We start from the raw sequence: 49,230 nt of genomic DNA on the forward strand, positions 1-49,230 counted from the left end.
GGGCTTTTCCAAAGTGAGCCGCTGTAAGAGCGGAACCATAAGCCGCCGTTACCGAAGAAACGGATATGTACTCAGTCAACAATAAACCGCACCCCCGCCCTAACCCGCTCATCCACGGTCAATTCGAAAATATCCGGCCGGGCATAATGCCCAACCACATCATAGTCATACCGCGCCCGCACCAAATCATCCGTATCAATCCGCGCCACCAGCAACCCCACCCCACCGAGCAATGGCCCGGCAAGAACGTCCCCCATGGGCCCGACAATCACACTGCCCCCCGCGATCAGAGGCCGATCCACCGGCCAGTTCGCCACCTCCACGCCCAACGCCTGGGGTGACGCCTGCACCTGACACGCACTCACCACAAAACACCGCCCCTCATGGGCAATATGCCGCATGCTCACCTGCCACATTTCCCGCTCATCCACCGTCGGCGCGCACCACACTTCAACACCCTTGGCGTACATCGCGGTGCGCAACAACGGCATCATGTTCTCCCAGCACACGGCGCCACCGATGCGCCCTACCGCGGCATCAACCACCGGCAACGTCGAACCATCACCCTTGCCCCAGATCAGCCGCTCAGTGCCGGTAGGCATCAATTTGCGATGCCTGGCCACCAACCCGCCCACCGGCTCGAAATACAGCACCGTGCAATACAACGTGCTGCCACTGCGCTCGATCACGCCCAACACCAGGCTCGCCCCGGTGCGCGCCGACAAGCCGGCCAGCGCTTCGGTCTCCACGCCCGGCACATCAATCGCATTGGCAAAATACCGCGCAAAGGCCTCGCGCCCTTCAGGCAGGCGATACCCCAGCTGGGTGCCGAAGCCTTCACCCTTGGGATAACCCCCGAGCAACGCTTCCGGCATCACCACCAGTTGCGCACCGCTGCGCAGGATTTCGTCCTCGTAGGACAGGATCTGTTCCAGGGTCTCAGCCTTGCCACCCGGCAAGGAACCGATTTGCAGCGCAGCCACGGTAGAAACAGGCATCACGATCACTCCGTATCAATGGGGGTTGCCCATTCTCCGGCCAGCGGCAATCATGAATAAAGCCCGCTTCGCTGCTAACTGATATGAGCCATATGAATATCGCCAACATCGATCTCAACCTGCTGAAAACCTTCGAGGCCCTGCACGACGAATCCAGTGCCAGCCGTGCCGCCCTGCGCCTTGGCGTCACGCAGTCGGCGATCAGTGCAGCCCTGCGCCGCTTGCGCGATGTGTACGGCGATCAGTTGTTCGTGCGTACCGGCCGGGGCCTGGCGCCCACCTTGCGGGCCAATCAGTTGAAGCCGGTGATCAGCGAAGCCCTGGATCGCTGCCGCCAGAGCCTGGCGATGGTGGATCCCCTGGGCAATCACTATCAGGGCCGTTCGGTGGTGGTGGGGTTATCGGATGATTTCGAAATCGCCTACGGCCGGCGGCTGATTGAAGAGATTGCCCGGCGTGCGCCAAAGCTGCGGTTGATGTTCCGCCAGACCCACAGCCAGATCGTTGCCGACGCCCTGCTCGACCGCAGCCTGGACCTGGCAATCACCGCCGGCGGGTTTGCCGAGCGCCGGTTGAGCCGGCAGGTATTGGGGGAAGGCCATTACGCGTGCCTGGTGGACCCCGACAGCCTGGCGCCGGGACAACAGGCCATCGACCTCGACGAGTTCGTCAGGCGCGAGCACGTGCTGGTGTCATCCGGCGGGTTTATCGGGATCACCGACGAGGGCCTGGCCGCGCAGGGGCTGAGCCGCCACGTAGGTGCCTCGACCACGCACTTCGCGGCGCTGCCGTTCCTGCTCAAGGGCAGCCAGGCGGTGGCGACCATCCCCGGCCATGCGGCCCAGGCCATCGCGCAGATGACCGGACTGAGGGAGCTGCCTTGCCCGCTGGCGCTGCCGCGTTACCCGGTGGAGCTGGGCTGGCGCACCCAGGCGCAACTGGATCCGTTGCTGCTCAAGGTGCGCGAGGCAATCGAGGCTTGTTTTACTTCGCCGCCATCAGGCGATTGACTTCACTGCGCACCATGTTCGAGAACTCCGGCGGTGACATGCCGTCCAGTTCTGCACGCACCCATTCGGCCCATTTGCCCTTGCGCTTGGCGCGTTCGCCAAACAGGCGGGCGGCCTCACCCTTGGCCTTGCCCAGGTTGCTTTGCCAGAGGTCGTAGAGACGGGACTTTTCATCTTCCAGCGCGGCGCGCTCGGCGAGGGGCTTGTTGGCCAGATTGAAGCTCATGTTGAATTACCTGCTGCACAAATAGGTGACATCTTACACTGTAGGTTGAAATTTCCTGGCCTGGATTTCTCCTAAGCTGACCACAGGAAAAAAACTGCAACTTTTGCCCGCTTCAAACACTCCATTCTTCATCAAGCGCATTCATTGCCACATTCACCCGCAAGGAGTTAACCCAATGGCTCGCAAATCTGCCGCCCAAGCCGTCGAAGACCAAATCAAGGACCAAGCCTTCAGTGAACTGACCGCACTGATCGAAGAATCGGACAAGCTGCTCAAAAGCAGCGCGTCACTGGTGGGAGAAGAAGGTGAAACCCTGCGTGAACAGGTCGCCATCAAGCTCAAGCAGGCGCTGGACTCGGTGTCCAATGTGCGCGAGCGCAGCAAGCCGGTGGTGGATGCCACCGAAACCTATATCGGTGGCCACCCATGGCAGACCGTGGCGATTTCCGCCGGGTTTGGCCTGGTAGTCGGCCTGTTGCTGGGCCGCCGCAACTGATCTGATGCAACGGCTGCGCCCTCCCCGGGCGCAGCTCGCTTCAGGCCTGTGCCAACACCCGCAACCGACTCAATTCCTGCGTTTCGATCTCAATTCCGCCTGCCTGCGACTTCGCCCGTGTGCGATGGCGCCGATCCCCCGGTAAACGCCGCAACCCTGCCGCATGCATCTGTCGCACCAGCTCCTGGCTGCGCTCGGCGAAGCTCTGCCCGGCGGTCTTGCTCGGGTCGATCACGATCAGCAGTTGGCCGGTCCATGGGGTGCGGGCGCCGGGGTGATCGGACCAGTTGAACTCAAACGAGAAGTTACCGCCCGTGAGGGCCGCGGCCAGCAGCTCGACCATCATCGACAGGGCCGATCCCTTGTGCCCGCCAAACGGCAGCAGCGCGCCGCCTTCGAGGATCGCCTTGGGGTCCTGGGTCGGTTGGCCGAGGCTGTCCACGCCCATGCCGGGTGGCAGGCGTTCGCCCTTGCGCGCGGCAATCTGCACGTCGCCATGGGCGATGGCGCTGGTGGCCAGGTCAAACACGATCGGCAGGCCATCGGCGCGGGGCGCGGCGAAGGCAATGGGGTTGGTGCCGAACAGCGGGCGGTCGGCGCCGTGGGGCACCACGCAGGTCATGCTGTTGACCACGCTCAAGGCCACCAGGCCTTCTTCAGCAAAAGGCTCGACATCCGGCCAAAGCGCCGCGAAGTGGTGGGAGTTATGGATCGCCAGCAAGGCAATCCCGGCACTGCGGGCCTTTTCCACCAACAGCGCACGGGCGGCTTGCAGCGCGGGCTGGGCGAAGCCGTTAGCCGCATCCACCCGCACAAACCCGCTGGCCACATCCTCGACCACCGGCACCGCCTTGCCGTTGACCCAGCCACTGGCCAGGGTCGAGACGTAACCGGGAATACGGAATACACCGTGGCTGTGGGCACCGTCGCGCTCGGCGCTGGCGCAGTTCTCGGCCAGCACCTGGGCCACATCGGCCGACGTACCGTGGCGGACAAACACCTGGCGCAGCAGGTCGGTCAATTGCGCATAACTGAGTCGCTCTGATGAAGACTCGACATCCAAAGGCGATGCAGACATCTGAAGCTCCCGTTTAATTATTGGAATGGGCAACAGCGTACAAGAATCGGTCCGTCGATTAGACAGGGTTTGCCCCATGGCTGTCGACAGGGAGCGCCAGACATATCTAGCCCCTCGTGGCGCCAGGCCTGGATAGGTTGCAGGCACGCAACTCTTCAAGGATCAGGATGATGAGCCACACCCCTCTCCCGTATTTTTTCCCCGAAGCCATGCGCGTGGGCTGGAGGGCGCTGGACCGTGAGCGCCAGCTGAACATCGACAGCAGGGACATCGAGTTTCTCGGCAAGGTGTTTTTTGCCAGCGATGCAGGCCGTCGCCAACAGTCGCCGCCAATGATCGCGCAGCGCATCTGGTTGAATAAAAGCACTGCCAATGCCGTCGAACTGGCCGGCAGCTTCATGATGAGTTCAACCAGCGCCTACCCACATGCCTGGCTCTACACCCCGTACGGCGGCCTGGAAAAATTCGAAAGCCCCGCCCACTTGCTGACAGCACTGACCGAGCGCTTGAAAACCCCGGACAGCGCCACGCAACTGCTGTACTTCCTGCCCTTGCAGCAACAACCATCGCCGCTACTCGACAACCGACTGGTGCTGACACCGGAGGCCATGCTCGGCGACGTATTGGGTGAACAGGAAAAAACCCTAAGGCGCTATCAGGAGAATAATCGCCAGGCGCTGCTGGCGGCGTTGAAACAGTTGCCCGCCCTCGGCGCCCTGCTTTCAAAACTGCTCGAAAGCGTCTGCCGCCCACTGTTCCCCGGGCTCAGCCCCGACGAAGCCCACGTGAGTTTTTTCGCCATACAGCCCGTTGGGTACACGGTGCCTCGCTGGCTCGACTCGCTGCAACTCAATGACGCGGTGCTGTTGTACTACCGTGAACAAGCCTGGCCCGCCGGGCAAACCCGGGAGTTCTTCCACCCCAAGCGGCCTGCCGACGCCAAGGCCCGCGACACGCAGCGTTGGGAAACCGCGATCAAACAAGCAGCCGGCCAACTGATCCCGTTCCTGCACAGTGCACTGGAGACGTTCTGGAACAGCGAGATCGCACCGGGCGTGTCGCGTCGGGCCTGGTTCGCCCGGGCCATGGCCGCCAATGCGCAACTGGATCTGCTGTTCAAGCGCCAGCAATCCATCATCAGTCCGGAGCAAAGCCGGGCATTGGCAGCGCTGTACTCTTCCCGGGGTAACGAGGCCCCCCCGAACAGCCAGACGCTGCGCGTCGAGAACGTACAGATCTGGGAGCAGCCGAGCAACGCCGTCGAGCTGGCCAGCACCTTGATGATCGGCAATTCGCAGACCTTTCTCTACACCCCCGAGAAGGGCCTGCAGGTGCTCGGGACCTACGACGACCTGATGGACACCCTCAAGGCCATGGTCAAGGCGCCAGGCTATGAAGACGACCTCTACAACCTGATGTCCCTGGAGGAGCGGGCGCTGTTTGTGGGGTTCAAGACGCCGCAGTTTTCCGGCACTCCCATCGCCGGCAATCTGTTTGAGCAGGTGCTCGAAACCATCATCGGCAAGCAGCAACAGAACCTACGCTACGCACTCGACCTGTACCGACGCACCCGCGCCGGCATTGACCCCTCCGCCTTGCTCGACTACGCGCTGGATGTGCGGTACATGGTCGACAGCCACCTCCCGGGCCTGGATACCGCGGGACGCTGGACGCCTCATTCGGTACTGGCCGACCCGACTCGCCCGGTGTCGCTGGCCGCCGAACGTGCCGCCCTGCTGCAAAAGCAGATGACCGATATCCAGGACACGCTGGCAACCCAGGTGCGAGCGCAACCCACATTGGCGAACACCGTCAATCAGGCGCTCACCGCCGAGTTCAACCGCCGCGGCTTGGCTGGCCACGATCCCGGCAAGATCTACGTCAATCGCTACGCCGCCAGCGCAAGCGCGACACCCGCCACTGCGCCCCTGGAAAGCCAGAGCCTGCGCAGTTACTTTCTTGCGCGCCTGATACACAAGCGCGGGCCGATTCCGCAAACGCCGCACTATGGCCTTTACGCCAGCCAGGGCGATGGGGCTGTCACACCGCTGGGCGGCCTGGACATAGCGCAAGCCAACGCAGTGCTCGATGCCGCACTGGTCAAGTTTCATCACTCCAACATTGCCGATATTCCCCGCGAATACCTGGAACAGCTCAAGGCGCCGATGGCCCATGCCATGGCGGTGGCGATCCAGGGCGAAGCCAGGCTCAGGCGCCTCAACAACAGCCTGGACGCGCGTGATGAGGCGATCGCGCAGACGGTGTTTGATCTTCAACACCCTGATCGCCGCCGGCGCCAGGGCCTGGGTGGATTCATCCCGGATGCCTATGCGTTGACCGTCGAACCCGAGGGCCTGACGCAACGGGTGCCCCTGGCGCATTGCTTGATGCTCACCGAACGCGGTGGCCTGGCCCCGTCCCACTCAGGCCGGGCCGTGCTGTGGACGCCGGCGCGCGGCCTGGAGAGTTTCGCCAACGTCAGCCAGTTGCAGACAGAACTGCAACGACGACTGGCCGCCCCGGACCTTCGCAGGCAGCTACTGGCCAATCTCGACCCGCGCTATCTCAAACCGCACCAGGCCTGCGCACTCGGTCAGTTCATGCTGATCAACGGCCCGGTCGCACAGCACTGCCAGCAGTCCTGGATTGATCATTACAGGGCACAACGGGCTCACTGCCTCACCCTGACGCTCTCAGGGGACGCCTTGCTGAAGCGTCTCGGGGGGCTGGAAAAGGCCTTGCCGGCCAACGACCTGGGCCATGCCTCACAAATCGCCCAGACCTTCATGGCACAACAATCACTGCCCGCCTGGCTGGGGATGGCGTCTGTCAGCCAACAGCGTCGCCATGTCGAAATCCTTGAGCAATACCGCCACAGCCTCACGGACGACAAGGACTACCTTGACGATTTCCTGCCGCTGCCAGCGTATCTCGGCAGCAAGCTCATCGACTTGTTGCAGCCCTATGACGTGCGCCCGCAAGACGTCTACATCCTGCCCAAGCTGGTATTGGCCGGCCAGCGGCAGAACCTGGTGGACTACGCCCTCAATCACGTCAGCCAGCAAGCTGCTGCATTCGATGTCGAGTCCACAGCCGCCGGCCTGACACCTGCTGTGGTGCGCCAGATCCTCGCGCGCCTGCCCCTCAAGCAGGACCACCAGGCTTGCCTGGTCGAAAAACTCACCCCGGGCAAGCCGGGCGCAGATGTGCGGGAGCGCCGGTTTATTCGGCAACTGCCCTGGCAACTGTTGCAAAATGCCCACGCGCTGAGGCTGCAGGAACTGTTATCACCCGCGGGCCTGAGCCTGGTCGAACAGGTCCTCGACATGCCGGACGCGCTCGCCCGCGCAGCGGTCGAGGGCGCGACCTCGACAGTGCGTCCGCTGGAGTTGATCGCCACGGCGGGGGCCCGGTCCATCAAGGCCCTTGGGGTCTACTTGATCAGTGCCGTCGAAAGCACTCCGCTGGTGATGTATGCGCCCTATGGGCCGCAACAGGCGTTCCAGGAGTTCGACAACGAGGCGGATCTGATTCGCCGGCTCAACCTGCCCGGCCCCTTGCAGGACTGGGTGATCGGTCGCCTGCCAGAGGCTGAGCAAGCCACGTATAGACACCTCTGGGCCAGCACGGTCGGGGGAACCTCGGAAATCACCCTGGGGGCCAATCCGATCAAGGGCCACGCCCTCAAGCAGTTGTACCGCGACAACATCGGATTGATCTCGAACCTGTTTGAACAGCAATCCCAGGCCAACGGCCGGTCAGCCTGGGACACCCTCAAAGCCTTGTTCAGCAGCGGACTGCAGCACGCGCAGGCGCTGCTGCCGGGCAAACTGATGGTGCCGCTGGTGATCTGGCAAAGCTACAAACTGTTCCAGGCCTCTGCCGAAGACTTGCAGCAACACCGCTGGCGCGAGGCGCTGCAAACCTTCATCGGCGGTGTCGTGCAAATGGCCTCGATCCGCGCATTGATGGATGAACCCTCGACACCAGGCACCGCCCCCGCGCAACCCGCGCCGACGCAAACGGCCAGTGCCTGGCACGACATCGACGTCACCGCCCGGGCCCGAACCCGGCTGCAAGCGTACGAAGCCTGCGACATCAGCCTGGAGGGCCTGACGGCAGGCAACACGGGCGTCTACACAGCGACGGACAACCGGCATTACCTGCCGTGCGCAGGCAAGGTCTACCGCGCCAGGCAGGTCGAAGGCCATTGGCGGCTTTTCAGTGCACGGTCCAAAGGACCGTTTGTGCGCCTGGATGCCAACCGCAAATGGACCCTGGACCCGGGCGCATCAGTTCGCCGCCACGGCCCCGGATGGAGTGCAATGATGGACCGCCGTGAGGTGCGGACAGCCGTGGACCAGGTGATGAACGTCGAGGCCCGCGGCCTGGCCGAGATTCGGCGTGTGTCGCCCTCCAGGGCCCAGGCGATCGTCGAGGCACTGGACCTGGCAACCTTCTACCTGCACAACTGCCAGCAGAACCTGAAGCTGCTCGACCACCAGTATCCGCCCGTGACCCGGGTGCATCGCTTCATCAACCGCTTCTTTGGCATCCCGATAGACGCCGACACCGGCCCGGCCAAATTTCCGCCAACCCTCGCGCAAAAGCTCATGGACACGGTGACCGACATTCTCGATGAGGCGCTGGAGCCGGCACTCTACTCGCTCAATTCCCGGCGTTTCGTCTCCGGTGCGCATATTGCCGAACCCGAACGGCATTGGGCGTTTACCATCGACGGCGACCCGGATCGACGCATCTACCTCACTGAAAACTTCTTCAACCCCCCTACGGCCGATTTCGAAGGGCGCCTGATCAATCACTTCGACCAAAGAGCCCATGCCCGCGCGGCCACCTTGATTCATGAGTTGACTCATATCGTGAGCAATACCGCCGACGTCGCGTACCTCAATTCCACATCACCTTTTTCCGACCTGATTGAAGTACAGACCCAAGCCGGTCGCGTTCTTCAGGACTGGCTGCGCAACGTGCAGGAGAATGCGTACTCGATCAACACGCCTGTTGGGCAATTGTTCAAATCAACGGACGCGTGGGGGCCTACCGGATTCGACCTGGGGACCGACCCGGAAGATGACTACATCAGGCAGCAGATTCTTGCCACGACCGGAGGCGTGGACTTGAGCAATGCGCGGGGAATTTTCAAAACCAACCTGACGCGGCGGTTCAACACACAGATGGATAACGCCGACTCACTGACCTTGCTGATCACCACCCTGGGGCGCCAGTTGGACCCCGTGCCTTCGATTGCCGAAGCCACACCGTAACAGACAGGGTGCGGGCCGAACGCCCGCACCCGTCAGTTCATTCAGTCTTTCTGATCGCGCAACACATTGCCCGACTCACCGTCGATGCGGAACTCATAGACCACGCCATCGGCCTTGCGCCCCTCACCTTCCCAATAGCCATCGTTATCGGCTTCGATCTTGTAGATCTGGACGTAACCAGCCTTGGTCTTGGCGGTCTCGATGGCTTTTTCGATGGTGATCCAGCCTGCGCCCGGTTTGTCCGCCAGGGCGGCTCCAGCACTGAGCAAGGCGGTGGTTGCGACAACGGCGGCTAAGGTTTTCTTAAGCATTTTCGTGCTCCATTAGGGAATGAGTGTTACCGGTCCTGAATTTTTTAGGGCCCTGCAGACGAGAATTAGTTCCAATTGATGTGCATTCGCCATGATGGCTGTTCTCGCCGTCCTGCTGTGGAGGTTAGAATGTCGGAAATCAGGATGAGTTAATGACAGATAAGTCCCTATCAGAAGCCGAATATGACGCCATCACCGATGCCGCTGCGCACTGGTGCATGCGTCTGCACGCTGGCGATTGCACGACGGCGGAGCGTCAGGCCTTCGAGCAGTGGCACGATGCGCATCCACTGCATGCCTTCGAATACGCCGCGATGCTGGAAATCTGGGACGTTGCCGATCACTTGCCCCGCAGCGAGCCGGCCCCCGTCGTGGCGCGACGACAACCTCGCAGCCGTTTGAGGAACTACGCGGTAGCGGCGGCGATATGCCTGGTGGCCTTGCCACTGGCGGCCTTTACCGGCTGGGAAGCAGGCTGGCTGCCCAGCTCGTACAACCATTACGAAGCTGAAAACAGCTTGCGCCAGGTCACCCTTGACGACGGCAGCCAGGTTGAACTGAATCTGGGCACCGAACTGGTCTACAGCAATTTCAAGGATCAGCGCCGGGTTACCCTGAAAAAAGGCGAGGCGTTTTTCAAGGTCAGCCATGACGCGCAGCATCCGTTTATCGTCCACGCCGGTGACGGCCAGGTTCGGGTGACCGGCACTCAGTTCAATGTCTGGAAATACGAAGACCATGTGCGGGTCATGCTGCTGCAAGGCTCGGTGCTGGTGAGCAGCGACGACGCCCACAGCGGCCTGCGCCTGTCACCCGGGATGCAGGCCAGTTACAACCGTGGCGACGCCAGCCCCCTGGCCCAGCCGATTGCCCCGGGCGACACCGCCCTGGCCTGGCGTGACGGCAAGCTGATCCTCGACAATCTGGCCCTGGCCGACGCGTTGCCGTTGATCAACCGCTACCTGAGCAAACCGGTGATGCTGGCCGACGCCGGCACCGGCGCGATCCGCATTGGTGGCATCTACAACATCAACGAGGTGTCCAACCTCGTCCCCTCCCTGCCCAAGGTCCTGCCGGTCTACCTGACCCAGAACCAGGACGGCAACCCCGTGCTCAATTCCATTCCGCGTAAAACCCCAAAGAGCTGAGCCAGGGTCATGGGCCTGCGCCCTCCTCCCGGATGCTGCCTGCGTCAAATCGTCCATTTTTGAAACACTTGCACCGGCTGAGCTGACAGCCGGCTGCGGAGTGCCGGGTTTACGGCGCGCAGTGTTTCATCCCTGAGACACCTGCCAGGCGGGCTGGACAGGGACCTGTCGTCTCACAATTGAAACACATCCACTGCGCGTTCTTTCTCCCGCGCTCATAACCCCATGAATGTCATCACAAATTCAAAAGCGGCACAGCTCCTGCTCTCTTCCTGACAGCGCTGTTTAGGGTCAGCGCCAAGAATAAGGAATGCCGTCGTGAAGACACTTAATCCAGGCTCATTGAGCCTTCTGCTGATCAGCTGTGTACTGAGTACCAGCGTGAGCCTCCCGGTGCTCGCGGCAGGCGACGGTGTGATCGTGATTCAGCGCACCGTCCAGGGCCACATGGCTGGCCGCACCGCTGGCGTCGACCCCAACCCGGTCACCGTCAATGCCAATTCTTCTCCACAGATCCTGCGGGCCACCAGCGAGCTGAGCGACAACGACTACGCCAACATCAGCAGCGGCTCCAGCATCACTCGCGCCATCCTGCCTGGCGGCAACCTTCCCGGCTTGACCAACAACGGGGGTGGCGTAGGCCTTGGTGGCGGCGCAGCGGCCGGCCATGGTGGCGGCTCCAGCCTCTCGGGGCAGATCAACGGCTCAATCTCCCGCGGCATGGCGCCTTTGAACAATATCGGCAGCCTGATGGGAGGCCAGTGAGATGAACCATTCCTGGTTGTTCCTGGCGATCCTGGGCTGCTCGGCGGCCATGGCTGACAACAGCGCAGTGATCGACAACTCCGGCAAGCAATACAACGGCATCGTCTCGATCAACCAGGCGGCCGGCAGTCAGCAACAACAGCTCAACAGCCGCGCGATTTCGGCGGGCAGCAACTCCCAGGCGGGCGGCGCCCTCAGCCAGACCATCGGCGGCGCACCGGCCGATCGCTCCCAGAACGCCAAGGTGGCGATCCAGGGCAGCTCTTTCAGCAATGGCAGCGGTGTACTGGGCGTCAACCAGTCGGCCGGGGCCAGCAACCAGATGATCAATGCGGTGCGGATCAGCGTGAATGCTGGCCCGCAAAGCATCGACGACAGCGTCATGTCGCAACAGAACGTGGCGCTGTCACCAAACTCAGGGTTCACCTCTACCACTGGCAGCCGCCAGGTCGTCACAAGCGACCAGGCCTTCACCGGCAGCCGTGGAGTGGTACAGGTGAATCAGAGTGCCGGGGTGGGGAACCGCATGGCTAACGCCCTGAACGTACAGATCCAATGATTCATTGGAGCTCGAAGCTGGACCGTACCAACACTTAACCAACTAATTAGAAGCAAGGGGAAATACCATGAAAACTACAATGGCTCTTAAACCACTGGCCTTCGCTCTCGCTGCAATCATGGCTGCCGCCGCACATGCCAACCCACCTACTCATCAGCCTACCGCTGCAGTAGCCGCCGTTTCCGATGCGCAATCGAGCAACCACAATGGCGTGCTCAACCTGGGCACCCAGAACAACGCGTCGGCCAACAACTCGTTGAACGGCAGCAGCGGCAACGCCCAGGCCAACATTGCCTCGGGTGACGGCAACCAACAAGACAACCAGACCGCCATCGCGGCCGGTGATGCAGATGCCGTGTTTGCCCTGGGTACCATTACCCAAGACAACCACAACAACGTCTCGGTGCAAGTGGCTACCCACAACAACGCTTCGCTCAACAACTCGGCCAACGGCAGCTCCGGCAACCTGGGTGTGAGCGTTGCCGCGGGTAACTTCAACCAACAGAAAAACCAACTGGCAATTGCTTCTGCCAGTGGTGCCGCCGCCGCTGCTTCGAGCAACACCACTCAAACCAGCGTCGACAACACCTTCCTCAATACCGTGGCCACTCAGTCTGGCCCATGGGGTAGCCACACTTACCTGCCTGTCGTGAACAACGCCAGCGCCAACAACTCGCTTAATGGCTCTTCGGGCAACCTGGGCGCCAACATTGCTGCAGGCGTGGGCAATCAGCAGGGCAACACCACTGTGATTTCCTCCGGCGTACGTTTCTGATGCAACGGGGCCTTGGCAACAAGGCCCCTTTTTATTCCAGTGTCCACCAGGCCATTCGATCATGCGGATCATCGCCCTCACCCTCCTGTTATTGCTCACCGGCCCGACTTGGGCGGGGCAAATGGCGATTGCCGCCATGCCCGGCGGTGGCGTGATCTTCAAGAAGGTCGAGAGCATCCGTGAACGCAAGTTCGCCAACCTGGTGGAACAGAAAACCGATTTCAGCTGCGGTGCCGCCGCCCTGGCCACCATCCTGCGCCAGGCCTACTGGATGGATGTGGATGAAGACCACATCATCAAGGGCATGCTGGTCAACGCCGATCAGGACCTGGTGCGTACCCAGGGCTTTTCGATGTTGGACATGAAGCGCTACCTGGAAAGCATCGGGATGCGCGCCCGGGGTTACCGGATCAATGCAGACACCCTGCTCACGGTGAAAATCCCGGTGGTGGTGTTGCTGGAGATTCGCGGCTACAAGCACTTCGTGGTGATGCAGCGCGCCGACAAGGACTGGGTGTACATCGGCGACCCGGTACTGGGCCATAAACGCTATGCCCGCGACGACTTCGTCAAAGGCTGGAATGGCATCGTCTTCGCGGTATTGGGCGAAGGTTATGACAAGACCAACGTGCTGCTCGACCCGCCCACCCCACTGACGGCGAAAAACAGAATCAATGAGTTCAGTCCGGTGCGGGACAGTGAATTGATGGACTTCGGTTTTATCCAGAGCGACTTCTTCTAGAAGCGCAATAAGGGGCAGGACGCTCCAGGAGCAAACGATGAACACTTACCGTTGGCTGACGGTCATGTGCCTGGCAGCCTCAATTCCCGCTTATGCGTCGTCGGTGTTCAAACCGATTGAAATAAAGGACTCGGAACTGGCTGACCTGCGTGGTCGCTACGTGATGCCGGGGCGGATCATCAGTTTTGGCATCGTGATGAGCAGTACCTGGACCAATGCCGCCGGCGACAGCGTGACCGGCTCGGCCAGCATGAACGTCAACGCGTCGACCGTCACCCCGCAGTTCTATGTGCAGGTAACCGACAGCCCCACCAAAGTCTCGCCCAACCAGCCGAATGGCACCGGCACGGTGGTCGGTGGTGCCGGCCTGGGCAGTGGCCAGGGTGTGACCCAAAGCGTGCGCGCCGCCGGCGACGGCAACACCGCCAGCAATAACGTGAATATCAATGTGAACCAGAATGGCTTGTCGCCGGCCAATGTCGTCCAGTCCGGACAAGCCCTGGTGGCTGGCCAGTCGGTCACCGGCAGCACGGGTGCCGGCCAGGTCACGGTGTCGGCCGCCAATGGCGGGCTGCAAATGGCGATCCTGGCCAACAACAATCAGGGCAATTCGTTGCAGCAGATCGGCGCCGGGAATGTCCTGCAAGGCACGGTTTTGCAGGGTAACAGCAACTTCGTCAGCAACATGACCCAACTCAATGTGGTGCTGGGCAACAACGGTTTGAACAATTTGGGGCAGAACCTGAACCTGAATCAACTCAGGGGCCTACGCCCTAACGGTTATTGAACTACGCTGTGCCTCGACACTTGCGCATTAGAAAGGGACGGCTTATTCCATGCATCGATCGCTATCGTTACGTGCCGTAATTTGTTTAAGCACGCTCCTGCCCGCATCCATGTTGTATGCCGCGCCGGACACCGACATAGACACATTGAAAAAGGAATTGCTGGAGCTCAAGCAACGCTACGAAGTGCAGCAAAAAGCACTGGCGGTGCTGGAACAACGGGTACGCCAGGTGGAAGAACAACCGGTGGCGCCGCCGCCCAAGCGCCTGGCCAAATCCCCGGCAGACTTCCAGAAAGGCGGCACCACGGTGGCCGGCAACACGCCGGGAGTCGGCGCGGCGGCGGCCTCGGGCGGTGCAGCCGGTGGCGCGTCCTACGGCCAGTCCCTCAAGGATGATTCGGCCCCGGCGCAGAGCGTGAGCAACTTGTATAACGAGGCCAGCGGGTTCTTTGGCAACGGCAAGTTCAGCTTTGAAACCGGCGTCACCTATTCCCGCTACGATGCCCGCCAGTTGACCCTCAACGGCTTCCTGGCGCTGGACTCGATCTTCCTCGGCAACATCAACCTGGACCGGATCAAGTCGGATAACTGGACCGTCGACCTCACGGGCCGCTACAACCTCGACAACCGCTGGCAGTTCGATATAAACGTGCCGGTGGTGTACCGCGAGTCGACCTATCAGTCCGGTGGTGCCAACGGTGGCAGCGGCACCGCGACCTCGGAACAATCGGTCACGCGTGACCCGACTATCGGCGACGTCAACTTCGGGATTGCCTACAAATTCCTCGACGAGAGCGTCAACCTGCCGGATGCCGTGGTGTCGGTGCGGGTCAAGGCACCCACCGGCGAAGATCCGTTTGGGATCAAGCTGGTCCAGTCATCCAGCAACACCAACCTCTTCGTGCCGGAAAGCCTGCCCACCGGCAACGGTGTGTGGTCGATAACGCCGGGTATCTCGCTGGTCAAGACCTTCGACCCGGCGGTATTGTTTGGCTCGCTGTCGTACACCCACAACTTCGAAGACTCGTTCAGCGATATCAGCTCCCAGGTCGGCCAGAAGACCCCGGGGAAAGTGCAGTTGGGCGACAGCTTCCAGATCGGCGCTGGCGTGGCGTTTGCGCTGAACGAGAAGATGAGTATGTCGTTCTCGGTGTCCGACCTGGTGCAACGCAAGAGCAAGCTCAAGCCGGATGGCGGCGACTGGCAGTCAGTGGTTTCCAGCGATGCCAACGCGGGTTACTTCAACGTGGGCATGACGATTGCGGCAAGCGACAACCTGACCATCGTGCCGAACCTGGCCATCGGGATCACACCGGATGCGCCGTCGTTCAGCTTCAGCCTGAAGTTCCCGTATTACTTTTAAGGCATGACAACGGGAAAAGCCCCGCAACGATAAGGGTCGTTGCGGGGCTTTTCGGTTTACCCGCCCTAGCGGATCTGGTGTTTGTGCAGCAACCGGTAGAACGTCGGCCGGGAAACCCCCAGCACACGCGCCGCGACACTCAGGTTGTCGCTGTGCCGGTTGAGCACATCGCACAGTGCCTGGCGTTCGGCACGGTGCTTGTAATCCTCCAGTGTAGCCATCGGCAGCGCGATTGCCTGCTGGCTTTGCAATCCCAGATCAACGGCTTCGATTTGCCGCCCTTCCGCCAGTACCAGGCCCCGCCGCACGCGGTTGGCCAACTCGCGCACATTGCCCGGCCAACCGTGCTCGCCCATGGCCACCAGTGCGTCTTCACTGAAGCTGCGGGGACGGCGGCCGGTTTCCTGGCTGTAGAAGTGTGAAAAATGGTTGGCCAGCATCGCCACGTCACCGTGGCGCTCGCGCAACGGCGCGGTGACCACTTGCAGGACGTTGAGCCGGTAATACAAGTCTTCGCGAAAAGTGCCCTTTGCCACCGCGGCTTCCAGGTCGACGTGGGTGGCCGCCAACACGCGTACATCCACCGCAATCGGCTGGCTGCCGCCGACTCGCTCGATCTGTTTTTCCTGGAGAAAACGCAGCAGGTTGGCTTGCAGCTCCATGGGCAAGTCGCCGATCTCATCGAGAAACAGGGTGCCGCCGTGCGCCGCCTCGATCCGCCCCACCTTGCGCTGATGGGCACCGGTGAAGGCGCCCTTCTCATGGCCAAACAGTTCGGACTGGATCAGGTGTTCGGGAATCGCCCCGCAATTGATCGCCACAAACGGCTTGGCATGGCGCTGGGATTGGCGATGCAAGGTACGCGCGACCAATTCCTTGCCGGTGCCGCTGTCGCCACGGATCAACACCGGGGATTCAGTGGGCGCCAGCTTGGCGAGCAGCTTGCGCAATTCCCGGATGGGACGGCTGTCCCCCAGCAACTCGTGTTCCGGCTGGCCCGCAGGCGCGTTGTTGCCCTTGCCCCGCAGGCGCGCCATGCCGAAGGCGCGGCCCAGGGTGACCTGCACCCGTGACACATCAAACGGCAAGGTATGGAAGTCGAAGAACCACTCACAGACAAAATCGCCGACATTCTGCAGGCGCAGCACTTCCTGGTTAAGCACCGCAATCCACTCGGTGCCGCTGCGGCTGATCAGTTCCTTGACCGCTTCGGGTCGCTCCAGATGAAACGGCTGCAGGCGCAACAAACCCACGTCACAGGAGCGCTCACCCACCGACTCGAGGGCGCAGTTGTCCACGTCCCACCCCGCTGCGCGCAAACCGGGCAATAGCCGGTGGCAGTCATCACAGGGATCGACCACAAGCAGGCGGCGCGGGGCAGGTGTAACAATCATGACTATTCCTTGGCGTCAAAATCGTTAAAGTTATTTAAAAACAACTATTTGCAAAGTCTGCTGGTAACCCTAGCAAGATCTTGACGCACCCTTTGTACCGATTCGCTATAAGTCGCGAACGAACCGGGTCTTTTATGTCAGTCGGGTGCGGTCAATTGCCGCGGCATAACTTTCATGAGGCTTTCAAAATAGCCCCCTTACATGACTTTAATCAGGGAAAGTTAAAAAATCTTCTTCTAACATGTGACCCGCACCCGGTGATCGTGCATCAGTACAAGTAACCAGTCGTTAGGCACGCCCAACCAACGGCTTCCACTTGAATGGGCATTTAGAGAGAAGACCCCATGAACGCCCCGCTCCGCATCAACGAAGCTCTTTTGATCGCAGACCGTGCCTTCCAGCCCTTTCAATGTGTGGCCTGGCACGATGGCAACGGCGCCCTGAGCCTGAGCGTCATCGACCGCACCAATACCCGTATCGGTAGCAAGCAGCTGTCTTCCAGCACTTATACCGACCCGGCACAGCTTGAGAACTTGCTGTTGCAGGCCCGTGCCGAACTCGACAAAGATGGCTACCAGTTGCAATCCTGGGCAATGCCCAAGTAACTGAAGCGTGCGTGAGACGGCACCCGAAAGTGTGCCGCCCGGCTGCGCAATATATTGACCCGCACTAACTCAAGTGGACAGTCAGCCATGCAAGTTGCAACTTTGCATAGCTGACTACTTATTAGTGTGGTTACCGATCAATAGGCCGAGAGAATAAACCGCTCGATGGCTTCCGCCGCACCGTCATCGACATTGCTGCCGGTCACGACGCTGGCTTGGCGCTTGACCACCTCTTCTGCCTGGCCCATGGCAATCGACAACCCCGCCACATGAAACATCGCCGGGTCATTGCCGCCATCACCGATGGCTGCGGTCTGTTGCAGTGGCACACCGAGGTGCGCCGCAAGGGTTCTCAATGCTTCACCCTTGTTGGCCTTCATGGCGGTGACATCCAGGAACACCGGCTGCGAACGCGACACCTGGGCCAATCCCTCGACCCTGGGCTGCAACTGCGCCTCAAGCTCCATCAGCAGCTGGGTATTGGTACTGGCCGCAACAATCTTGTCGACCCGATCCAGATACGGCTCGAAGCTCTCCACCACAATCGCCCCATAGCCCAGGCCGTGCTCCTCGCGAACCGCCATCGGTCCGCCGGGATTGCGACGCAGCCAGTCGCCGTCGGCAAACAGCCAGACTTCAACGTCCGGCTGCGCCGTAAACAAGGCCAACGCCACCAGCGCCGCTTCTGCCGGCAAGTGATGCGCCACCAGAATACTGCCGTCGGGATTGACCAGCGTGCCTCCGTTGAAGCCGGCAATCGGCACATCGATGCCCAGCGCTTCGACCTGCTGACGCATGGCCTTGGGCGGTCGCCCGCTGGCCAGGCTGAAAAACACCCCGGCCGCGCGCAAGGCGCGAACCGTATCAATGGTGCGCTGGCTGAGGCTGTGATCCGGATGCAGCAACGTGCCATCCATATCACTCAACACAAAACGGATGGGTTGACTCGGCAAGTCACTCATCCGAGGCTGTGCCAGGTACGGCCATCGCGGGCCAGCAACGCATCAGCCGCCGCCGGGCCGTCCTCACCCGCCTTGTAGGCCTGGATGCCGTCGTCCTGCTTCCACGCATCGAGAAAAGGCTGCACCGCACGCCAGCCGTTCTCGATGTTGTCGGCGCGCTGGAACAAGGTCTGGTCGCCGGTCATGCAGTCGTAGATCAGGGTTTCGTAACCTGTCGACGGCTGCATCTCGAAGAAGTCCTTGTAGGCAAACCCCAGTTCCACGTTGGCCATGTCCAGGGTCGGCCCGGGCTTTTTCGCCAGCAGGTCGAACCACATGCCTTCATTCGGCTGGATCTGGATCTTCAGGTACGTCGGCTTGAGTTCATCGACCTCGGTATCACGGAACTGCGCGTAAGGCGCCGGCTTGAAGCAGATGATGATCTCGGTGTCGCGGATGCTCATGCGCTTGCCGGTGCGCAGGTAAAACGGCACCCCCACCCAACGCCAGTTGTCGATCAACACCTTGAGGGCAACGAAGGTCTCGGTGCTGCTGTCTGGCGCAACATTGGCCTCTTCGCGGTAACCCGGCAACTGCTTGCCGCCGACTTCACCCGAGGTGTACTGGCCACGCACCGAGTTGGCCCGTGCGTCTTCCAGCGACCAGGGCCGGATGGCCCCGATCACCTTGGCCTTCTCGCCCCGCACTGCGTCGGCGCCAAAGGCAGCCGGCGGTTCCATGGCGACCATCGCCAGCAACTGGAACAGGTGATTGGGCACCATGTCCCGCAGGGTGCCGGTGTGTTCGAAGAAGCTGCCACGGGTTTCCACGCCGACGGTTTCGGCGGCGGTGATTTGTACGTGGTCAATGTAGTGGTTGTTCCAGAACGCCTCGAACAGCACATTGGAAAAACGGCTGATGAGGATGTTCTGGACGGTTTCCTTGCCCAGGTAATGGTCGATGCGGTAGATCTGCTTTTCGCTCATCACCTTGAGCAGGCAGGCGTTCAGCGCTTCGGCGGTGGCGAGGTCGGAGCCGAACGGCTTTTCGATCACCACCCGGCGGAACGCCTCCGGGGTTTCTTCCAGCAAGCCGGCCGCGCCGAGGCGCTGCACCACTTCGGCGAAGAAACGCGGCGCGGTGGCGAGGTAAAACACCGCGTTGCCAGTACCGCTGTCGGCAATCTTCTTGCCGATATCGGCGTAGGTGCCGTCGTCGAGGAAATCACCCTCGACGTAGCTGATGCCTTTGGCCAACTGTCCCCACAATGCAGGGTCCAGGGCGTTCTCGGCATTGCCCTTGACCTTGCTGGCGGCCTCGGTGCGAATGAAGTCCTCGAGCTTCTTGGCGAAATCGGCGTCGCTGATGGCGTTGTGATCAACGCCGACAATGCGCAAGCCATCGCCCAGCAGCCCGTCGCGGCTGAGGTTGTACAGCGCCGGCATCAGCAGGCGCTTGACCAGGTCACCGTGGGCACCAAACAGAAACAGTGTGGTGGGCGGAGCGGGTTCGGCCTTGGGTTTCTTGCCGTTGGCGGTCATTTTTTGGGAGTCTCCACATGGCCGCCAAAGCCGAAGCGCATGGCAGAAAGCATTTTGTCACCGTAGGTACTTTGCTGGCGGGAGCGGAAGCGCGCGAACAGCGAGTTCGACAGCACCGGAACCGGTACCGATTGTTCCATGGCGGCCTCGATGGTCCAACGGCCTTCGCCACTGTCGGCGACCGAGCCGGAATACCCGTCGAGCTTCGGATCGGTGGCCAGGGCGTCGGCGGTCAGGTCCAGCAGCCAGGACGACACCACGCTGCCGCGGCGCCAGACTTCGGCGATATCGGCAACATTCAGGTCGAAGCGCTGGTCTTGCGGCAGGTTCTCCGAATTCTTGGTCTTGAGGATGTCGAAACCTTCGGCGAAGGCCTGCATCATCCCGTACTCGATGCCGTTGTGGATCATCTTGACGAAGTGCCCGGAACCGGCAGGCCCCGCGTGGATATAGCCGCGCTCGGCACGGCTGTCGGCTGCAGCAGAACGGTCCTTGGTGCGCGGAATGGTCCCCAGGCCCGGCGCCAGGCTTTCGAAAATCGGGTCCAGCAGCTTAACGGTCTCGGCGTCGCCGCCGATCATCATGCAGTAGCCGCGCTCCAGGCCCCAGACGCCGCCGGAGGTGCCGACGTCGACGTAGTGCAGGCCTTTTTCCGACAGGGCCTTGGCCCGACGGATGTCATCCTTATAGAAGGTGTTGCCGCCGTCGATGATCACATCACCGTCTTCAAGCAGTTGGCTCAGTTCTTCAATGGTGTTCTCGGTCGGGTCGCCTGCCGGCAGCATCACCCAGATCGCCCGGGGCTTTTGCAGCCCGGCCACCAGGCCTGCCAGGTCAGCAACGCCCGTGGCGCCCTCGCCTGCCAGACCTTTTACGAATGCTTCATTGCGGTCGTAAACCACGGTGGTATGCCCATTGAGCATCAGGCGCCGCGCAATGTTGCCACCCATGCGGCCTAGTCCAATAATCCCCAGTTGCATGTGCTGATGCTCCTTACTACGAATAAATGTGTGTCACAGTTTATAGCGCAATGAGGCTAATGAGGGTTAGTCCAGAGCGGATTGGCATAGTTTCATGACAAAAAGTGGCCATCCTTTCGCCTTCAGTGGGCTAAAAGTCACAACGACCATCAAAAATAAAAAAGTTCCCTTCGTTAAAAAAAGAATTCAGAATTGCCCCGACTGTTGCCGAGAGCCTCGATTCAAGCGCTCTGGCACCGCGATAGACCGGCTATTTGCGAGGTAAGCAATGAGCACTGCACACATGACCCGTCCGCCACAGACCCTCTACGTCACCATTCGCCGCGATGAATTGCGCCAGTTGAAAAACGAGCGCGACCAACTGCAGCAGGAAGTCATGCGTCTGCGCTCGCACTTGCAGGGCCAGCTCAATCAGCCGTCCGGCACCCAGCCCGTACTTTGCTGAACGTGGGCTGAACGAACCGTTCAGGAATAACTCACGAAGTTTTCACATCCCCCTCCCGATACTCCCGCCGAATAGGGCCGCGCTACGTGCGCAGGCCCTCTGTTTGCGTGCATCCCTGCGCGTTGACACTGAAATTATCGGGTTGGAGCGCTGGATGGCGATGTTCAAACGCAGCACTACGTCTGCGAAAGGTTTTGATTGGGCCGGCCTCGGCTGGATGTTTCTGTTCTTCTGGTATTTCTCGGGCATTACCCAACTGCTGATCCAACTGACCGGCACCTCCGGCTTCAGTGGTTTCCGCCAGGCATTCTTCATGAGCGCCCTGTGGCTGGCGCCGATGCTGTTGTTCCCGCGTCGCGCGCGCCTGGTGGCGGGGTTGATTGGCGTGGTGCTGTGGGCCTGTTCCATGGCCAGCCTGGGTTATTTCTTCATCTACCAGCAGGAATTCTCTCAAAGCGTCATCTTCATCATGTTCGAGTCGAACATCTCTGAAGCCGGCGAATACGCCACCCAATACTTTGCCTGGTGGATCGTGCTGGCGTTCATTGCCCACACCGCCATGGCCGTTTTCCTGTGGACCCGCGTACGCCCGGTTTACCTGCCACGTGGCCAGGCCATGCTGGCGGCTGCCGCAATCGTGATTGCCATCGTCGGCTACCCGCTGGTCAAGCAGATCGCCAAGAGCGAGACCATGGAACTGGCCATCGACCGCTTCGAAACCCGCATCGAACCGGCCGTGCCGTGGCAGATGATCGTCGCCTACCGCCGCTACACCGAACAACTGGATAACATGCAAGGCATGCTGACCAGCGCCAGCAAGATCCCGCCCCTGACCAACCTCAAGGACAGCATGGCCGGCCAGCCGTCGACGCTGGTGCTGGTGATCGGCGAGTCCACCAACCGCCAGCGCATGAGCCTGTATGGCTACCCGCGCAACACCACGCCGGAACTGGACAAGCTGCGGGACCAACTGGCGGTGTTCGACAACGTCATTACCCCGCGCCCGTACACCATCGAGGCGCTGCAACAGGTGCTGACCTTCGCCGACGAAGAAAACCCGGACCTGTACCTCAAGACCCCGTCCATCGTCAGCGTGATGAAGCAGGCCGGCTACAAGACCTTCTGGATCACCAACCAGCAGACCATGACCAAGCGCAACACCATGCTCACGACCTTCTCCGAACAGGCCGACGAGCAGGTGTACCTGAACAACAATCGCAACCAGAATGCGCGCCAGTATGACGGCGACGTGCTGGAGCCGTTTGCCAAGGCCATGTCCGACACTGCCGAACGCAAATTCATCGTGGTGCACCTGCTGGGTACCCACATGAGCTACCAGTACCGCTACCCGCCGACCTTCGACAAGTTCACCGACCGCCAGGGCGTGCCTGAGGGGGTCAGCGACGCACAGTTGCCGACCTACAACAGCTACGACAATGCGGTGCTGTACAACGATTTCGTGGTGTCGAGCCTGATCAAGGACTACGCCAAGACCGATCCGAACGGTTTCCTGCTGTACCTTTCCGACCACGGCGAAGACGTGTTCGATTCGGCCGGCCACAACACCCTGGGCCGTAACGAAGGCAAACCGACGGCGCCGATGTACACCATTCCGTTCATGGCCTACGCATCACCCAAGTGGCGTGAAAGCCATGACTGGAGTTTTGCCGGTGACTTGCAGCGCCCTTACACCAGCTCGCAGCTGATCCATACCTGGGCCGACATGGCCGGGTTGAGCTTCGACGAACTGGACCACAGCAAGAGCCTGGTCAGTGACAGCTTCAAGCCTCGGCCACGGATGATTGGCGACCCGTATGCACGCCAGCAAAAACCGCTGATTGATTTCAGCCTGATCAAGCCCAAGCCAGACGCCGCCAACGTGGTCGTCAAGTAGCTTGAATCGCCCGGGTTTCATCCGCGCAATGCGGTGAAACCCGATTTAGCTGTAACGTAAAGATAATAATTATTCTCGTTTAGCGCTAAAGTTCCCCGTCTCCTTTCGTCTTTGAGCCAATGGCATTTTTCATAGACGACAAGGAGTTCGCCGCGATGTTCGCGCCTATTACCCGTTCCATGACCTTGACCCTGGGCCTCTTCAGCGTGGTGCTGAGCCCGGACCTGCTGGCCGAAAACGACCCCGACCAGGAATCCCAAGCGCCGGCCAAAGCCCTGGAACTGGGCAGCACCAGCATCACCGCCGAAGGCCTTGGCGCCAACACCGAACACACCGGTGCCTACACCGCAGGCTCAATGGGCACCGCCACCCGGCTGAACCTGTCCATCAAGGAAACCCCGCAGTCGGTCTCGGTGATCACCCGCCAGCAGATGGACGACTTCAACCTCAACACCCTGACCGAAGTGATGCGCCAGACCACCGGCGTGGTGGTGCAGCACCTGGACTCCGACCGGGTCGGCTATTCATCGCGCGGCTACGGCATCACCAACTTCCAGATTGACGGCATGCTCAACACCTTCGGCCGCATGAAGTCCGATGCCGACACCATCATCTACGACCGGGTCGAAGTGGTCCGCGGCGCCACCGGCCTGACCACCGGCGCCGGCGACCCCTCGGCCACGGTCAACATGGTGCGCAAACGCCCGACCGCACAGTGGCAGGCCAAGACAGGCGTCAGTGGCGGCTCCCACGACAATTACTACAGCTACCTGGACGTTGGCGGCCCCCTGGCATTTGACGGGCGCCTGCGCGGCCGCACGGTGCTCGCCTACCGTGACACCCAGTCCTACCGCGACAACTACGCGCTGCAACGGGAAGTCGGCTACGGCATCCTCGAAGGCGACCTGACCGACGACACGGTGCTGGCGGTGGGCTTCGATTACCAGAACAAGCATGTGCAGGGCACCGCGTGGGGCACCTTGCCCTACTGGAACAGCGACGGCAGCAAAGCCAGGCTGCCCCGCTCCGCCAACATCGCGGCCCACTGGAGTTCCTGGCCGCTGAAAGATGAAACCACCTTCGCTACCCTCGACCACCGCCTGGCGGGTGACTGGCACCTGAAGGCCGCCTATACCCACCGTGAAAGCGACACCGACGGCAAGGTCTATTACGGCGGCTCAGGCTTCCCGAATGCCGACCGCAGCGGCATGACCGCCTGGACCAGCCACATGCTCGGCACCTCGAAAATGGACGTGGTCGACTTGAACCTGTCCGGGTCCTATGCCCTGCTGGGTCGTGAGCACGAATTGATGGTGGGTTACGGCGAGTCCGAGCAGCGTGATGCTTCGCCACACCTGCGCAGCGGCGAGGTGCCGAAGGACTACACCAGCATCGACGATTGGAAACACATGGGCGGGATCGGCAAATTCCCCGACACCAACACCGGCCTCAAGGGCGAACAAGGCAGCACCCGCCAAAAGGCCGGCTACCTGGCCACCCGCCTGAGCCTGACCGATCGCCTGCATGCGGTATTGGGCAGCCGCTACGGCAGCTGGGAGATCGAGAGCACCACCTACAACTACAACAGGGACACTGACCAGTTCCTCGGTACGTCAAAATCCAGCCAGACCCACAACGACATGTGGACACCCTACGCCGGCCTGCTCTACGACCTGACCCCGGAGTACACCGTCTACGCCAGCTACACCGACATCTTCAACCCGCAGGAAGAACGCAACGCCGGCAAGCAATACCTGGAGCCGGTGGTAGGCAGCAACTATGAAGTGGGTATCAAGGGCAGCCTGCTGGAAGAGCGCCTGAACCTGGCGGCCGCGTACTTCTGGAGCAAACAGGACAACGTCGCGGAACTGGACAGTTTGACCCCACCGGATCCGGAGACCGGTGAGCAGTTCTTCACATCCGGCGGCAAAGGCAACAAGGTTCAGGGTTTCGAGGTAGAGGTGTCCGGAGAGGTGCGCCCCGACTGGAACCTGACCGCCGGATACACCTACACCCACTCCCTGAACGGTGACAAGCAGCGCAATAACACCCACCTGCCGCTGAACCTGCTGCGCGTGTCCACGGCCTACCGCCTGCCCGGCGAATGGCACGCGCTGACGGTCGGCGGCGCGGTGAATTGGCAAAGTGACTTCTACGACTTCGCCTATCGCCCGGTTGGCCGGGACACCAATGGAGCCCTGATCAGGGAGCGCACCCGGATCACCCAGCAGGCCTATACCGTGGTCAATCTGATGTCGCGCTATGAGTTCGATGACCACTTGTCGGCGTCACTTAATATCAACAACCTATTTGATAAAAAATATTACGAGCGCGTCGGCTTCTATAACGGCGTGTATTGGGGAGACCCGCGTTCTATCAGCGTTGCACTGGACTGGAAGCTCTGAATTCATCGCTGCTAAAGATTGGAAGTTAACGAAATCGTTAACTTTCGGTCAGCGCGAGGTTAACCCTTACTTAATATCATTGGCCCACAGTCTCCCCATCCCGCCGCTGATGACAACGCGCGGACCCAACACACTTACTGAGACACTGCCATGAAATTTTCGACTGTTATCCTTGCCGGCCTGATGACCATGACTTCCGTAGCCGCCTTTGCAGAAGGCGGCTCAGAGCGTTCGAAGGAGTTCTACAACAACTTCACCTTCGTTCAGCAACAGACTCACGGTGCTGCCCAGCAAACCGCGATGGCTGACGGCAAGACCGAAAAGCCGGCAACGGCCGACCAAACTACCAACACACCGAACAGCTGATTTACCCGCAATACCTGTGCTATTCCGCTCTGATAGCCAAGGTCAATTTGGCGCCACTTGCTGGCGCCTTTTTTTGCCTTTAATTAAATAAACATTAATTAAAGCGGCTTGCTCCAGAACAACATCCGGCCATGTTGCGGATCAAATACCGAATCATCAAACCCAAACTTTCGATACGCCGACTGCGCCACGGCGTTGCCTTCAAGCACCTCGAGGGTGATCTTGCAGCAACCGCGCTGGCGAGCAATTTCCTCGACCTTTTGCAGCATCTTCTGACTCAGCCCCAGGCCACGGAATTGATCCATCACCACCACGTCGTGCACGTTGACCAGCGGGCGGCAGGCAAAGGTGGAAAACCCTTCAAAGCAGTTCACCAGGCCGGCCGGCGTACCGCCGACAAAGGCCAGCACACTGAACGCGTGGGCACGCTTGGCCAGCTCTGCCGGCAGTTGCTGCAAGCGGTCGGCCGGCAGGCTGTGGCCACCGCCCATCGGGTCTTCGGCGTAATGATTGAGCACCAGGCCAATGGCCTCGGCGTGTACCGGATTGGTGTAGCTGGCTTGCAGCACCAGGATGTCTGCGCTGTCCATTTCCTTCCTCGTTAACGGTGCGACAGGGACTCGGTCCCCATAAAAGGGCTCGATTGTAAGCGCGGTGCAGGCATTAGATGAAGGAGATTAACTACATTTGCCCGCGTGAAAGCGCGCCAGGCTCGCCAAACCGTGCCAGTTGCATCTCCTGCAGGCGGCTCAGGGTGCGGCGGAATGGAAACTCCAGGTAACCCTCGGTGTAGAGACTTTCCAGCGGCACCCGGGCCTCGATGTACAGCGGCACCTTGCGGTCGTAGCACTCGTCCACCAGCGCGATGAAACGCCGGACGCTGTCGTCATGCACCGACAGTTCCGGCAGTTCCCGGTCCCCGGCGTCCACCCGTTCGGCAGCGTCTTCGGTGCCACGGGCGATTCGTCCCGGGCGCTTTTGCGCGCTGAGGTTGGGCACCTCGCCGAGCAAAATGGCCTTGAACCGATCACACAGCAGCATGAAATCCATCGCCGCCAACGGCCGCTCACACAGGTCGGCGTAGCGACACCACAGCACGGTTTCACTGGACTGCACTGCCACGATGGAGCGGTAGCCGACCGCAACCGGGGCGCTGCTCACTGCCTGCCCGGCGCTCAACTGGCGAAACACCTCGGCCAACGCGTCGGGCTGGTCGACCCAGTAACGCTGCAGTGCGGTGCCCGGGTGCAGCCGATGATCTTCCCCGCCATCGACTGCCACCACCCGCATATGCTGTTTGATCGCCTCGATTCCCGGCAGGAAACGATCCCGGTTGAAACCGTCGGCGTACAGCTGGTCCGGTGGCTGGTTGGACGTGCAGACCATCACCACGCCTTCCTCGAACATCACCTGGAACAGCCGGCCGAGGATGATGGCGTCACCAATGTCGTTGACGAACAACTCATCGAAACACAGCACCCGCACTTCCCGGCTCAGTTCGCGGGCCAGGGCCTGCAAGGGATCGTGGGTGCCCGTGAGCTGGAATGAACGCTGGTGCACCCAGCCCATGAAGTGATGAAAATGCTGGCGCCGCGCTGGCACTCGCAGGCTTTGGTAGAACTGGTCCATCAGCCAGGTCTTGCCCCGGCCGACCGGGCCCCACAGGTACACCCCGGTGATGGGCCCATGGCCGTGGTGCAAGGCCTGATGGCAGTCCTGCAGGGCTTGCACCGCTTCACGCTGGGCGTCGTCGGGGACAAAACCCTGTTCGGTGATGGCGTGCTGGTAGGCGGCGAGTGGCGAGTCGAAAGTCATGCCCGGCAGTATGCCATGACGGCTACAGGGAAATATCCAAACGGGCAATCTTGCCGTGTTCATTGAGGCGGAAGGTATAGCGCAGCTCCAGCGGGCTGCCGGGAAAGCTGCCGGTGATCAGGTTGCTGACCAGCACCTTGCCCGTGCGGTGCTGCACATTCAGCACCTGGACCCTGGGCTGGTAACGACGCCCGGTGTCTTCCATCCAGCGGGCGATGGCGGCGGTACCGACCCGGTGCTCGCCTTCGTCGAACACGTTGGCATCTTCGGCGAAACAGTCGACCACCAGCGAGGTGTCGCCGGCATTCGCCGCGGCAATGTAGGTTGCAATCGCCGGGGCCAGTTCAGGGATGGGTTGGGACATGGTGACAGCTCCTTTTTAGTGATTTATGGAGCCATGCTAAAGCAGCGTTGTGTCAGTTCTTGTCAGGAGTGAACGGCCCGGATTCGTTCTGTTCCATCAGCTTGCGCCAGCCCCGCAGCCAGTCGCTGCGGCGCCCCGGATACCGTTCACCTTGCAGGCGCGCGGCGGCCACTCGGTCGGTGCGGAAGGTGCGATAGGCCCCACGCAATTCACACCACGCGACGATCACCCGCACTTCGTTGAGAAAACCCAGGGCCAGGGGCCAGATCAGGCGCTGGCTGGCGGTCTGGCTGGCATCGGCGTAGTCGATGTGCAGCTTGGCCTGGCCGCGAATGGCCTCGCGGAACACATTCAACGGCACGCGGTTTTCCGGGTAGCCGAAGCCTGGCGGGCCCGGCAGCACCGTCGGATTGCGTAAGGCTTCCTGGGCAGCCGGGTCAAGCACGTCGGCGATCTTTGCAAGCGCATTGGCCGCCGCCTGGCTCAGTACGTCATCACCGCGCTGGTCGACATACCGCAAGCCCAGCACGATGGCTTCGGTCTCGTCGGCATTGAGCATCAGCGGCGGCAGGAACAGGCCCGCACGCAGCACATAGCCCACGCCCGCCTCGCCGTAGATCGGTGCGCCCAACGCGGTCAGTTCGGCGATATCGCGGTACAGCGTGCGCTCGGAAATCTCCAGTTCTGCCGCCAGCACGGCGGCCGTCACCGGGCGTTTCTTGCCCCGCAGGACTTGCAACAAGGTCAACAGACGACTGGTACGCGACACGTTGATCACGCTCGAAAAAGAAAGGTGGCGCAGCTTAGCAGAGGTCTCCGTCAGAAAGTGTCAGGAGCAGGCACCCTTCCCTTCAGCCGCCAAAAAAGCCCCTTGACGAAATATATGACTCACATCATATTTAATAGATGTTGTAGAACATTTAAACCAACCACAGCGTCAGGAGTTTCGGTATGCGCAATAAAGTCTTTGGCCGTCGCAGCGGCCTGCGGGTTTCAGAGCTGGCCCTGGGTACCGCCAATTTCGGCACAGGCTGGGGCCACGGCGCCGAGCGCGAAGAGTCCAAGCGAATCTACGACGGCTATCTGGAGGCCGGCGGAAACTTCCTCGATACCGCCAACGGCTACCAGTTCGGCCAATCGGAAGTACTGCTCGGCGAGTTCATTGCCTCGGAACGCGACCGCCTGGTGATCGCCAGCAAATACACCCTGCGCACCCAGCCTCAAGACGAAGGCACCCTCAAGCTTGGCAACAACCGCAAGAACATGGTGCGCGCCGTCGAAGAAAGCCTGAAACGCTTGAACACCGACCACATCGACCTGTTCTGGGCGCATATCAGCGACAACGTCACGCCGATGGAAGAGATCCTGCGGGGGTTTGATGACCTGGTGCGTGCCGGCAAGATCCACTACGCCGGGCTGTCCAACTTCCCCGCCTGGCGCATTGCCCGCGCCGACCTGCTCGCTGAAGTGCGCGGCTTTGCACCCCTGGTAGCGATCCAGACCGAATACAGCCTGGCCGAACGCACCGCTGACCGGGAGCTGCTGCCCATGGCCGAAGCCCTCGGCCTGGCCGCGACTTTATGGTCACCGCTGGGGGGTGGTTTTCTGACCGGGAAGTACCGCAACAGCCAGGACGATACCCGCGCCAGCAAGCTGGGGATTTTGGTCCACGCTGAAAAAAGCGCACGGGAAACGGCAGTGCTCGACACCCTGCTGGCGGTTGCCGGTGAACTGGACGCCACGCCGACTCACATCGCCATCGCCTGGCTACGGGAAAAGGCCCGTCGTTCTACCACCGCGCTGATTCCGATCCTGGGGCCGCGTACCCGCGAACAACTGGACGGCACCCTGGGTGCGTTGAGTGTGCAACTCTCGGCTGAGCAAGTGGACCGTCTGGATGCTGCCAGCGCGATACCGCTGGGCGTGCCCCACGAGATGATCGCGGAGCGCTTCCCACGTTATACGGACGATGATGCACAAGACCTGCGCTGGCCGCCGGTTATCTAAGACCCGTTGTGGCGAGGGAGCTTGCTCCCGCTGGGCTGCGTAGCGGCCCCAAAATCTTGGGAGCGCTGCGCACTCCAGCGGGAGCAAGCTCCCTCGCCACAGATGCAGTACTCAGCCTCAGTTATGCGAGGCTTTTGCTCACCACTTCAAACACATCGCTGGACAGCTCGCCCGAAGCGCGAATCCGCTCCAGCTCGCCTTTCATCAGCGCCTGCCGCGCGCTGTCGTACTTGCGCCAGCGGGTCAACGGTGCCAATTGCCGCGAAGCAATCTGTGGGTTGAAGCCATTCAACTGGATCACCAGGTCCGCCAGGAACCGATAACCCGAACCATCCGCCGCGTGGAAGTTGATCAGGTTCTGCCCGGCAAATGCGCCCACCAGTGCCCGCACCTTGTTCGGGTTCTTGATGTTGAACGCAGGGTGCTGCATCAACGTCTTGACCCGCTCCAGCGCGCCCGGCAAACCATTGCCCGCCTGTACGCTGAACCACTGGTCCATGACCAGCGGGTTGTCCTTGAAGTTCTCGGCAAACACCGCCAGCGCCTTGGCTTTCTCTTCTTCGAACGGCGAGTTGACCAGCACCGCCAGGGCCGTCAGGCGCTCGGTCATGTTGTCGCACGCGTCGAACTGTTCAAGGGTCGCCGCCAGCACTTCCGGCTTGCCGCTGAGCATCAGGTACGACAGCGCAATGTTCTGCAAGGCGCGACGGGCAAAGTGTTCCGCCTCGGCCACGTACGGGGTTTTCTTCGACAGGTCGCGATTGGCCTGGTAACGCAGCCACAGGCCCTCGAACAGGTTGTCGGCCAACTGCTTGCGAGCAAACTCGCGGGCCGCGTGGATGGCGTCGACATCCGCCACTTCGCTGATTTCGGTCAGGTAGGCTTCGCTCGGCAGCGAGAGCATCTCGGCGACCATCGCCTGGTCCAGGCTTTCGTCGCTCAATACGCTGCGCAATGCGGTGATCAGGCGTTGATCCAGCACCAGCGCCTTGCCCTGCTGATGCTGGGCGATCAGCTCCTGCAACACCTGCACCGACAGCTGCTGGCCGGCGTCCCAGCGATTGAAGCCATCGCTGTCGTGCTGCATCAGGAACATCAGTTGGTCGCGGTTATACGGGAAGCTCAGCTTCACCGGCGCTGAGAAGCCACGCAGCAGCGACGGCAGCGGGTGCTCGGCGATGTCGACAAAGGTGAAGGTCTGTTCGGCTTCGGTCACCGAGATCACGCGGGACGTGGCGCCGGCAGCGGTTTCACCGGCCAGGCGCAAGGCGATGCCCGCGCCCTTCCCGTCCAGCAGGCCCAGCTCAACCGGAATCACGAACGGCAGTTTTTCCACCTTGTCCGGGGTTTCCGGGCAGCTTTGACGGAAGGTCAGGCTGTAGGTTTTAGCCACCGCGTCGTAGGACTCGCTCACCGCCAGGCGTGGCGTACCGGCCTGGCTGTACCAGCGCTTGAACTGGGTCAGGTCAGCGCCGTTGGCGTCTTCCATGGCCTTGATGAAGTCATCGCAGGTCACAGCCTGGCCGTCGTGGCGTTCGAAGTACAGGTCGCTGCCTTTTCGGAACCCTTCGGCGCCGAGCAAGGTTTGGATCATACGGACGACTTCCGAGCCCTTTTCGTACACGGTCAGGGTGTAGAAGTTGGAGATCTCGATAAAGCCGTCCGGACGCACCGCGTGGGCCATGGGGCCGGCATCTTCGGCGAACTGGTGAGTGCGCAGATAAGCCACGTCCTGGATGCGCTTGACGGTGGCCGAGTTCATGTCGGCAGAGAACTGCGAATCACGGAACACCGTGAAGCCTTCCTTCAGCGACAGCTGGAACCAGTCGCGGCAAGTCACGCGGTTGCCCGACCAGTTGTGGAAGTATTCGTGGGCAACGATCGCCTCGACCCGCTGGTGCGCGGCGTCGGTGGCGGTTTCGGCACGGGCCAGCACGGCGCTGGAGTTGAAGATGTTGAGGCCCTTGTTTTCCATGGCGCCCATGTTGAAGTCGTTGACGGCGACGATCATGAAGATGTCGAGGTCGTACTCACGGCCATAGACTTCCTCGTCCCAGCGCATGGATTTCTTCAGGCTGTTCATGGCGTGCTGGCACTTGTCGATGTTTTCCGGCTCGACATAGATACGCAGCGCCACGGTGCGCTCGGTCATGGTGGTGAAGGTGTCTTCGACACACCACAAATCACCGGCCACCAGTGCAAACAGGTACGCCGGCTTCTTGAACGGATCTTCCCAGGTCGCCCAGTGCCGGCCGTCTTCGCCAGGGCCGGAAGCAATCGGGTTGCCGTTGGACAGCAACACCGGGTAGCTGTGTTGCTCGGCGATCACCGTGGTGGTGAACACGCTCATCACGTCCGGACGGTCGAGGTAATAGGTGATCTTGCGGAAACCCTCGGCCTCGCACTGGGTGCAGAACATGCCGCTGGATTTGTACAGGCCTTCCAGGGCGGTATTGGTTTCCGGGTGGATCTTCACCGTGGTGTCGAGGGTAAAGGTCGCGCTGGTGGGGTGCACGGTCAGGTGGCTGTCGCTCAACTGGTAGTCGGCGTCGGTCAGTTCCTGGTCGGCCAGGTTCACCGACAGCAGCTCCAACTGCTGCCCGTCCAGCACCAGCGGCGGCAAGCCGGCGCCGCGCTCGGGGTTGCGGCGCATCACCAGCTGCGCGTGGACCAGGCTATGGTCCTCGAACAACTCGAAGGTCAGGTGCGTCTCGTCGATCAGGTAGTCCGGCGCCTGATAGTCCTTCAGGTAAATCATCTTCGGCTGTTCGGTGCGCATGTCTGTCGTCCTTCTACTGATGCACGGCGAGCTGGTAGGCCGTGTATTTACGAATATTGATCACGCCGGTATCGAAGATCAGGTATTGGCCCTTGATCCCCATCAGCGTGCCTTCGGCAATCGGGTTCTTGTCCAGGTTGAAGCTGACGATCTTGGTCGGATACTGCTCGATCGGGTAGCGGATTTCGATCGGTTCGATGTCGGTCACCGGTTGGATGGCCTGCAGGCCAAAGCGTTCCTGCAAACCGAGCATGCCTTCGGCACAGCTGGCGAACAGTTCGTCGCGCACCTGCGCAAGGTCGACGGCCTGGGCATCGCCCTTGAGCAGCGCGCGCCAGTTGGTCTTGTCGGCCACCTGGCTGCGGAACAGGTCTTCGACGAAGCCCGACTGCTGGCGCGTGGCAACGCGCATGATCGGCAGCGCCTGGCTGGCGCCCTGGTCGAGCCAGCGGGTCGGCAGCTGGCTGGCGCGGGTGATGCCGACCTTGATCCCCGACGAGTTCGCCAGGTACACCACGTGGTCGGTCATGCAGAATTTTTCACCCCAGGCCGGATCGCGGCAGGTGCCGGCGTCGTAATGGCAGCGCTCGGGGCTCATGATGCACAGGTCGCACTGGGCCAGTTTGGTCATGCACGGGTAGCAGTAACCCTGGCTGAAACTGGTCTTGGTCTTGCGACCGCAATGGGTGCAATGGATCGCACCGAGGTATTCCAGGCGCACGGTAGTGCCGATCAATGGATTGACCGGCACCTCGGTGTCGCCCAGGCGAAACGCGTATTGAACGGTCGGCTCACCCAACTGCGCCGACATCTTGCTGACTGCACCACGGCCAATCTCAATCAATGGATGGCATCCGACTTGAACAGGATGTTCGGCACCGGCGCCGACTTGGAGGCGCATTCCTGCGGCCCCATGTAGCCGGTGCGCTGGTCTTCCGGCAGGTTCTGCAGTTCCCAGGCGATCACCGCCTGCAACGACAGTTCACGCTGCTCGGCGGTGAGCTTGCGGCCATCGGACCATTTGCCGATTTCCACGGCGAGCTTGAGGCTCTCGTAGATGTCCGGGGTGATGTTTTCGATCATTTCGACAAAAGAGGACATAAGACTCTTCCTTAACTAAATAGGAGACATTTTGCGGCGGCTGTACAAGCCACCCAACAAACCGGTCAGGCAACCCATCACCAGGCCACCCACGTGGGCCGCGTTGGCGATTTCGCCGAAGCCGATCATCGAGACCAGGCCCGACAGGCACAGCACCAGCCACACCAGCATCATCACCAACACCCCGCGAGGCAGGCGATACACCGGATTCGGCGACACCCACTGATAGATCCAGCAATGCCCGAGCAAGCCATACAGCACGCCGGACAACCCGCCAAACAGGCCGGGACCACCAAAATAGTATTGAGCGTAGTTCGACACCAGGCTGAACAGCAGGGTCAGGCCCAGCAGGTTGATGCTGCCCTGGCGCAACTCGATGCGCCGCCCCAGTTCCCAGTACCACATGCCGTTCATGGCCAGGTGCAGGATGCCGAAGTGGATCAACATCGGCGTGACGAGGCGCCACCACTGTCCCGACGCCAGGCTGTCGGTCAATGGCGTGAAACGGATGTACTCGCCTGCCACGCTGAACGGCAGGAAGGTCAGCCAGCTCATGGCTTGCAGGTTATCCCCCAGCAACGTAACGGCGCCGACGATGATGCTCAGCAGCAACACCAACGCGGTCACCGGGCTGTGGCGAAGCTGCTGGGCAAACCCGGGACGCCTGGTCGACGTCGCCTGCTCGGGAATGTCCAGTTGCTGGTCCGGGTCACCGGCCGGAAAGCGCTGGTACAGGACCTTCACGTCTTCACTGATGGAGTCAGGCACCCACAGCACCTGCTCCCCGGCTTCTTCGCTGACGCGATGGGGCACTTGCATGCGTTGCAGAAGCTTGACGAAACCACTCAAATCCACCGCCAGCGGCAGGCGTAATACAGCAACGGTACTCATGAAATAACCTCAGGGCGCTCGACATCGACCCAAACAAATTTACGCGGGTCCAGGCGGGTTTCCTGATCCAGCCGGTACGCCACCAGCTTGCCGTACAGCACCGCGCTGTAGTCCAGGCAGGCCAGGTTCGGGCGGATCGGCGCCGGTTTGCCGCTGCGCCAGTAGTGGCCGACGAACAGCAATGGCTCGTCGACGCCGTAGCGCAGCAGGGAATTCTTTTCAGTGGACGACAGCGGCGTGGCGGCCACCGGTTCCGGCAGCGCATCGGGCTGGAACACGATATCGCCGTAGGTCTTCGGGTCGTCTTCCCAGAACTTGGTACGGAAGAACGAGCGCGTCAGGCCGTCGCCGCCGGTCAGGGTCAAGCCGTCCGGCAGGCGCATGTCGGTACCGCGCAACAGGCGGTCGAAGGCATTGCTGGCGAAACTGCCAGGCACGGCGGCGGCTTGCAGGAAGTGTTCGTCGATGCAGCCGTCCGGGAAATGCGCGCGCAGGGGCTCGATAAAGCCGTTGTCCCAGCAAGCGTGCACTACGCGGAATCGCCCGGCGTCGACAAACAGCGGCATGTCATAGAACCAGCCGAGGAAATCGTGCCAGTCTGCCGGGTGCTGTTCGAACTGGGTCAGGGTCTCGTGGATCAACCGCGCGTGGCGTGGCGTGTGCTCGCGCACAAACTGCTTGCCGCTGCCTGGGGCGGCGGGCGTGCTCCAGCCCAGCGCGTTGAACTCATGGTTGCCCATGATGCACAGTGCCTGGCCGGCCTCGGTCATGTCGTGGACGATATGCAGCGCCTCGCGAATGCGCGGGCCACGGTCGATGATATCGCCGAGGAACACGGCCATTCGCGACGGATGGCGCCAGGTACCGCCCTGCTTGTGGTAACCCAACCGGTCGAGCAAGTGCTCAAGGGTATGAGCGCAACCGTGCACGTCACCAATCAGGTCGTAGCTACGCGCGGGATCGAGCATCAGTCGCCTCCACCCCCCAAGCGGCTGCCCCAGCCCAGCTTGGTCCGGCACACTTCGTAGTAGTTGTGGTCCAGCGGGTGGATCAACCGCAACTTCTGTGCCTTTTTGCTCACGGTGATGGTGTCACCGGGGGCGCAGGTGAAATGGTTCTGCCCGTCGCAGGAGACTTGCGGGTAGATCTGCATGTCTTTTGACACCACGATTTTCAGCTCACTGTTGCCATCGACCACGATAGGCCTGCTGGACAACATATGGGGATACATCGGCACGATCACAATGGCATCCAGCTTGGGATGCATGATCGGCCCACCGGCCGACAGCGCGTAGGCCGTGGACCCGGTCGGCGTGGCGACGATCAGGCCGTCGGCCTTCTGGCTGCACACGAACTGGCCGTCGATGTACAACTCGAACTCGATCATCCGCGTCGACTTGCCGGGGTGCAGCACCACATCGTTGAGGGCGTCGCCCTGGCCGATGGCTTCGCCGTGGCGGCGCACTTCGGCTTGCAGCAGGAAGCGGTTTTCCACCAGGTAGTGGCCGTCCAGCACCTTGGCCACTTCGACTTCCAGCTCGTCGGGGCGAATATCGGTGAGGAACCCCAGGCTTCCACGGTTGATCCCCAGCACCGGCACGTTATGCCGCGCCAGCGCCCGGGCGGCGCCCAGCAGGCTGCCGTCGCCGCCCACCACGATCACCATGTCGCAGACTTCACCGAGCATCTTGCGCGACGAGGTCTGCAGGCCATGGCCCGGGAGGATTTCAGCGATGGTGTCTTCGAGGATCACGTGCAGGTGGCGCTCGAGCAGAAACTTTTTCAGTCGGCGGACGGTGTCCAGCACCTGGGTACTGCCCAGGCGACCGATAATGCCGATATTGCGAAATTGCTCCATGGGGCTCCTGCGGGGTTCGGGTTCTGCAAAAAAGAACGATTATGGGCGAAAGCCGGCGTTACACAAAATCCTTTGTAGCCGCAAACCCCAGACGACAACGGTTCTCAGCCCCCTTCCCGGCTGTAAAAGGCTATGCTCGGACCATGACTCTGTTCCCTGATTTGCAGCACCTGCCCCGCCAACTGCGTCACCCCGAGGTGCGCGATCTCGCGTGGGTGATGCTCGCCCCGCCGATGCTCGCGCAAACGCCGTGGCCACAACGCCACCCGCTGACCGGCAGCGACTGGGTGCAGGCCCCGCATTTGCTAGAGCAGTGGCTGCGCCAGCTGGACCAGGACAGCAGTGCCTTGCTGCATTGGCTGAGCCAGGCACGCACCCGCCGGCTGGGGTTGTATTACGAACGGCTGTGGCAATTCGCCGTGCAGCATGCGCCGGGCGTGGAGCTGCTGGCGGCCAACCTGCCGATCCGCCAGGCCGGGCATACCCTGGGCGAGCTGGACATGCTGCTGCGCGACCGTGACGGTGTGCATCATCTGGAACTGGCGATCAAACTCTACCTCGGGCCCCAGGACGGTAATGGCCGGGACACCGCGCAATGGCTCGGCCCCGGCTGTCATGACCGGCTCGACCGCAAGCTGGCCCACCTGGCCCAGCACCAACTGCCGATTTCCGCCCGGCCGGAGAGCCGCGAGGTCCTGGCCGCGCTGGATATCCAGGCTTTTGATGCCCATCTGTGGCTGGGCGGGTATCTGCTCTACCCATGGCCGGGCATGGCGCAGGCCCCCCAGGGCGCGCATCCCCAACACCTGAATGGCCGCTGGCTGCATCAGCGCGATTGGTCGAGGTTTATCGAGCAAAGCCCGGCAGGACGCTGGCAACCGCTGCCCCGCCACGCATGGCTGGCGCCGGCGCACTACCCGGCGGACGAAGCCTGGGACGTGGCCCGGATGCAACACTGGCTGACCGAGCTGGACCCCATGGCGCCCGCGCAATTGCTGGTGCGCCTGGTGGAAAACAGCGAAGGCGAATGGGAGGAAGCCGAACGGTTGTTTCTGGTGGCGGATCTTTGGCCGAACGTGCCGGCGCTTACAGGTTATCGATATGCCGATAGTCAATCTGTAACCCCATAGCCAGCTGCTTTGAACGGCCCAACCGAATCGGGCCGCGCTCGATGTCCACCAGCAAACCCGGGCAGTCCAGCGGCGGCAAACCCGCCACATCCTTCAGCCGCCCATCGGTGATCACCAGCAACCGCTGCTGCTCCACCGGGTAACGCTTGCGACGAGCCGCCAACCAGTGCCCCGCTTCGTTCAGCGCTGGCAACAATGGCGTGCCACCGCCTGCACCGAGGCCATCAAGCCAATGACCAAGCCCTTTTGCCGCCTTTAATCCCTGCACCTGCCACTTTGGCGATTGCCCGCTCGCGGTGAGCAACGCCATGCGCGCCCGCTGTCGATAGGCATCGTCGAACAGTTGGGCCAGTAATCCCTTGGCATCGCTAAGCGCCTGATGCCGCCGGGTGGACGCCGAAGCATCGACAATCACCAGCCACAGTTCATGGGGCGTACGGCTACGCAGTTGATACAACAAATCTTCGCGGCGTTGCGGCCGCCCGCCGAGCAAGGTGCCCGGCCAGTTGATCGAACCTTCGGCCGCGCTGCGCGCCTGGCCACGCCGGCCCTTGTTCAGTCGACCCGCCTTGGGCCGTGCATCCGCCCCTGCGTCAGGTTTGGGGCGGATGCCTAGGGCTTTTTTGGCCAGGTGGGCACATCACGGCGAGCACCTATCGGCAAGGCGGGTGCGGGCATGTCGCCCCATTGGCCCTGGCCTTCAGGTGCATCATTGGGCTTGGGTGATTGACCGCCAGCGGGCGGCGTTGCAGGCGGGGATTGCTCCTGACGACGATGGCGCAGGGCAAATTCCGCGACCGCTTCGATATCTTCTTCGCTGATAGCCGTCGCGCCCCGCCAGGCCGCATGGGCACGTGCGCCACGCAGCCAGACCAGGTCGGCGCGCAAGCCATCGACCCCGGCGGCAAAGCAGCGCTCGGTAATCTGCGCCAGCGCCTGGTCATCCAACGGGATGCTATCCAGCAAGGCGCGGGCCCGGGTGCAGCGCTCACGCAACGCGGCCTGCCGGTCGGCCCATTGCCCGCAGAAACCCTGAGGGTCGCTGTCGAAATCCAGGCGGCGACGGATGATCTGCCCGCGTTCGGCCGGCTGGGTGTGCCCGCTCAGCGCTACGTTAAAACCAAACCGGTCGAGCAATTGCGGGCGCAGCTCGCCCTCTTCCGGGTTCATGGTGCCGATCAGTACAAAATGCGCCGAATGCCGGTGGGAAATCCCGTCGCGCTCGATCAGGTTGGTGCCGCTGGCGGCCACGTCCAGCAGCAGGTCCACCAGGTGGTCGGGCAGCAGGTTGACTTCATCGACATAGAGCACGCCGCCGTCGGCCTTGGCCAGCACGCCGGGGGAAAACTGTGCGCGGCCCTCACTGAGTGCCGCGTCCAGATCGAGTGTGCCCACCAGCCGCTCTTCGGTGGCGCCCAACGGCAGCGTGACGAACTGGCCGCTGGCGAGCAGGTCCGCCAGGCCACGGGCCAGGGTGGACTTGGCCATGCCCCGCGGGCCTTCGATCAGCACACCGCCGATTTTCGGGTCGATGGCGGTCAGGCACAGGGCCAGTTTCAAGTCGTCGGCACCGACAACGGCGGACAGCGGGAAATGCGGGAGGTCGGTCATCAACTGCCTTCTTCTATATCCAACAACAGGTTTTCCAACGCCTCGCGGTACGCCCCAGGCTCCTGCCACATGCCGCGTTGCTGGGCTTCGAGCATGCGTTCGGTCATATCCCGCAGGGCATCCGGGTTGTGCTGCTGCACAAAGGCGCGGGTGTCCGGGTCCAGCAAGTAGGCATCCGCCAGCAACGCGTATTGATGATCGTCGATCAACGCCGTCGTAGCGTCGAACGCGAACAGATTATCCACGGTGGCCGCCATCTCGAACGCGCCTTTATAGCCGTGGCGCTTCACCCCTTCGATCCACTTCGGGTTGGCCGCCCGGGCACGAATCACCCGGTTCAACTCTTCCTTCAACGTGCGGACTTTCGGCAAGTCCGGCTGGCTGTGGTCACCATGATAGCTGGCGGCCTTGTCGCCGCTCAGGGTTTCCACGGCGGCGAGCATGCCGCCCTGGAATTGGTAGTAATCATTGGAGTCGAGCAGGTCATGCTCGCGGTTGTCCTGGTTCTGCAACACCGCCTGCACCTGGCTCAAACGCTGGGCAAACTGTTCGCGGGCGGCGGTGCCTTCGTCGGAGCCGCCATAGGCGTAGCCGCCCCAGTTCAGGTAAACCTCCGCCAGGTCTTCGCGGCTCTGCCACAAGCGCCCATCAATCGCGCCCTGCACGCCGGCACCATAGGCACCGGGCTTGGCACCGAAGATCCGCCAGCCGGCCTGCTTCGCCGCCGCGTCCTCGTCAAGGCCCGACAGGCGCAACGCTTCGCGCTCACTGCGCACCTTGGCGGCCAGCGGGTTCAGGTCATCCGGTTCGTCCAGCGCAGCCACGGCTTGCACCGCCGCATCGAACAGGCGGATCAGGTTGGCGAATGCATCACGGAAGAACCCCGACACGCGCAAGGTCACATCCACCCGTGGCCGGTCCAGCAGACTGATCGGCAGGATTTCAAAGTCATCCACCCGCTGGCTGCCGGTGGCCCACACCGGGCGCACGCCCATCAGCGCCATGGCCTGGGCAATGTCGTCGCCGCCGGTGCGCATGGTGGCAGTGCCCCACACCGACAGGCCGAGTTGGCGCAAGTGGTCGCCATGATCCTGCAGGTGACGCTCAAGAATCAGGTTCGCCGACTGGAAGCCGATGCGCCAGGCAGTGGTGGTGGGCAGGTTGCGCACATCCACCGAGAAAAAGTTACGACCGGTAGGCAACACGTCCAGACGGCCCCGGCTCGGCGCGCCGCTGGGCCCGGCCGGGACGAAGCGCCCGTTCAAGGCATCCAGCAACCCGCGCATTTCCGCCGGGCCGCAGGCATCCAGGCGTGGCGCGACGACGATGCGCAAGCTCTCGATCACCGCCTTGACGTCTTCCCAGCCGGGCTCTTCAAGCTGCTCCACGGCACCTTCCAGCGCCTGCTCGATCAAGCGCGCGGCATACAGCTCCAGGCGTTCACGGGTGTCGCCGGCGGTGCGCCACAACTGCGTGTCGATCTTCTGCAACACCACTGGCCGGCGCCCGGTCCACGGCTCGGCCAAGGCGCAGTCCAGCGGATCGAAGCCCAGGTCAAAGGCCTTGGCCAATACCCGCAGCAGGCTCGATTGCGGCCCGCGACCATCGCCACGCGGAATGCGCAGCAAGGCCAGTAAGGTGTCGATGCGCAAACGGCCCTCGGGCGACTCGCCGAAAATGTGCAGGCCATCGCGAATCTGCGACTCCTTCAAGTCACACAGGTAGGTGTCCAGGCGCGGCAGCCAGATCGCCGCATCGGCGTCGCTGTCGAGGTTTTCGTCCAGGGCCAGTTCCTGGTCGATGCGGGTTTCGCGCACCAGCTTGAGGATGTCCTTTTGCAGCTCGCGGGCACGCCGTGGGTCGAGCAGTTGTGCCTCGTAATACTCGTCGGCCAGCAACTCCAGGTCGCGCAGCGGCCCGTAGGTTTCGGCGCGAGTCAGCGGCGGCATCAGGTGGTCGATGATCACGGCCTGGGTGCGGCGCTTGGCCTGGGCGCCCTCGCCCGGGTCATTGACGATAAACGGGTAGATATTCGGCAGCGGCCCCAGTAGTGCGTCGGGCCAGCAGTTCTCGGAAAGCCCGACGCCCTTGCCCGGCAGCCATTCCAGGTTGCCGTGCTTGCCAACGTGGATCACGCCGTGGGCGCCGTAGGTGTGGCGCAACCAGAAGTAGAACGCCAGGTAGCCATGGGGCGGCACCAGGTCCGGGTCGTGATAGACCGCACTCGCGTCCACCTGGTAACCCCGGGCCGGCTGGATGCCGACGAAGGTCAGGCCCAAACGCAGGCCCGCGATCATCATGCGCCCGTCGCGGAACATCGGATCGCTATGAGGCGTACCCCAGCGTGCCAACACGGCCTGGCGATTGGACTCGGGCAAGCGGTTGAACATCGCCTCGTAGTCATCCAGCGCCAGGCTCTGATGACACGGACGCAAGTCGAGGCTGTCCAGGTCGTTGCTGACGCCGCCCAAGAGCGCCTGGATCAGTGCCGTTCCGCTTTCCGGCAGCTCGTCCGGCAGCGGATAACCTTGGATTTTTAGTGCCCGCAGGATATTCAGCGCGGCGGCTGGGGTGTCGAGACCCACGCCGTTGCCGATACGTCCGTCCCGGGTCGGGTAGTTGGCGAGGATCAGCGCGATACGCTTTTCGCCATTCGGCACCCGCGCCAGTTCGACCCAGCGCCGCGCCAGTTCGGCGACAAAGTCCATGCGCTCCGGCTGTGCGCGATAGCACACCACATCCGACTGGCTGCGCTCGCTGCGCCAGGCCAGGTCCTTGAAGCTGATGGGCCGGCTGATGATGCGCCCGTCCAGCTCCGGCAAGGCAATGTGCATCGCCAGGTCCCGAGGGCCGAGGCCTTGTTCGCTGGCCTGCCAGCCGGGCTCGTTGTCCTGGGCGCAAATCGCCTGGATCACCGGGATATTGCGGCGAAACGGCCGCAGGTGCGGCGCTTCGGGGCTGGACTGGGCAAAACCGGTGGTGTTCAGAATCACCGATGCGTGCACCTCGTCCAGCAAATCCTCGACCACGGTCAGGCAGCCGGGCTCTTTCAAACTGGCCACCGCCATCGGCAGCGGGTTGAGACCCGCGGCCTGCAAGCGCTGGCAAAAAACATCAATAAAGCCGGTGTTGGCCGCCTGCAAATGGGAGCGGTAGAACAGCACCGCCGCCACGGGAAAATCAGCTTGCCAGTCAGCCTGCCAATCGTTGAGACGGGCATTGGCTTTATGCGGATGATAAATCGCCGTGCGCGGCAGGGTTTGCGGCTCGCTCCAGGCGTAATCGCGGCCAAGGTAGCTGGCGGCCAGGCAACGATAGAAATCCAGCGCATTCCCCAAACCACCCTGGCGCAGGAAGTGCCAGAGCCGGTCACGTTCCTCGGCGCCCACGGTGCTGAGGCCACTGAGTTCCGGGTCCGGGCGATCATCCCCCGGCACCAGGATCAGCTGCACGCCGCGCTCGGCCAACTCCACCAGGCGCTCGATACCGTAGCGCCAATAACCGATGCCGCCGTGCAGCGAAATCAGGATGACCTTGGCGTGGCGCAGCACCTCATCCACATACAGGTCGACCGAAGCATGGTTCTGCACCTGCATCGGGTTGGCCAGGCGCAGGCTCGGGTAATCCTCGGGCAACTGCTGGGCCGCTTCGGCCAGCAGCGCCAGGCTGGAATCACCGCTGCACAGGATCACCAGCTCGGCGGGGGTTTGCCCAAGGTCGGCGATGTTGTCATCCGAAACGAAACCGCCGGGCTGGGTCCTGAGCAGATGCATGGTTTAAACGCTGAGGGCAGCGCGCAGTTGCGCTTCGAGCAAGGCGGCGTCGAGTTCCTGGCCGATCAGCACCAGGTGCGTGGCGCGCGGCTCATCGGCGCGCCAGGCGCGGTCGAAGTGCTTGTCGAAACGCGTGCCCACGCCCTGGATCAGCAGGCGCATCGGTTTGTTCGGGATCGCCGCGAAGCCCTTGACCCGCAGGATGCCGTGCTTGACCACCAGTTGGGTCAGGGCGTCCAGCAGCAGGCTTTCGTCGGCCTGGGGCAGTTCGATGGAGATGGAGTCGAAGGCATCGTGGTCGTGGTCGTCTTCACCTTCGTGGTGATGATCGTGATGGCTGTGGCGGCCATCGATGTGTTCTTCCGAGCCCGCGCCCAGGCCGATCAATACGTCCAGCGGCAGGCGACCGCTGCTGGCTTCGATGATTTTTACCGCCGGCGGCAGTTCTTCTGCCACTTCCAGGCGCACACGGGCCAGGTCTTCAGGGCTGATCAGGTCGGACTTGTTGAGGATCACCAGGTCGGCGCTGGCCAGTTGGTCAGCGAACAGCTCGTGCAGGGGGGATTCGTGGTCCAGGTTCGGGTCGAGCTTGCGCTGGGCGTCAACCTGGTCCGGGAAGGCGGCGAACGTGCCGGCGGCCACGGCTGGGCTGTCGACCACGGTGATCACGGCGTCAACGGTGCAGGCGCTGCGGATTTCCGGCCACTGGAACGCCTGGACCAAGGGTTTTGGCAGGGCCAGGCCCGAGGTTTCGATGAGGATATGGTCGAGGTCGCCGCGACGGGCCACCAGTTCGCGCATCACCGGGAAGAACTCTTCCTGGACCGTGCAGCACAGGCAGCCATTGGCCAATTCGTAGACGCGGCCGTTCGCCTCTTCTTCGGTACAGCCGATGGAGCATTGCTTGAGGATTTCACCGTCAATGCCCAGCTCGCCGAACTCGTTGACGATCACCGCGATGCGGCGCCCCTGGGCGTTATCCAGCATGTGGCGCAGCAAGGTGGTCTTGCCCGAGCCGAGGAAGCCGGTAACGATGGTGACGGGGAGTTTGGCCAGTGTTTTCATCGGATGCCCTTTGGGGCGGGCATACGGGACGAGTGGCCCTGCGCAGGTGCGCAGAAGCAGAATTCGCCACCGGATCACCCCGCCCGGTTGAAGTAGAAAATCGGTTGCGAGGCAGGTCTCCTGGCTTGGGGCTTGCCGGCGGTGAGGCCGGCGCTGGCTGCGCCTTCCCGCCTTGTTCAGGCAGTGGCGTGGCAGTCAGATAAACCCTTTACAGTTGCGGGGGCAGCCGCGGCATTGACCGCGTTCCCTTCTTAGCTTCGGCCTGGGCCGAAGAACCTCGAAGGTGCAAGGCTACGCAGTGCGCGGGGACGGGTCAATGTCCGAGCGTTTGGCACTAAGCAGCGCCAGGCGCTCCAGCATGCCTTCGCTCGCCGCCGGACCGGCCTGGACGCTGCATTGCTCGACGGACACGCGTGCACCGTCGGCGTCCACCACCGCCACTTCCACCGGGCGCCGGGTTTTCCGGTCGACCAATTGCAGACTTTCACCTTCGTTGGCGAAATGGCGGTTGCCCCAGCCGATGAACGCCATGATCACCACCCGGAAATCCTCGCCAACCGGCGTCGGTACGTACTCGAAACGGGGCGGCCGCTCGCTGTATTGCCGGCGTTCCAGCAGCCCCGCTTCCACCAGGCTGTTGAGCCGGCGGGTGAGCATATTCGGAGCGATTTCCAGGCTCTGGGAAAACTCGTCAAAACGCCGCAACCCTTGCAGCGCGTCGCGCATGATCAGGATGCTCCACCACTCGCCTACCCGTTCCACTCCACGGGCTACCGGGCATTCGGCATTCACCAGCGACTTACGTTGCATTGCAGTTCCTCTGTGGGGCGGCTACGGAAATTTCAGCTATCGGATGTTACTTTCATAATGATAGTTTCGTCCATGCATTGCTACCAACCTGAAATTTGCGGAGCTAAGCGATCATGAGTAAGCGAATTGTTGTGACCGGCATGGGTGCAGTGACACCGCTGGCAACCGGCGTGGAACAGACCTGGAAGCGCCTGCTGGCCGGTGAATCCGGGATTCGCAGGCTACCCGAGGCATTGATCGGCGACCTGGCAATCAGCATCGGCGGCCAAGTGTTGGACCGCATCCAGGACCCTGAAGCCGGCTTTGACCCGGACACTGTCATCCCGGCCAAGGAACAACGCAAGATGGACCGGTTCATCGTGTTTGCCCTGGCCGCCGCGCAAGAGGCCCTGGCCCAGGCTGGCTGGAGTCCGCAGACGCCATCGCAGCAGGAACGTACCGCGACAATCATCGCCTCCGGCGTGGGTGGTTTTCCCGCGATTGCCGAGGCCGTTCGTACGGCTGACAGCAAAGGGCCTCGCCGCCTGTCGCCGTTCACGATCCCGTCATTCCTCGGCAACATGGCGGCCGGGCACGTGTCGATCCAGCATCAACTGAAAGGTCCGCTGGGCTCCCCCGTCACTGCCTGCGCCGCCGGCGTACAGGCGATTGGTGATGCTGCGCGAATGATCCGTGCCGGAGAAATCGACATCGCCGTGTGTGGCGGCGCCGAAGCCTGTATCCACCGAGTCAGCCTCGGCGGTTTTGCTGCGGCGCGTGCGCTGTCGAGCGATTACAACGACACGCCGGCATTGGCTTCCCGCCCGTTTGATCAAGGCCGCGACGGGTTTGTGATGGGCGAAGGTGCCGGGCTGTTGGTGATCGAGGAACTGGAGCATGCATTGGCTCGCGGGGCGACGCCTATTGCAGAGCTGGTGGGCTACGGCACCAGCGCCGACGCCTATCACATGACCTCGGGCCCGGAAGATGGCTCGGGTGCACGCAGGGCAATGGAACTGGCGATCGCGCAGGCAGGGATCAGCGCCGCACAGATCCAGCACTTGAACGCCCATGCCACGTCGACCCCCGTAGGCGACAACGGCGAACTGGCAGCGATCAATACGCTGTTCGGTGCAAATGCCAGCGTCGCGATCAGCGCCACCAAGTCGGCGACCGGCCATCTGTTGGGCGCCGCGGGCGGGATCGAGGCGATCTTCACCGTGCTCGCCCTGCGCGACCAGATTGCCCCGGCGACCCTCAACCTGGATAACCCGGACCCCGCCGCCGATGGACTGGATATGGTCCGGGGCCAAGCTCGGTCGTTGCCGATTGAATACGCGATTTCCAATGGGTTTGGATTCGGCGGCGTGAATGCCAGCGTGCTGTTCAAACGCTGGCAATAACCCGGCGATTTGACGCCCATCGCCCGCCCATGCTCTCCTACACATCTTGTTTCGGGTGCCCTTCACAGGGTGAAACGGGAAACCGGTGAGTCATGTTCCTTTACTCAAGGGCGTGACGAGTCCGGTGCTGCCCCCGCAACGGTAAGCGAGTGAAGCATCAAAACCACTGTGCCTCTACGGCATGGGAAGGTGATGCTTTCAAGGCCCAGGCCCCTCGCAAGCCCGGAGACCGGCCCGAAAAAATCAGATAACAAACCCGCGGTGGGCGGGCGCTGTTCAGAACCCTGCGTGCCTGGCTCGCGGGGTTTTCATGCGCTCGTGTCACCCTGAAACCCTGAAGGGACGCGCCATGTCGATCATCAGCAGCACCGCCTCTACCGCCAGCACCACCGCCACCCTGAGCCAACGCCTGACTGCCGCCATCGGCGCGTCGATCCTCGGCGCGTGCCTGGTGTATTTCGCCGGTTTCTCGCACATCGAAGCGGTGCACAACGCCGCCCACGATACCCGCCACAGCGCTGCGTTCCCGTGCCACTGAGACCTGCCGACATGATCAAGCGTATTGCCCAAACCGCAGGTTTCACCGGCCTCCTGGCCGCCTTGCTGCTGACCTTGCTGCAAAGCTTCTGGGTTGCCCCGCTGATCCTGCAGGCGGAAACCTTCGAAAACGCCCCGGCCGCGACCGAAGTGCATGAACATGCCGAAGCCACGGCCCACACCCACGACGCTGAAGCCTGGGAGCCGGAAGATGGCTGGCAGCGTGTGCTGTCGACTACGGGCGGTAACCTGGTGGTCGCCGTAGGTTTTGCCCTGATGCTTGCCGGCCTGTACACCCTGCGTGCACCGACCCGTACGGCCCAAGGCCTGCTATGGGGCCTGGCCGGTTACGCCACCTTTGTGTTGGCGCCGACCCTGGGCTTGCCGCCTGAATTGCCGGGGACTGCGGCGGCAGACCTGGCGCAACGGCAAATCTGGTGGATCGGCACTGCCGCCTCTACCGCTGCCGGTATCGCGCTGATCGTGTTCGGTCGTAACTGGCTGCTGAAAATCCTGGGCGTGGCGATCCTGGCTGTGCCCCATGTGATTGGCGCACCACAGCCGGAAGTCCACTCGATGCTGGCGCCGGAGGCTCTGGAAGCTCAATTCAAGATCGCCTCGCAGTTGACCAACGTTGCCTTCTGGCTGGCGCTGGGCTTGATCAGTGCCTGGCTGTTTCGCCGTAACCGTGATGGTCAGTATTCGGCATGATCCTGGCGGTTGGCCTGGGGTGTCAGCGGGGTTGTTCTGTCGACATCCTGCGTGAACTGTTCAACGCCGCCCTCGCCGAGGGTGGCATTGAGCGTCAGCGCATCACTGCGTTGGCCAGTCTTGATCGCAAGCGGGATGAGCCGGGGTTGCTGGCACTGGCTCAGGTTCTGGATTTGCCGTTGGTATTTTTCAGTGCGGAGCAATTGGCGCCCTATGAAGATCGATTGAGCCATAAGTCGGAGACGGTTTTTGCTTATACCGGTTGCTACGGCATCGCGGAAAGTGCGGCCCTGGCACTGGCAGAACACCTGTCCCAAGGCCCTGCCACCCTGCTGATCACTCGCAAAAAAACCGCCCAGGCCACCTTTGCATTGGCTTGCGCCGGCTGAATTCCCGATAATCGTCAGCTTTGATCATGAGTAATCTTCATCTGGAGGGCTGCTCGCGTGCTTTTTTTCACAGGAATGAATCCATGACTGTCTTTTTCATCGGCGCAGGCCCAGGTGACCCGGAATTGATCACGGTCAAGGGGCAGCGGCTGATTCGCAGTTGCCCGGTGATCATCTATGCCGGTTCGCTGGTGCCGGCGGCGGTGCTTGAGGGGCATCAGGCGGAGTTGGTGGTCAACAGTGCGGAGCTGCATCTGGAGCAGATCATTGGGCTGATCAAGACGGCCCATGAGAAAGGCCAGGATGTGGCGCGGGTGCATTCCGGGGATCCGAGTTTGTACGGGGCGATTGGGGAACAGATTCGGCTGTTGCGGGAGCTTGGGATTGGGTTTCAGATCATTCCCGGGGTGACGGCGGTGGCGGCGTGTGCGGCGTTGTTGGAGGCTGAGCTGACGTTGCCGGACATTGCGCAGAGTGTGATTTTGACGCGGTATGCGGATAAGACGGCGATGCCTGAGGGTGAGGTGTTCAGTAGCCTGGCGCAGCATGGGACGACTATGGCGATTCACCTGGGGGTGAATCATCTGGAGAAGATCGTGGCTGAGTTGGTGCCTCACTATGGGGAGGATTGTCCGATTGCGGTGGTGCATCGGGCGACCTGGCCGGATCAGGATTGGGCCATTGGTACGCTGGCGGATATTGCCGGGAAGGTGGCAGCCAAGGGGTTTCGGCGTACGGCGTTGATTCTGGTGGGTCGGGTTTTGGCCAGTGACAGTTTTGGTGAGTCGTCGTTGTATCGTGCGGGGCATGCGCATTTGTATCGGCCCTGAGGGTGGTGGCGGTGGTGATGGTGTACATATCCGTTATTTAGGTAACGGCGACTATTGGTTCCG

General features: G+C 61.9%; 45 protein-coding genes and 2 riboswitches. Of the genes, 22 read left to right on the forward strand and 23 right to left on the reverse strand.

Features of this window, described 5'->3' with window-relative positions; all coding sequences use genetic code 11:
- Nucleotides 1–71: 71 nt before the first annotated feature.
- The gene (locus HX839_RS26895) at nucleotides 72–998 is read right to left on the reverse strand and encodes a carbon-nitrogen hydrolase family protein (protein ID WP_177067973.1); all 927 of its coding nucleotides are present in this window, start codon (nucleotides 996–998) and stop codon (nucleotides 72–74) included.
- Nucleotides 999–1,090: 92 nt separating this feature from the next.
- Between HX839_RS26895 and HX839_RS26900 the strand changes: the two genes are divergently transcribed.
- The gene (locus HX839_RS26900) at nucleotides 1,091–2,008 is read left to right on the forward strand and encodes a LysR substrate-binding domain-containing protein (protein WP_177067974.1); all 918 of its coding nucleotides are present in this window, start codon (nucleotides 1,091–1,093) and stop codon (nucleotides 2,006–2,008) included.
- On the opposite strand, the gene HX839_RS26905 is transcribed toward HX839_RS26900, so the two are convergent.
- Nucleotides 1,983–2,234: a hypothetical protein gene (locus HX839_RS26905; protein WP_003217960.1), complete on the reverse strand. Its 252-nt coding sequence runs from the start codon at nucleotides 2,232–2,234 to the stop codon at nucleotides 1,983–1,985. The genes HX839_RS26900 and HX839_RS26905 overlap by 26 nt on opposite strands.
- 175 nt (nucleotides 2,235–2,409) lie before the next feature.
- Between HX839_RS26905 and HX839_RS26910 the strand changes: the two genes are divergently transcribed.
- Nucleotides 2,410–2,730 carry a YqjD family protein gene (locus HX839_RS26910; RefSeq protein WP_003217958.1) on the forward strand — a complete coding sequence of 107 codons (321 nt, stop codon included), beginning with the start codon at nucleotides 2,410–2,412 and terminating at the stop codon, nucleotides 2,728–2,730.
- A 40-nt stretch (nucleotides 2,731–2,770) separates the two neighbouring features.
- Here HX839_RS26910 and HX839_RS26915 read toward each other — a convergent pair whose 3' ends face one another.
- Nucleotides 2,771–3,808 carry an Ldh family oxidoreductase gene (locus tag HX839_RS26915; RefSeq protein WP_177029466.1) on the reverse strand — a complete coding sequence of 346 codons (1,038 nt, stop codon included), beginning with the start codon at nucleotides 3,806–3,808 and terminating at the stop codon, nucleotides 2,771–2,773.
- Between the two features lie 170 nt (nucleotides 3,809–3,978).
- Between HX839_RS26915 and HX839_RS26920 the strand changes: the two genes are divergently transcribed.
- A complete protein-coding gene (locus HX839_RS26920) occupies nucleotides 3,979–9,093 on the forward strand; it encodes a dermonecrotic toxin domain-containing protein (protein ID WP_177067975.1) in 5,115 nt (1,704 codons plus the stop codon).
- Nucleotides 9,094–9,134: 41 nt separating this feature from the next.
- Here the strand turns inward: HX839_RS26920 and HX839_RS26925 are convergent, their stop codons facing one another.
- Nucleotides 9,135–9,404 (reverse strand): PepSY domain-containing protein, encoded by a 270-nt coding sequence (locus tag HX839_RS26925; RefSeq protein WP_003217951.1) that lies wholly within the window; start codon nucleotides 9,402–9,404, stop codon nucleotides 9,135–9,137.
- A 152-nt stretch (nucleotides 9,405–9,556) separates the two neighbouring features.
- Between HX839_RS26925 and HX839_RS26930 the strand changes: the two genes are divergently transcribed.
- The 7 genes from HX839_RS26930 to HX839_RS26960 all read left to right on the forward strand — a co-directional run bounded on the left by HX839_RS26930 (nucleotide 9,557) and on the right by HX839_RS26960 (nucleotide 15,543).
- Nucleotides 9,557–10,552: a FecR family protein gene (locus tag HX839_RS26930; RefSeq protein WP_177067976.1), complete on the forward strand. Its 996-nt coding sequence runs from the start codon at nucleotides 9,557–9,559 to the stop codon at nucleotides 10,550–10,552.
- A 318-nt stretch (nucleotides 10,553–10,870) separates the two neighbouring features.
- On the forward strand, nucleotides 10,871–11,317 hold the full coding sequence (locus HX839_RS26935) for a hypothetical protein (protein WP_003217947.1): 447 nt from the start codon (nucleotides 10,871–10,873) through the stop codon (nucleotides 11,315–11,317).
- Between the two features lies 1 nt (nucleotide 11,318).
- Entirely contained in the window at nucleotides 11,319–11,876 is a 558-nt protein-coding gene (locus tag HX839_RS26940; RefSeq protein WP_102605640.1) for an adhesin, read from the forward strand.
- A 79-nt stretch (nucleotides 11,877–11,955) separates the two neighbouring features.
- On the forward strand, nucleotides 11,956–12,651 hold the full coding sequence (locus tag HX839_RS26945) for a hypothetical protein (RefSeq protein ID WP_177067987.1): 696 nt from the start codon (nucleotides 11,956–11,958) through the stop codon (nucleotides 12,649–12,651).
- A 61-nt stretch (nucleotides 12,652–12,712) separates the two neighbouring features.
- The gene (locus tag HX839_RS26950) at nucleotides 12,713–13,393 is read left to right on the forward strand and encodes a C39 family peptidase (protein WP_003217941.1); all 681 of its coding nucleotides are present in this window, start codon (nucleotides 12,713–12,715) and stop codon (nucleotides 13,391–13,393) included.
- A 37-nt stretch (nucleotides 13,394–13,430) separates the two neighbouring features.
- On the forward strand, nucleotides 13,431–14,180 hold the full coding sequence (locus HX839_RS26955) for a hypothetical protein (RefSeq protein ID WP_177067977.1): 750 nt from the start codon (nucleotides 13,431–13,433) through the stop codon (nucleotides 14,178–14,180).
- A 49-nt stretch (nucleotides 14,181–14,229) separates the two neighbouring features.
- Nucleotides 14,230–15,543 (forward strand): autotransporter domain-containing protein, encoded by a 1,314-nt coding sequence (locus HX839_RS26960; protein WP_043224814.1) that lies wholly within the window; start codon nucleotides 14,230–14,232, stop codon nucleotides 15,541–15,543.
- A gap of 65 nt (nucleotides 15,544–15,608) precedes the next feature.
- Here the strand turns inward: HX839_RS26960 and HX839_RS26965 are convergent, their stop codons facing one another.
- Entirely contained in the window at nucleotides 15,609–16,937 is a 1,329-nt protein-coding gene (locus tag HX839_RS26965; protein ID WP_177021142.1) for a sigma-54 dependent transcriptional regulator, read from the reverse strand.
- 344 nt (nucleotides 16,938–17,281) lie between these two features.
- Between HX839_RS26965 and HX839_RS26970 the strand changes: the two genes are divergently transcribed.
- Nucleotides 17,282–17,542, forward strand: a complete 261-nt coding sequence (locus tag HX839_RS26970; RefSeq protein ID WP_003217933.1) for a hypothetical protein — start codon at nucleotides 17,282–17,284, stop codon at nucleotides 17,540–17,542.
- A 137-nt stretch (nucleotides 17,543–17,679) separates the two neighbouring features.
- Here HX839_RS26970 and HX839_RS26975 read toward each other — a convergent pair whose 3' ends face one another.
- From HX839_RS26975 to gnd, 3 genes are read right to left on the reverse strand one after another with little or no spacing between them, the layout of a single operon-like run.
- Nucleotides 17,680–18,504, reverse strand: coding sequence for an HAD family hydrolase (locus HX839_RS26975; RefSeq protein ID WP_177067978.1), 825 nt, complete (start codon nucleotides 18,502–18,504; stop codon nucleotides 17,680–17,682).
- Nucleotides 18,501–20,024 carry a glucose-6-phosphate dehydrogenase gene (zwf, locus tag HX839_RS26980; RefSeq protein ID WP_177021143.1) on the reverse strand — a complete coding sequence of 508 codons (1,524 nt, stop codon included), beginning with the start codon at nucleotides 20,022–20,024 and terminating at the stop codon, nucleotides 18,501–18,503. Before zwf ends, HX839_RS26975 begins: the two co-directional genes overlap by 4 nt.
- Nucleotides 20,021–21,028: a phosphogluconate dehydrogenase (NAD(+)-dependent, decarboxylating) gene (gene gnd / locus HX839_RS26985; RefSeq protein WP_256579633.1), complete on the reverse strand. Its 1,008-nt coding sequence runs from the start codon at nucleotides 21,026–21,028 to the stop codon at nucleotides 20,021–20,023. Before gnd ends, zwf begins: the two co-directional genes overlap by 4 nt.
- Before the next feature lie 244 nt (nucleotides 21,029–21,272).
- Between gnd and HX839_RS26990 the strand changes: the two genes are divergently transcribed.
- From HX839_RS26990 to HX839_RS27005, 4 genes are all read left to right on the forward strand, one after another.
- Complete coding sequence (locus HX839_RS26990) at nucleotides 21,273–21,449, forward strand: DUF6026 family protein (RefSeq protein WP_158660300.1); 177 nt, start codon at nucleotides 21,273–21,275, stop codon at nucleotides 21,447–21,449.
- A 154-nt stretch (nucleotides 21,450–21,603) separates the two neighbouring features.
- On the forward strand, nucleotides 21,604–23,343 hold the full coding sequence (locus tag HX839_RS26995) for a phosphoethanolamine transferase CptA (RefSeq protein ID WP_008432015.1): 1,740 nt from the start codon (nucleotides 21,604–21,606) through the stop codon (nucleotides 23,341–23,343).
- A gap of 155 nt (nucleotides 23,344–23,498) precedes the next feature.
- A complete protein-coding gene (locus HX839_RS27000) occupies nucleotides 23,499–25,748 on the forward strand; it encodes a TonB-dependent siderophore receptor (protein ID WP_177067979.1) in 2,250 nt (749 codons plus the stop codon).
- Nucleotides 25,749–25,898: 150 nt separating this feature from the next.
- Nucleotides 25,899–26,114: a hypothetical protein gene (locus HX839_RS27005; protein WP_087694368.1), complete on the forward strand. Its 216-nt coding sequence runs from the start codon at nucleotides 25,899–25,901 to the stop codon at nucleotides 26,112–26,114.
- 98 nt (nucleotides 26,115–26,212) lie between these two features.
- Here HX839_RS27005 and HX839_RS27010 read toward each other — a convergent pair whose 3' ends face one another.
- The 4 genes from HX839_RS27010 to HX839_RS27025 form a co-directional block, all read right to left on the reverse strand.
- A complete protein-coding gene (locus HX839_RS27010; RefSeq protein ID WP_008432012.1) occupies nucleotides 26,213–26,704 on the reverse strand; it encodes a GNAT family N-acetyltransferase in 492 nt (163 codons plus the stop codon).
- Between the two features lie 91 nt (nucleotides 26,705–26,795).
- Nucleotides 26,796–27,929: a cell division protein ZapE gene (gene zapE / locus HX839_RS27015; RefSeq protein ID WP_177067980.1), complete on the reverse strand. Its 1,134-nt coding sequence runs from the start codon at nucleotides 27,927–27,929 to the stop codon at nucleotides 26,796–26,798.
- A 22-nt stretch (nucleotides 27,930–27,951) separates the two neighbouring features.
- Nucleotides 27,952–28,293: a nuclear transport factor 2 family protein gene (locus tag HX839_RS27020; RefSeq protein ID WP_177067981.1), complete on the reverse strand. Its 342-nt coding sequence runs from the start codon at nucleotides 28,291–28,293 to the stop codon at nucleotides 27,952–27,954.
- Nucleotides 28,294–28,345: 52 nt separating this feature from the next.
- Nucleotides 28,346–29,062, reverse strand: a complete 717-nt coding sequence (locus HX839_RS27025; protein WP_032898885.1) for a YafY family protein — start codon at nucleotides 29,060–29,062, stop codon at nucleotides 28,346–28,348.
- 182 nt (nucleotides 29,063–29,244) lie between these two features.
- On the opposite strand from HX839_RS27025, the gene HX839_RS27030 reads away from it, so the two are divergent.
- Nucleotides 29,245–30,300 carry an aldo/keto reductase gene (locus HX839_RS27030; protein ID WP_177023400.1) on the forward strand — a complete coding sequence of 352 codons (1,056 nt, stop codon included), beginning with the start codon at nucleotides 29,245–29,247 and terminating at the stop codon, nucleotides 30,298–30,300.
- Nucleotides 30,301–30,421: 121 nt separating this feature from the next.
- Here HX839_RS27030 and pepN read toward each other — a convergent pair whose 3' ends face one another.
- Genes pepN through HX839_RS27060 form a run of 6 tightly spaced genes read right to left on the reverse strand, consistent with a single transcriptional unit; the run spans nucleotide 30,422 to nucleotide 36,929 of the window.
- Nucleotides 30,422–33,079, reverse strand: coding sequence for an aminopeptidase N (gene pepN / locus HX839_RS27035; RefSeq protein WP_177067982.1), 2,658 nt, complete (start codon nucleotides 33,077–33,079; stop codon nucleotides 30,422–30,424).
- A 13-nt stretch (nucleotides 33,080–33,092) separates the two neighbouring features.
- On the reverse strand, nucleotides 33,093–33,923 hold the full coding sequence (locus HX839_RS27040) for a DUF2797 domain-containing protein (RefSeq protein ID WP_003217902.1): 831 nt from the start codon (nucleotides 33,921–33,923) through the stop codon (nucleotides 33,093–33,095).
- Entirely contained in the window at nucleotides 33,920–34,180 is a 261-nt protein-coding gene (locus tag HX839_RS27045; RefSeq protein ID WP_003217900.1) for a YeaC family protein, read from the reverse strand. The genes HX839_RS27040 and HX839_RS27045 overlap by 4 nt, the downstream gene beginning before the upstream one ends.
- Before the next feature lie 15 nt (nucleotides 34,181–34,195).
- A complete protein-coding gene (locus HX839_RS27050; protein WP_008431996.1) occupies nucleotides 34,196–35,071 on the reverse strand; it encodes a rhomboid family intramembrane serine protease in 876 nt (291 codons plus the stop codon).
- The gene (locus HX839_RS27055; protein ID WP_161635726.1) at nucleotides 35,068–36,042 is read right to left on the reverse strand and encodes a metallophosphoesterase; all 975 of its coding nucleotides are present in this window, start codon (nucleotides 36,040–36,042) and stop codon (nucleotides 35,068–35,070) included. Before HX839_RS27055 ends, HX839_RS27050 begins: the two co-directional genes overlap by 4 nt.
- Entirely contained in the window at nucleotides 36,039–36,929 is an 891-nt protein-coding gene (locus HX839_RS27060; protein WP_003217892.1) for an NAD(+) kinase, read from the reverse strand. Before HX839_RS27060 ends, HX839_RS27055 begins: the two co-directional genes overlap by 4 nt.
- Nucleotides 36,930–37,072: 143 nt before the next feature.
- On the opposite strand from HX839_RS27060, the gene HX839_RS27065 reads away from it, so the two are divergent.
- The gene (locus HX839_RS27065) at nucleotides 37,073–38,059 is read left to right on the forward strand and encodes a DUF1853 family protein (protein ID WP_177067983.1); all 987 of its coding nucleotides are present in this window, start codon (nucleotides 37,073–37,075) and stop codon (nucleotides 38,057–38,059) included.
- Here the strand turns inward: HX839_RS27065 and HX839_RS27070 are convergent.
- The 5 genes from HX839_RS27070 to HX839_RS27090 all read right to left on the reverse strand — a co-directional run bounded on the left by HX839_RS27070 (nucleotide 38,016) and on the right by HX839_RS27090 (nucleotide 45,318).
- Nucleotides 38,016–38,618 (reverse strand): VWA domain-containing protein, encoded by a 603-nt coding sequence (locus HX839_RS27070; RefSeq protein WP_102605645.1) that lies wholly within the window; start codon nucleotides 38,616–38,618, stop codon nucleotides 38,016–38,018. The two genes, HX839_RS27065 and HX839_RS27070, sit on opposite strands and share 44 nt — an antisense overlap.
- A 53-nt stretch (nucleotides 38,619–38,671) precedes the next feature.
- Nucleotides 38,672–39,670, reverse strand: a complete 999-nt coding sequence (locus HX839_RS27075) for an ATP-binding protein (protein ID WP_177067984.1) — start codon at nucleotides 39,668–39,670, stop codon at nucleotides 38,672–38,674.
- Entirely contained in the window at nucleotides 39,670–43,443 is a 3,774-nt protein-coding gene (gene cobN, locus HX839_RS27080; protein ID WP_177067985.1) for a cobaltochelatase subunit CobN, read from the reverse strand. Before cobN ends, HX839_RS27075 begins: the two co-directional genes overlap by 1 nt.
- Nucleotides 43,444–43,446: 3 nt before the next feature.
- A complete protein-coding gene (cobW, locus tag HX839_RS27085; RefSeq protein ID WP_003217887.1) occupies nucleotides 43,447–44,508 on the reverse strand; it encodes a cobalamin biosynthesis protein CobW in 1,062 nt (353 codons plus the stop codon).
- A 92-nt stretch (nucleotides 44,509–44,600) separates the two neighbouring features.
- A riboswitch (cobalamin riboswitch) is annotated at nucleotides 44,601–44,803 on the reverse strand.
- Nucleotides 44,800–45,318 (reverse strand): helix-turn-helix domain-containing protein, encoded by a 519-nt coding sequence (locus HX839_RS27090; protein WP_003217886.1) that lies wholly within the window; start codon nucleotides 45,316–45,318, stop codon nucleotides 44,800–44,802. Its footprint overlaps the riboswitch before it by 4 nt.
- A 113-nt stretch (nucleotides 45,319–45,431) precedes the next feature.
- Here HX839_RS27090 and fabF point away from each other — a divergent pair, with 113 nt between their 5' ends.
- The 5 genes from fabF to cobM all read left to right on the forward strand — a co-directional run bounded on the left by fabF (nucleotide 45,432) and on the right by cobM (nucleotide 49,167).
- Nucleotides 45,432–46,700: a beta-ketoacyl-ACP synthase II gene (gene fabF, locus HX839_RS27095; protein WP_087694357.1), complete on the forward strand. Its 1,269-nt coding sequence runs from the start codon at nucleotides 45,432–45,434 to the stop codon at nucleotides 46,698–46,700.
- Nucleotides 46,701–46,736: 36 nt separating this feature from the next.
- A riboswitch (cobalamin riboswitch) is annotated at nucleotides 46,737–46,953 on the forward strand.
- A gap of 96 nt (nucleotides 46,954–47,049) precedes the next feature.
- A complete protein-coding gene (locus tag HX839_RS27100) occupies nucleotides 47,050–47,238 on the forward strand; it encodes a CbtB-domain containing protein (protein WP_003217883.1) in 189 nt (62 codons plus the stop codon).
- Nucleotides 47,239–47,249: 11 nt separating this feature from the next.
- A complete protein-coding gene (locus tag HX839_RS27105; RefSeq protein ID WP_008431977.1) occupies nucleotides 47,250–47,948 on the forward strand; it encodes a CbtA family protein in 699 nt (232 codons plus the stop codon).
- Nucleotides 47,945–48,337 carry a cobalamin biosynthesis protein gene (locus HX839_RS27110; protein ID WP_177067986.1) on the forward strand — a complete coding sequence of 131 codons (393 nt, stop codon included), beginning with the start codon at nucleotides 47,945–47,947 and terminating at the stop codon, nucleotides 48,335–48,337. Before HX839_RS27105 ends, HX839_RS27110 begins: the two co-directional genes overlap by 4 nt.
- 83 nt (nucleotides 48,338–48,420) lie before the next feature.
- Nucleotides 48,421–49,167 (forward strand): precorrin-4 C(11)-methyltransferase, encoded by a 747-nt coding sequence (gene cobM, locus HX839_RS27115; RefSeq protein ID WP_008431975.1) that lies wholly within the window; start codon nucleotides 48,421–48,423, stop codon nucleotides 49,165–49,167.
- Nucleotides 49,168–49,230: the final 63 nt, after the last annotated feature.

This window comes from Pseudomonas sp. I8001 (assembly GCF_013385345.1).
Classification (GTDB): domain Bacteria; phylum Pseudomonadota; class Gammaproteobacteria; order Pseudomonadales; family Pseudomonadaceae; genus Aquipseudomonas.

Bases quoted from the DNA above. Each gene is read 5' to 3' on its own strand.
- HX839_RS26955 (WP_177067977.1), top strand. From the start codon at position 13,431: ATGAACACTTACCGTTGGCTGACGGTCATGTGCCTGGCAGCCTCAATT.
- HX839_RS27020 (WP_177067981.1), bottom strand. From the start codon at position 28,293: ATGTCCCAACCCATCCCTGAACTGGCCCCGGCGATTGCAACCTACATT.
- HX839_RS26910 (WP_003217958.1), top strand. From the start codon at position 2,410: ATGGCTCGCAAATCTGCCGCCCAAGCCGTCGAAGACCAAATCAAGGAC.
- HX839_RS26895 (WP_177067973.1), bottom strand. From the start codon at position 998: ATGCCTGTTTCTACCGTGGCTGCGCTGCAAATCGGTTCCTTGCCGGGT.
- HX839_RS26945 (WP_177067987.1), top strand. From the start codon at position 11,956: ATGGCTCTTAAACCACTGGCCTTCGCTCTCGCTGCAATCATGGCTGCC.
- HX839_RS26970 (WP_003217933.1), top strand. From the start codon at position 17,282: ATGAACGCCCCGCTCCGCATCAACGAAGCTCTTTTGATCGCAGACCGT.
- HX839_RS27030 (WP_177023400.1), top strand. From the start codon at position 29,245: ATGCGCAATAAAGTCTTTGGCCGTCGCAGCGGCCTGCGGGTTTCAGAG.
- HX839_RS26900 (WP_177067974.1), top strand. From the start codon at position 1,091: ATGAATATCGCCAACATCGATCTCAACCTGCTGAAAACCTTCGAGGCC.
- HX839_RS26965 (WP_177021142.1), bottom strand. From the start codon at position 16,937: ATGATTGTTACACCTGCCCCGCGCCGCCTGCTTGTGGTCGATCCCTGT.
- zapE (WP_177067980.1), bottom strand. From the start codon at position 27,929: ATGACTTTCGACTCGCCACTCGCCGCCTACCAGCACGCCATCACCGAA.
- HX839_RS26995 (WP_008432015.1), top strand. From the start codon at position 21,604: ATGGCGATGTTCAAACGCAGCACTACGTCTGCGAAAGGTTTTGATTGG.
- cobN (WP_177067985.1), bottom strand. From the start codon at position 43,443: ATGCATCTGCTCAGGACCCAGCCCGGCGGTTTCGTTTCGGATGACAAC.
- HX839_RS27100 (WP_003217883.1), top strand. From the start codon at position 47,050: ATGTCGATCATCAGCAGCACCGCCTCTACCGCCAGCACCACCGCCACC.
- HX839_RS26960 (WP_043224814.1), top strand. From the start codon at position 14,230: ATGCATCGATCGCTATCGTTACGTGCCGTAATTTGTTTAAGCACGCTC.
- HX839_RS27010 (WP_008432012.1), bottom strand. From the start codon at position 26,704: ATGGACAGCGCAGACATCCTGGTGCTGCAAGCCAGCTACACCAATCCG.
- HX839_RS27005 (WP_087694368.1), top strand. From the start codon at position 25,899: ATGAAATTTTCGACTGTTATCCTTGCCGGCCTGATGACCATGACTTCC.
- HX839_RS26975 (WP_177067978.1), bottom strand. From the start codon at position 18,504: ATGAGTGACTTGCCGAGTCAACCCATCCGTTTTGTGTTGAGTGATATG.
- HX839_RS26905 (WP_003217960.1), bottom strand. From the start codon at position 2,234: ATGAGCTTCAATCTGGCCAACAAGCCCCTCGCCGAGCGCGCCGCGCTG.
- HX839_RS27000 (WP_177067979.1), top strand. From the start codon at position 23,499: ATGTTCGCGCCTATTACCCGTTCCATGACCTTGACCCTGGGCCTCTTC.
- HX839_RS26925 (WP_003217951.1), bottom strand. From the start codon at position 9,404: ATGCTTAAGAAAACCTTAGCCGCCGTTGTCGCAACCACCGCCTTGCTC.
- HX839_RS26920 (WP_177067975.1), top strand. From the start codon at position 3,979: ATGAGCCACACCCCTCTCCCGTATTTTTTCCCCGAAGCCATGCGCGTG.
- pepN (WP_177067982.1), bottom strand. From the start codon at position 33,079: ATGCGCACCGAACAGCCGAAGATGATTTACCTGAAGGACTATCAGGCG.
- zwf (WP_177021143.1), bottom strand. From the start codon at position 20,024: ATGACCGCCAACGGCAAGAAACCCAAGGCCGAACCCGCTCCGCCCACC.
- HX839_RS26950 (WP_003217941.1), top strand. From the start codon at position 12,713: ATGCGGATCATCGCCCTCACCCTCCTGTTATTGCTCACCGGCCCGACT.
- HX839_RS26930 (WP_177067976.1), top strand. From the start codon at position 9,557: ATGACAGATAAGTCCCTATCAGAAGCCGAATATGACGCCATCACCGAT.
- HX839_RS27065 (WP_177067983.1), top strand. From the start codon at position 37,073: ATGACTCTGTTCCCTGATTTGCAGCACCTGCCCCGCCAACTGCGTCAC.
- fabF (WP_087694357.1), top strand. From the start codon at position 45,432: ATGAGTAAGCGAATTGTTGTGACCGGCATGGGTGCAGTGACACCGCTG.
- HX839_RS27045 (WP_003217900.1), bottom strand. From the start codon at position 34,180: ATGTCCTCTTTTGTCGAAATGATCGAAAACATCACCCCGGACATCTAC.
- HX839_RS27060 (WP_003217892.1), bottom strand. From the start codon at position 36,929: ATGGAGCAATTTCGCAATATCGGCATTATCGGTCGCCTGGGCAGTACC.
- cobW (WP_003217887.1), bottom strand. From the start codon at position 44,508: ATGAAAACACTGGCCAAACTCCCCGTCACCATCGTTACCGGCTTCCTC.
- HX839_RS27050 (WP_008431996.1), bottom strand. From the start codon at position 35,071: ATGAGTACCGTTGCTGTATTACGCCTGCCGCTGGCGGTGGATTTGAGT.
- HX839_RS27090 (WP_003217886.1), bottom strand. From the start codon at position 45,318: ATGCAACGTAAGTCGCTGGTGAATGCCGAATGCCCGGTAGCCCGTGGA.
- HX839_RS26990 (WP_158660300.1), top strand. From the start codon at position 21,273: ATGAGCACTGCACACATGACCCGTCCGCCACAGACCCTCTACGTCACC.
- HX839_RS27075 (WP_177067984.1), bottom strand. From the start codon at position 39,670: ATGACCGACCTCCCGCATTTCCCGCTGTCCGCCGTTGTCGGTGCCGAC.
- HX839_RS27105 (WP_008431977.1), top strand. From the start codon at position 47,250: ATGATCAAGCGTATTGCCCAAACCGCAGGTTTCACCGGCCTCCTGGCC.
- cobM (WP_008431975.1), top strand. From the start codon at position 48,421: ATGACTGTCTTTTTCATCGGCGCAGGCCCAGGTGACCCGGAATTGATC.
- HX839_RS26940 (WP_102605640.1), top strand. From the start codon at position 11,319: ATGAACCATTCCTGGTTGTTCCTGGCGATCCTGGGCTGCTCGGCGGCC.
- HX839_RS26915 (WP_177029466.1), bottom strand. From the start codon at position 3,808: ATGTCTGCATCGCCTTTGGATGTCGAGTCTTCATCAGAGCGACTCAGT.
- HX839_RS27110 (WP_177067986.1), top strand. From the start codon at position 47,945: ATGATCCTGGCGGTTGGCCTGGGGTGTCAGCGGGGTTGTTCTGTCGAC.